Genomic DNA, 57671 nt, shown 5'->3' with positions numbered 1-57671 from the left:
CAGCTATTATTTACTATCCCTGTCGCTAATGCGCAAATTCGCGATATTACTATGACCGCTCTTTATTAAATTAGAGTGTCATATATAAATAAGACTGATTAGAAAATACACCGTAAATTCACTTTCAATTAAACCGTGATAGCCAAGATAACAATGAATCTATCAGCGCTAGGCGATATTAATTTGATATACTATGGTTCTGACCCCTTACAATCAGAATTTTTCTTCATCTCAAGGATATTATTTTATGGCACCTCATGCACAGCATAATGCCAATCATTTTGCTAAAAGCTCTGAGCACCCTGCCGATTATAATAAAGACGAATACCAACCACCTACGCACGGCTTTGATTTTGCTAGTCAAAACTATACAAGTAGTGCGCAGCAACCTCTACGAGTTCATGTAGAGCGTGTGGTACGTCAGTACTTTGCGATGTTAGGAGATGAGATGCCCACTGATTTATATGAATTGATTTTAAAGCAAGTCGAAGAGCCTCTCTTATCTGTCGTCCTAGAAAAAACAAGAGGCAACCAAACCAAATGTGCTCAGATATTAGGCCTAAATCGAGGCACTTTGCGCAAAAAAATGAAGACCTATGATTTAATGTAGCATTGTTATATGAGCTTACCCATCATCATTGACTATCATTATGTATGGCAATCAAACGTTCATCGCTTTATCTATCATGATACGGCATACCGTTGTCATCATCACCTTGCCAGACGTTTACGTCAGGCTTTTTTTATGGAAAATTTCTTATGAGTACAACCCCACTTGCCCTACTATCGGTCTCCGATAAGTCTAATATCGTCGAGTTTGCTCAAGGCCTTCTCAAAGCAGGTTTTGGTTTATTATCTACTGGCGGTACTTATCGTCTGCTCACAGAAAACAACGTCGACGTGACTGAAGTATCAGATTACACAGGCTTTCCTGAAATGATGGATGGCCGTGTTAAAACGCTACATCCTAAGATTCATGGTGGCATCCTAGGACGCCGTGGTACAGATGATGCAGTAATGAATGATCATGCGATCGAACGTATCGACTTAGTCGTCGTGAACTTATATCCGTTTGCTGAAACGATTGCACGTGCTGACGTGACTATGAACGACGCTATCGAAAACATCGATATTGGCGGCCCTACCATGGTGCGTTCAGCAGCGAAAAACCACGCTCATGTAGGTATCGTCACTGATCCAACTGATTATGACCGTGTACTTAACGCGTTAGACGGTGGCACCGAACTGACGACCGCTTTGCGTTATGATTTGGCAGTAAAGGCGTTTGAACATACGGCACAGTACGATGGTATGATTGCAAACTTCTTGGGTAGCCGTGTCAACGAAACTCAAGAACCAGAGAACTTCCCACGTACATTCAATGTACAGCTTGAAAAAGCACAAGACCTACGCTACGGTGAAAACCCGCATCAAAACGCGGCTTTCTATACTGAAAACCAGCCTTTAAAAAGCAAACAAGCCTCAATCGCAACGGCTAAGCAGTTACAAGGCAAAGCATTGTCTTATAACAACATCGCAGATACTGATGCCGCGCTTGAGTGCGTTAAAGCTTTCAGCGCGCCTGCCTGCGTTATCGTTAAGCATGCCAACCCTTGCGGTGTCGCGGTTGATAACGACCAAGTAGCGGCTTATCGTACTGCTTTTAGCACCGATCCTGAATCGTCTTTTGGTGGTATTATCGCATTCAACCGTCCGTTGACGCTTGCTGCTGCAAAAGCCATTATCGACAATCAGTTCGTAGAAGTAATCATTGCACCTAGTATCGAAGACGGTGTACTTGAAGCGACAGCTACTAAGAAAAACGTACGCGTATTGGTATGCGGCGAGCTACCAGCACCAGATCAGCGTGATATCCAACTTGACTATAAGCGCGTTAACGGTGGCTTACTCGTACAAGAGCAAGACCTTGGTTTAATCACGGCTAACGACCTAAAAATTGTCACTGATGTACAACCAACTGAAGCGCAAGTGGCAGATCTACTATTCAGCTGGAACGTGGCAAAATACGTCAAATCTAATGCCATTGTCTATGCAAAAGGCCAACGTACTATCGGTGTTGGCGCGGGCCAAATGAGCCGCGTTAACTCAGCACGTATTGCTGCTATCAAAGCAGAACATGCTGGACTAGCAACTGAAGGTGCTGTGATGGCATCAGATGCGTTCTTCCCTTTCCGTGATGGCATCGACAATGCTGCTGAAGTAGGTATCTCTGCTATCATTCAGCCAGGTGGCTCTATGCGTGATGATGAAACTATTGCTGCTGCTAATGAGCATGGTATCGCGATGGTATTTACTGGCATGCGCCATTTCCGCCATTAAACAATCACCTATTAGTTTAAGACTGGGATTAGTCGCAGCAATTATATTTATTACTGCGACTAATTTTCAATCTATATAATATTTGTGATAGTTGTCGTTAACGCATCATCCAAAAAAAAGCCACCGTATCAATTGATACAGTGGCTTTTTTAATATCTAAGATATAATAAACTAGCAAATACTTAGCGTCCTTGCGCATTTGCCATGTTGCTTTCATTAATCTCAACCGTATATACCATACGTAGATAATCCAAATAGTCTTGCAACTGGTCTTGGCCTAAATTGTCACGGATAATACTGGCTGTTTGCGCTCTTTGCATATCAGACAGTGGCGACTGCTGCTCAGTTTTAATACGGTCTCCAACCAGTAGCGTTGCACCCATCTCAGTCTCACTAGCGATCGCGACAACACCGTTATCAGCGGCTTGCTGGCTAAATGCCAATCCACGCTCTTTGTCCGTTAGCTGCGTCGTTTGACGGTTAATCTCACCCAGTGCTTGGAAACTTACCGATTGCTTACTGATATCAGCTGGTGTCTTGATACCAGCAGCCAATGCTTTAGCATCTTTTAAAGCTAATGCTGTCGCTTTCTGCTGACGGAGTATTTGAGTGATTCTTGGAGTTGCATTTGCCAAAGCAAGCGTCTTAGTAGGACGATAATTGCTTGGCTGTAACCATACGGTACCGTTACCAACTTCTACGCCCGCCGTTACCGCTTGATCTTGAATAGTAAACTCATCAAAGGCCTGTTTAACCACTGCTGGTTGCGGTAGTGCAGACTTATTATTCACTTTACGATAATCTTTAATACGCTTGAGGCTGACATTTTCTTGCTGTGCAATATCTTCGATACTGAAACCATCTGCTGCCAAATCATTGATTGACGTCACTTTGTCAGCATAGACTTCCTGACGTTTATACTCTTTTGCTTTCGCAGTTAGCTCATCACGCATACTGTCTAGACTTGGAATCTTTTTGCCATTGTCTTCAGTAACCGTAAATATCTGATAACCAAAGCTGGTTTTGATAGGCGCAGTCACATCACCAACGCTCAACCCTTCTAGTGCCTCTTGCACAGTATCTGCATCACTGCCAAATACTGAAGGATTAAAGCGTCCGATATCACCACCTGTTTCACCTGATGGATCATCCGACTCTGCTTTAGCAAGCGCAGCAAACGCTTCACCTTTATTCAGACGGGCTTTGACTTTATCGGCTCGTGTCTTAGCATCTTTACCAGTAAACAGAATCTGACTGACTTTGCGCTCATCAGTAGCCGAAATGCTTTGTTTATATGCTTCATACTGTTGCTGCAATTCTTCTGCCGTTACTTCATCAACCTTAATAGTTTGCGGGCTAAGCTGGATATACGCCAAGTCAACCATCGCTGCACTTTTCAATGTGTCTTTGTTAGCATCATAGTAGGACTGAATGTCTGCTTTGCTAAGCTTAACTTTGTCAGCATAGTCTTGCCAATTAAAGCGATGCACCCAAACGTTGCGCGACTCAAGTTGCAAGTCAATCAATTGACTAACCGCTTGCATGGGATAGACGGCCGTACCAACGATACTGGCATTTAGTTGATCCAAGCTTAACTGATTGCGAAATTCTGCAAATAGCTGGTTTTTGGTCATACCGCGCTGACGCAAGAAGTTTGAAAACTGATCGTTTGAAAAGTTACCTTCTGCATCTTGGAATATTTCTTCTTGACGCAGCAGACGATTGATCGTGTCGTCAGACACTGTCATACCAAGCTTACCTGCTTGCTGCTCTAACAACGTACGGTCGATTAGACCTTTTAATACTTGCTCATGAAGCACATCTTCATTCAACAAGCTGGCATCTTCGACTTGCTCTAGCACTTCAGAACGACGGCTATTGACAGCAGTTTGATACTCGGACAGTCCTACGCTTGCCTCACCTACCTGCGCAATCTGGTTGGGATCGACGTTGCCGCCAAAATAGCTTTCGACACCCAAGAGAGCGAGCGGCGATAGGCATAAAATCAATAAAATGCGACCTGGCCAGCTTTTTAAGAAATCGCGCAATTTATCCATAGTTATCTCTGCTTTATTAACCTATATTGATGAAAAACCATTGTAATACTGTTAGGAGCTGTTAAGTGCAACCTGCCAACATCAGTGCTATCTAAGCTCGCAATGGTAAGAGTAAGAGCGTATGCATTTTATAGTAAAAAACAAAATTTACTAAAGAAATCTGACTTAAATGACACACCTATCGCGCGCCCTATGATACGTGATTTTTCATGCAGACTCAAAATATTCACGACGCATGATACAAACTATAGCGATAAAAAAAAGCACCTAAATATTAGGTGCTCTCTTCGATGGCTAGCTCATTACTTCAGCTATGAACCACCGACTATCATTTTACGCTTAAAAAGGCGGCCTAGTTCAAGCGCTCTTTTAAGTTTTTACCAGCTTTGAAGCTTGGTACTTTGCTTGCTGGAATGCTTAGCTCTTCGCCAGTCTTAGGGTTACGACCAGTACGTGCTTTGCGGTCTTTTACACTGAAAGTACCAAAACCAACTAATGAGATGCTATCACCAGCTTCTAGCGCTTCGCCAACACTTTCCATAACAGCGTTTAGTGCATCACCAGCTTGGGTTTTATTTAGACCACTTTTGTCTGCGATGCTATCAATTAATTCTGACTTATTCATAAAATTTCCTTCAAGTTTAAGGGGGTAATAAATGCTCACGCCAAGTATTGTAACGCTCTCATGGTGCTTACGCAATAAAAACTACCTAACTGGCGCATTAACAGGTTCTTCTTTGTTATCGTCTTTATATCAAGGCAGCATAAGGAGCGCAAGCGATTTTACATATTTTTGTGCTCTATACTACGTATTTGACACCTAATGTTACGCAAAGCGTTAGGAATTTATATATAAGTGGCTCTGCATAACTGAGACGATTGGCTTTCCTATTTTCTACGCTTTGTCAGATTTGTCAATTGCCGTCTGTGCATTGCTATACATTAAGTTTGTATATTACTGGTCATAAATAAGAGTGTCTTTATTGACTGCTAAATTGTAATGTAATAGTTTAGCCACTACAGAAACTAGCGTTACTTTTTATTATAAAGACGTTACTATAAGCAAAATATCACTGCAAGTATTGGGCAAATACAGACTTCTGTTTGCTAAATATCTAAAACTTGCTAAATAAAAAACGGATTACTTACATGAAGCGTTCTACGTTGTCTCACTCTTTTCTTAATATCATTTTAGTATTTATCGAGTCGGCGCTGACATTATTGTTACGTTTGGATCCTGAACTGCGTAAGGCCGCTTATCCGCTTGCTAAGCAAGGCACCGTGGTGGCGCTTCGCCTGTATTTACCACATGTAGAAGTATTTGCCACCTTTAGTACCAAGGGCGTGTTACTAGATGCTCAGCTGCCGATTGGTCGTAGTGAGCCTGACGTGGTTATCAATGCCTACAGTATTCAAGTTATCAATGCCATCACGACTCATGATAGCGAAACCACTGAAAAGCTACAGATGCGCGGTGAGTCAATTCAAGTACAACTGGTCAAACAGTTTATTATGCAACTTGGGCTTGGCAGCTTGATTCAGGGGCTGATCAAAAAGATAAAGGGTGGCAAGACTAAAACCAAACCTACAGAAGCTGATTTGGAAGAAAAAAAGAATAACTACAAACTTCGTATTAAAGAACAGCAAACACAGATTAATACCTTGACCATTAAGAACCGTGAACTTGAAACAACCGTGAGAGAGCTTCAGAGCAAGCAAAAAACGTTGATGATTGTCACTGTTGTTGCGCTTATCATTATGATCGGTTCAGTTATCGCACTATTGATGAATTAGTTTTGGTTCGCTGAATTACTTATAAATAAGCGTTCAATGTCTTCTATAGATATTGAACGCTTATTTTTTACTTCGTTAAATGTATCTGTAGCAGACAAATTAAGCTGCTTATGTCTCACTCATATATCTCTTCTAAACATCATTGTTTTTATCAATTACAGCAATAAGCTTGATTAACCATTGAACCACACTTTAATCTTGACTAAATTACTCGGGATTAAGTATAATTACCTTAATCGTTGCACACATCGGGTTAATCATCTGTTGTTCAATAACGATAAGACAAAACTTAGCTGACGTATTATTGGTTGCTCTTTTTATCTTATGAGTACTTATTAAGACTTTTGGCTAAGATCGTTGTTAAACATAAATGACATCAAGTTTGGAGATAACACATGCGTTTGACTACTCGGGGCAGATACGCTGTTACCGCATTATTAGATTTGGCATTACAGACCAGCCAACAAGACAGTGCTGTATCATTATCCGATATCGCCAAACGGCAATCGATTTCAATCTCGTATCTTGAACAGTTATTTTCTAAACTTCGCAAACGCGGCCTTGTCACGAGTATTCGCGGTGCGGCAGGTGGTTACCACCTAGCTAAACCATTGAATGAGATAGATGTGATGAGCATCATATCTGCGGTTGATGAGTCAGTAAACGCGATGCAGTGTGAAGGACGCGGTGACTGTCAAGGTGGTACAATGTGCCTAACTCACGATCTGTGGTGTGCACTATCAAATCATATCGAGCAGTACTTGAAAAATATAACATTAGCGCAATTATTAGATATGGAAAACGTGCAGTCAGTTTCAGAGCGTCAGCACACCTCTACAAAAGATATTTCCATAAAAGACATTAATACTATTACTCTATCGAACAGCGAGGCAAACCCAGCATGAGCCAACATAACAACCTTATATACTTAGATTATGCCGCCACTACCCCAGTTGCTAAATCAGTAGCTGCTAAAATGAGCGAGTATTTGACTGTAGATGGTGTCTTTGGTAACCCAGCTTCACGCTCACATGGTTACGGCTGGCAAGCGGAAGAAGCAGTAGAAACTGCTCGCGGTCAAGTTGCTGAAGTTATCAACGCTGATCCACGCGAAATCGTCTTTACCTCTGGTGCAACTGAGTCTGACAACCTAGCCATTAAAGGTGCAGCACATTTTTATCAGTCTCGTGGCAAACATATTATTACCAGTAAAATTGAGCATAAAGCTGTATTAGATACCTGCCGTGAGCTTGAGCAAGAAGGTTTTGAGATTACGTATCTTGAGCCACAGCCAAGCACAGGTCTTATCCTGCCAGAGCAAGTAAAAGAAGCACTACGTGATGATACGATTTTAGTATCACTTATGATGGTGAACAATGAGCTTGGTACTATTACTGATGTTGCAGCGATTGGTGAAATCACTCGCGAAGCTGGCGTAGTTTTCCATGTTGATGGCGCACAGTCTGTTGGTAAAGTAAAAATCAATCTTGAAGAAATGAAAATTGATTTGATGAGCTTCTCAGGTCATAAAGCATACGGCCCTAAAGGTATCGGCGCATTGTTTGTTCGTCGTAAGCCACGTATTCGCTTGAAAGCTGAGCAACATGGCGGTGGTCATGAGCGCGGTATGCGTTCAGGTACTCTACCGACGCATCAGATCGTTGGTCTAGGCGCAGCATTTGCTTTAGCTAATGAAAGCTATGAAGCCGACCATGCACATGCAGCCAAACTACGTCAAAAGCTTTGGGATGGCCTACAAGACATCGAAGAGATTTACTTAAATGGTGATCTTGAGAATAGCGTACCAAATATTGTAAACATCAGCTTTAACTTCGTTGAAGGCGAGTCATTGATGATGTCACTTAAAGACTTAGCTGTATCGTCAGGTTCAGCCTGTACATCAGCAACGCTTGAGCCATCATATGTACTACGTGCAATTGGTCGTCCAGATGAATTGGCACATAGTTCAATCCGTTTCAGCTTCGGCCGTTATACCACTGACGAAGACATCGATACTGTTATCAAACAGATGCACGAAGCTGTTGACAAATTACGTGCCCTATCACCACTTTGGGATATGTACCAAGAAGGTGTTGATCTAAACTCAGTCGAGTGGGCTGAGCATTAATTTCTAATATAGCTTTTTAGTATAGCTAGCAATATATATTTATTAAACAATTGATCAGACAATTAAATTAAGCGTTTGACCCCAATTATCGATGAGTAGTTAGACATTTAAAGTTGATAAACGACTACTCATCATCTAACTAGGAGAAAACCCCATGGCCTATAGTGACCAAGTTATTGATCATTACGAAAACCCACGCAACGTTGGTAATCTTGATAAAAACGCCAAAAACGTTGGTACCGGTATGGTCGGTGCCCCAGCATGTGGCGATGTAATGCGTCTACAAATCCAAGTCGACGATAATGGTATTATCGAAGATGCACGTTTTAAAACTTATGGCTGCGGTTCAGCAATTGCTTCAAGCTCGCTTGTTACTGAGTGGCTAAAAGGCAAGAGCTTGGATCAAGCTGGCGAAATCAAAAACAACGATATCGCTCAAGAGCTAGCATTACCACCAGTAAAAGTGCATTGCTCTGTACTTGCAGAAGACGCTATTAAAGCCGCTATTAGCGACTATAAAGGTAAGCATGGCGTAGCAGCTCCAGCAGAAGAAGCTGCGATCTAGGTTAAGCTAGGCTAAGCCTGCTAGCGTATGCGCTATGTTGTACTAGCAACGCTAAAGTAGCAATGTATAATCGCTACTGACGCTAAAGAGGTGACAATGACACTTATGTAATTGTCACCTTTTGTTTTCTAATAGTCGCAAGCTTATTGTTTTGGTAATTTCATAATTCTGATTACCAGTTTATCTAGATTTTTTATTGATATTTATGATTAATAGTCAATGGGAGTTGGCATGATTGAAATGACAGAACGCGCCGCTCAGCATGTTCGAGACTTTTTGGACAATCGCGGCAAAGGTGAAGGCATTCGAGTTGGTATCCGTACGGCGGGTTGCTCGGGCTTGGCTTACGTTTTAGAGTTTGTAGATACCCCTGATGAAAACGACACGCGTTATGAAAGTCGCGGTGTTAGCATCTTTATTGATCCTAAAAGCCTCGTATATTTAGACGGCTTGTTGATGGATTACGAAAAAGAAGGCTTAAACGAAGGCTTTAAATTCACCAATCCTAACCAAAAAGGTGAATGTGGTTGCGGTGAGTCGTTTACAGTTTAATTGTTCAATGGCTGAAAACTGATAGATTTATGCTTCACCAAGCTTTCATAAGAATAGTGCAATATCTCTGCTATTGCTACGAAAAATGGCTAATGTAGTTGAGCAGCCAAGCGATTCAGTATTCTTAGCTAGGTCATGACTTCAAAAACAAATAAAAAAGCAAGGCATCAGATTATGACAGATATTACTTCAGAACCACAGTTTGATAACTTCTTTGCCCTATTTGAGCAGCCTGTACAATTTGAAATCAACCAAAGTAATCTAGAGCAACGTTTGCGATTGCTGCAAAAACGCTTTCATCCTGATAATGTCGCCAAAAACCAGACCGATATGGTTCAAGCACAGTTGCAGTCTGAAAAAGCGTCGGCTTTAATTAATCAAGCGTATCAAACGCTAAGCGCTCCTGATAGTCGTGCCGGTTATTTATTAGACATGGCAGATCAAGCACAAAACATAGAGCATTCAATCGCAGATTTGGACTTTTTGGAAGATGCGATGCAGATGCGTATGGATCTAGATGATGCTATCGAGGACAAAGATCTTGCAGCCTTACAGCAATTACATCCTCAAATTACAGAGCGTCTAGCAAATCAATCTGAACGCTTTAATAATGCTTATCAAAATCAAGATTGGCAAACAGCGATTGATGCGACACAGAAGCTAAAATTTTTAGTTAAGCTAAATGCTGATGTGACGACTGGGCTTGATGATGTTGCAAATTCATCGCATTCAGATGATGATGACTTATACGTCTAAACATCTGTGGTTATGACTCTCACTAACAAGCTAAATTCTATATATTTGGTTAAAATAGTGACCGTGATACCGTATAATCTTTGAGTCTAAGCGCATCAAACTGTCAGAATCCTTATTCCATGGAATGAAATTACCGACGTTAAGCTCTCGTACTGCATATGTTATATTTGCTCCATTTCACTTATTTATTTTATCTCTGAGTTATCCTTATGTCTTTAATGCAAATTGCTGAACCCAATCAAAGCGCTCAACCTCACCAACATAAATTTGGCTTGGGCATCGACCTTGGTACTACACGATCGTTGGTTGCTGTGGTGCGTTCAGGTAAGGCACAAGTCTTAGAGGCAGGCGCAGCGACAGATACATTATTACCGTCTGTTGTCTATTATCCAGCTACTGGTACGCCATTGGTTGGCTATGACGCCCTAGCACATTTAGCAGATGATCCAAAAAATACGATCGTCTCGGCTAAGCGTTTTATGGGTCGTAGTCAAACTGATATCAAATTCTCTCATCCTTATGAGTTATCTGGCAATAAAGATGATATGCCTGCATTTGTAACGGCTCAAGGTGAGGTTTCTCCTGTTGCAGTATCGGCGCGTATACTAGCCGCTCTTGAGCAACGTGCAGCAAGCGCTTTACCTGCAGATAGTATTGAAGGTGCCGTGATTACGGTTCCCGCTTATTTTGATGAAGCACAGCGCCAAGCAACCAAAGATGCCGCTCAAGCAGCGGGTATCAACGTATTGCGTTTACTCAATGAACCAACAGCGGCGGCAGTTGCTTATGGGCTTGACCAATTATCAGAAGACAGTAAAAAAGAAAGCTATTACTTAATCTATGATTTGGGCGGTGGTACTTTTGATGTCTCTATCTTAAAGCTTACCGATGGTGTCTTTGAAGTATTGGCAACTGGTGGTAATAGCGCCCTAGGCGGTGATGATATTGATCGCCTTATTACCAATTGGATTATTAAACAATTAAATATCGACCCAAAAGACGTAAGCCTGCACGACAAATCAATACTAGCTCAACAAGCCAAAGCTTATAAACAAGCATTGACTGACGCTGAGCAAGTGGACATCAATGTGGTTGTCAATGGTCAGTCTTATCAAGGCGTATTAAGCCGTACAGATGTGCTAACTATCGTAGAGCCTGTTAGCCGCCGTACGCTCAGTGTGTGCGAACAAGTCCTACGCGATGCCAAGCTGTCTACTACAGATCTAGATGAAGTTATCTTAGTGGGCGGCTCGACTCGTATGCCTGCCGTACAGCAAGTCGTGACTGAATTTTTCGCTAAGCAGCCACTTTGCCGTTTAAATCCAGATGAGGTTGTTGCTTTAGGTGCTGCCCAGACTGCTCATCAATTGGTTAATGGTGATAGTGACAACAATTTATTGTTATTGGACGTAACGCCATTATCACTAGGTCTTGAGACCATGGGTGGTTTGGTTGAAGTACTGATACCACGTAATACGCCTATCCCTGTAAAGAAACGTCAAGTGTTTACTACTTACCAAGATGGTCAAACAGGCATGGTGATTCACGTCGTGCAAGGTGAGCGCGAAACGGTAGAAAACTGTCGTTCACTTGGACGTTTTGAGCTGTATGGCATCCCACCAATGAAAGCTGGGTTTGCTCGTATTGAAGTCACCTTTAGTATTGATGCTAATGGTCAGCTTACTGTCAGTGCGCAAGAAACTACGACCAAAACAGAAAGCAAAATCGAGATTGTGCCTTCTTATGGTCTATCAGATGAGCAAAAAGAACAGTTGCTGATTGCAGGGTTCAAGCACGCAGAAGAAGACAAAAATGCGCGTTCTTTAATTGAGACAAAGGTAGAAGCGGAACGTGAAGTACTTGCCCTAGAGTCGGCACTTAACGAATTTGCGGCGTTGCTTTCTACTGAAGAACAACAGTCATTAGCAGAGCATATACAGGCGCTACGTAACTCTCTTAGCACTGATGACTTAGCGCTTATTGAAGCACAACAAGCACAGCTCAAGCCACATAGTGACGCCTTTGCTGCACGTATTATGAATCAGAGCGTCAAGACCAGTATGGCAGGTACTAGTGCCAAAGACTGGTAATAAATACATCGACATATATCGCTTAACTGACACGTTAAGCTAACTTCTAATATTTTTTAAATTGATTAGCATCGGACAGATAATTTATGCCAAAAGTTACCGTACTACCCCACCACGAAATTTGCCCTGAAGGCGCAGAAGTTGAGCTACAGGCTGGTGAAAACTTATGCAAAGCACTATTAGAAAAAGGCATTAAAATCGAGCATGCCTGTGAGATGTCAAAAGCTTGTACCACATGTCATGTTGTAGTACGTAAAGGTTTCAACAGTTTGGATGAGATGGATGATATCGAAGCTGATCTACTTGATCGTGCTTGGGGCTTAGAGCCTGACTCACGTCTGTCTTGTCAGGTCATGCTTGATGATGAGGATTTGACCATCGAAGTTCCTAAATATACCCTCAACCATGCTAAAGAAAATCATTAAACACTGATGATACTTTCTAGTTAAGATTAAAAAAGGCCAGCTATGTGATATCTGGCCTTTTTCTATATACAATTTTAAGACGATAGACTTAAAACACTTACTTGCGATTGGCATCCTCACGCTTACTTTCTGCTGCTATGCTCTTTACTACTTTTTCTTCCTCTTGCTCGATGCGTTCCAGTGCAAAATTCAAACGAGCTCTAATATCTTGATAATCATTGTCTTTCATATCTTTAAAATTCAAATGCAAATTGAAACCGGGCAATGTGTGGTCGACCCATTTAGATAAATGACCTGTACTGGCACTAGGGTCAAGTACTTGCCATGCATCGACCTTCTCATCAATACCCTTTAAGCAAAATGCGGCAACGTGCTCGCATTCATAGTTATGGCATATATAATCGTAAGTGCTTTCACTGACCAATATCTGATCTTTGCCCGCACAGGACTCAAGCCTAGAAGCTAGGTTGGCTTCTTTGCCAATGATGGTATAGCTTAATCGACTATTACTACCAAAATTACCAACGTGGCAGTAGCCAGTGGTGATACCAACACGTATATATAAACCTTCAAACCCCATCAACCGCCATTTCTGGCGTAAGGTGCGCATTTCTCGGCGCATATCAATTGCCATTGCCACACAATCTAGCGCATCTTGACGCGAGCCACGGCTATTCGGTTCACCAAAGAAACATACCATACCATCGCCGATGAACTTATCAAGCACTGCACCATGCTTATCAGCGATCGACGTCATGCAATGCATATAAGTATTGAGAATATCTGCCAAATTATCAGAACTTAGACTATCAGACAGCTCGGTAAAGCCGACAATATCCGAAAACATGATAGTTATTTTTGCGCGTTTATTAGAGACCCTAACAGGGCTATCCGATTTGACAATAGGCTCCCAAATTTGTGGCGGTACAAAACGGGTAAGCTTATTGATCACTGATACCATAGTGTTCAGGCGTCCCGCTGCCTTATGGGCGGAAGCCTTATAACCAATATATTCTTGATACATACGTCGAAACTGACATAGGATAACAATCATACTAGCTAGCAGTACTGTAGGTGGTAGCCAACTATCACCGCAGTCCAATTCATCATTACTTAAAATGGTACCCACGTAATAAAAAACAATAGCCGTTATAAATGACACTGTAAGCAATTTGAGCTGGTTCTCAGGCCGGCTAAGAATGATACGTATACCAATCAAAACAGCCAAGCTGATTGATATGATCATACAAAATTGTAGGGAGCCAATGACAACTGATAATAGAATAATAACGATGTTAGACGTCCAAAAGCTAGTTTGACGTCGGTAGTTGTATATCAGGATCAGGAGACTTGGCAATGTAATAATAACCAATAGTGCCATTGAGATAGGACGGAAGTCGTAATATATAGCACGCAAAACAACCGTCATTATTAAAACGAAAACTTCTGGATAATCGAAACGACAAACTCCAGCATCTTTCAGCGGCGACCTTGATTTTAGTGTCTCTGAGAAGGTCATATGAGTTTCACTTAAATGTTTCGAGCGATATGAGAGACAAGGATATATCACACTAGCACACGTGCATCATTTGCCCTTATGACGATTTATCATAAGATATATCTAATAATATATTATACTTTCGAAATAAGGTAAAACAAGGTTACTGATGACTAAAAGACGACCTTTTGTCTAGTTTATTTGCTATTTTACAGTTTTATTAAAATTTAAATAAAAAGAGAGGCCAGATACATTTAAGTATCTGGCCTCTCTTTTTACATATTGAATTTAAATTCAATCTACTCTTATTGAATGCAGGATAGAATGATAATTACATTTGCCAATCAAACGGCATTTGGTGATGACCACGTAGCGCCATCATCAACGTTTGCTGCATCTGTGCCAATACTTCTTTAGTATATGGAACAGCTGGTACGCCCCATACTGGGTTTGGCCATTGCATATCATTCTGATAACGGACAATGTGATGAAAGTGAAGTTGTGGCACTTGATTGCCAAGAGCGGCCACATTCATTTTATCAGCTTGAAAGGTTTTGGCTAACTGGCTCGATAACCAGCTCGACTCTCGTAAGAACTGTGTTTGATCTGCCTCAGACAGCTCATATAACTCTTTGATACCGGATACACGTGGCACTAATATCAGCCAAGGAAATTGGCAGTCATTGATTAAACGACAAGTGGATAATGGAAAATCCCCCACTAAAAAACTATCAGCAGCAAGTTTATGATGAAGTTGGAACATAATGACGGTTCTCTTGTTGTTTAATGCAAATAAAAATATAGAAGGTTAAAAAGTTAGTTTGGCTATTTTATCAGTTATCTGGCTGATAAAATAGCACCATGACTTATTGCCTTAGTATCACTACTGAGCCTACTTGATATCCAGCTATATACTAAGCAGGCTCTGTCACCATGTGCTCGCTAAAATAGCGCAGCAGCTCTTGTATGACCGTCACGCGCTGCTGCGGTGTGGCTAATTTATCGCTATTTTGGTAACGGATGCCAGATGCGCCATTCATACGATAATGCTGACCATTTGATTGGATCAACTTGATAATCGCTAACGCATCAACTGGAGTATCAGGCGCAAATTCCAGCGTCATACTACTACTATTGGCATCGATTTTGCTGATCTTGAGCGGCTCTGCTTGTAAACGTAATCCATGAATGGCGAATAATTGCTTGGTTTGATCTGGCAGTGCACCAAAGCGATCTATCATCTCCGTACGAATATCGGTCAATGCTTCTTTATCATCGGTATTACTAATACGCTTATAGAACAATAAGCGCTGATGCACATCGTGTAAATACTCTTCTGGAATAAGAGCAGAGCTGTGTAAGTTGATTTCACTGGTCAATGACAATGGTGTATTTAAATCAGGCTCTTTGCCAGCTTTAATGGCTTTAGTCGCACGCTCAAGCATATCCATATATAAGCTAAAACCAATCGACTGCATATTGCCACTCTGCTGCTTACCCAATATCTCCCCTGCGCCGCGAATCTCTAAATCTTCACTTGCCAGCATAAAACCTGCACCTAAAGTATTGGCGCGTTCAATCGCATGCAAACGACGCTTGGCATCACCTTTGAGGCCTTTCAGAGAAGGCACTAGTAAGTAACAATACGCTTGATGATGGCTACGCCCTACTCGGCCGCGCAGCTGATGCAATTGCGCGAGACCAAACTTATCAGCGCGCTCAATGATAATCGTATTGGCATTGGGCACATCAATACCCGTCTCGATAATGGTAGAGCAAACCAACACGTTGAACTTTTTATGATAAAACTGTTGCATGATCTGCTCAAGCTGACGCTCTTGCATTTGCCCATGTGCCACCCCTACTCGCGCTTCTGGCACTAGGTCACGAATGGTCTCTGCCATACGCTCGATACTGGCAACATCATTATGTAGTAGATAGACCTGCCCACCACGCAGAAGCTCACGCAATATGGCTTCTTTCATCAAGGCTTCTGTCTTTTGCATCACAAAAGTTTTGATGGCAAGACGACGGGCAGGTGGCGTGGCGATAATCGACATATCGCGCATGCCTGAGAGCGCCATATTAAGTGTTCTAGGGATCGGAGTCGCTGTCATAGACATGCTGTCGACATCAGTCTGAATGGCCTTGATACGCTCCTTATGACGCACTCCAAAGCGATGCTCTTCATCAACAATCATCAGTCCAAGATTGGCAAATTTCACATCTGGTTGTAGCAGTTTATGAGTACCAATGACGATATCTACTTTACCAGCGGCCAAATCAGCCAATACCATTTCTTGATGTTTTTTGCCGCCAAAGCGCGATAAGCTCTCGATACGGACTGGCCAATCTGCAAAACGATCGCGGAAATTGTCTTCATGCTGACCGGCAAGCAATGTGGTAGGCACCAGTACGGCAACCTGATAACCAGCACTAACGGCAATAAACGCCGCTCGCATCGCGACTTCTGTTTTACCAAAACCAACGTCGCCACAAATAAGACGATCCATCGGTTGGTTTTGTCTCATGTCTTCCATAACCGCATGAATGGCGTTGGCCTGATCAGCGGTTTCTTCAAAGGCAAACTGGCTGGCAAATAGCTCATACTGTGATGGGTCTATCTTAAAATGAATGCCAACTTTGGCCTCACGTCTTGCCTGCATATTGAGCAATTCAGCAGCAACGTCATGAATTTGCTCTAATGCTTTTTGCTTGGCTCGGTCCCATTTACCACTACCAATTTTATGTAGCGGTGCTAAGGCAGGATCACCGCCACTATAGCGACTAATCATTTGCAAATTGGCCACTGGAACATAGATACTAGCGTCATCAGAATATTTTAAATGGATAAACTCTTGCTCACCATCGCCCACATCTAAGGTAATCAAGCCATTATAACGACCGATACCATGCTCGATGTGAACCACTGGGCTGCCGTCTGTTATCTCAGTGACGCTCTTGACCAAGAATTCTTCTGACACACCGCTTTGACGACGACGGCGCGTCTGTAATACTTGACGACCAAACAGCTGTGTCTCACTAATCAACACCAAGCGCTCAGGCACATAGACACCGCGCTCAATTGGCGCTACGGTCAAACCAACATGCGGCAAATGACTGTTATTAATAGCGTTGGTTTTATCTGCGGCTAAAAACGCCTCAAAGCTATCATACGCCTTGATATCAATCTTGCCCTTAAACAGTTCAATGAGAATCTCGCGACGGCCTGCAGTCTCTGCAACGATTAGTACGGGTGTTGAAGTCTTTGATTGCGTATCCAAGAAGTCGAGCAATTCTGATAATGGTTCAGACTTTTGATGATTGACTGCTAATTGTGGCGGCTCTTGAGCACTTAATGTCACCAGTCCTTGTTGTTTAGTGACACTCGATGGCAATGGTATTTGTGAGGCATCTATACTTTCTGGCACTGCCACATCATTCATTGTAGCCAGTTCATCACGAGCACTTAATATTACTCTTGGATACTGGTTTAACTGCTCATTAAGCGCGTTAGATAATAGATACAGCATTGCTGGCTCTACGATAGGCTTATCAATGTCATGGCGACGCTCTTCGTAGCGGCGCTGAATTTGTGACCAGTAATCAGCTTGTTTTTCATTGATTAATTCATCGGTGATAAACAATGCATCACTTGGTAAATAGGAAAATAAACTACTCTCCGCCTCCCAGTCTTTTAAGTCAAAAAATAGCGGCTGATAATACTCTAATCCGCTACTAGCAATCCCTGCCATTACGTCTTTGTGCAGCTCAGACTTACGACTACTGGTATTAGGGAACATCGCAGCAAAGTTCGTGCGAAACGTCTCACGCCCTTCATCAAGTGGAAACTCTTTTGCTGGCAGTATTTGAAATTGCTGAATAGGCTTTGAGATATCTGGCATCTTATGCAGTAACGACAGCGACTCTTTTGCCATGCTGGTATCGTTGCCCGTTAACATCGCTTTGAGATCATCAGCGGTCAATGTGCGCTGGGTTTGAGGATGAAAAAAGCGAATCGTTTCGATTTCATCATCGAACAAGTCTAAACGCAGCGGAAAAGGCTGACCCATGGCAAAAATATCAATAATACTGCCACGCACTGCAAACTCACCTGGTTCAAAGACATTTTCAACAGCGCGGTAGCCTGCCTTTGCCAACAGCCCACGTTGCGTATTGATATCAAACTGATCACCGACACTCAAATCAAAATGCTGACCAATCAGCCAACTTGGCGGTGCAACGCGATGCATCAGCGCCTGTACGGAGATAAGCAGCACACCTGATCTTGGCATATCCGTCAGCAGGTTGATGCGCTCACTAACGATGTCTTGATGCGGAGACAGCTCATCATAAGTCAATGTTTCCCAGTCAGGGAACACATAAGCATCGACTCCGCAAAATGCCAGCTCGGTCTCTATTTGATTAAGTTGGTTTTGGTCACGTGCCACCACGACCTTTAATCGCTCGGCAACATTCCACATAGGTGTTTGAACCAAGCTTGCCAGCCACAAACTGCTGACCGCACCATGGACAGGCGCTAGCCAACGCCGCTCGGCATTTTGGATAGGGAACAACTGCTGGTTAATAGGGTCAAACGCGTCAGTCAGAGCAGTAATAGGCATAAAGAATAGGATCAAAGTTAAGGAGTCAGAAAGCTATTATACGAATATTTGAGCAATTACCAAAACTTATGCCGTAACGGTTTGTCACTTAAGAGTTTACTCATTAATGATTGAGGGTTAACAACGATTATTGCGCTTTAACTGTCGTTACATAACAAAAAACCCCAACTTATCAGCTGAGGTTTTTGTTTTTACTAATCAAGCCAGGCCTAAAGCTTCAGCTGATAAGTGGTTTATCGCTAGCGATGATGCCATTGTTATCAGCATAAACAAACATACCCGAATTCAACGTCAAATCACCAAAACTAATTTCGATATCCGTTTGACCTTCATCACGACGAGTTGATTTGCGCGGGATACAACCAAGCGCCATCACGCCAAGATCCATCTCTGCCATGTCATCAACATCGCGGACACAGCCATATACAATTACCCCAGCCCAGCCATTATCGATAGCTGATTGTGCAATCATATCGCCTAGTAGTGCACAGCGCATAGAGCCGCCGCCGTCAACGACCAATACTTTGCCATTACCTTCCTTGTCTTTGCCACCGCTATTCAATAGTGACTTAACGCGGCTATTGTCTTCAAAGCACTTAACCGTCACGATTTCACCGCAGAATTTGTCTTTCGCACCAAACTGACGGAATGACTTGCCTTCGATATTTGGTAAGCATACTTGCGACTCAGGATTGGCATCCAATAGATCACAAGTGACAAAATTCCCTCTATCCATTTGTATCGATTCTGACATTGCTCCTGCTCCTTGTTTTTAGTGATTCAACTGACTGGTATTCAAATACTTATTGATACTTTGATAATAGTTATTGTATTTTTTACTCTTGTATTCTCGTTTTAATGCAATCTTGTCCCAATGCAATTAACAATCGATATCTGTAGATTTCCAGTTGTGAGACTGAGTCTGTCACTAGAAAAAATGTACTTTATTTTTTGACACGAGTCATCGCTAGCATCTGCTTATTTTCGATAATATCGATATGCTTGATTTGAGGTTCAGTACGATATTTACTACGATGATAGATATCATGAGCACTCATGGCCATGGCACTAGCAACGCGTTTAGCAGAGATAGGATGTAACGATAGTGACTCTGACACGAGCGGCGAAATGAGTTTAAAGGCTTTTTGACCAAGGCTCTCAAGCGGACGACCTTTATGCTTACCAAGCAATAATGACGGGCGGAAGACGACCAATTGGCCAAAATCTAATGCCATAACAGCCTGCTCTGTCTCAGCCTTGACTCGATTGTATAAAAAACGACTGTCAATATCCGCATTCATTGAGGAGAGTAAAAAGAAATTCTCTACCCTTTTGTCACGACATAACTTGGCAAAATTTACGTTATAGTCTCGATCTACCTTGCGAAAAGCCTCATCACTACCAGCCTGCTTTTTTGTCGTACCCAAACAACTAAAAGCATCCGTAGTTCGATCGGCACCAACACTTGCAAACACTTCAGAGAGATTATCAAAATCATTGATTTGATAAAAACGCATGCTGGCATTAATGTAGCGTGGCGGACGACGAGCAATCACAATCAATGTGTCATAAAGCTCACTTAGTTGCTTTACCAAATGCTGCCCTACTAACCCCGTTGCGCCAATCACAATTGCTTTTCGCTGCATATCCTATCCACTTATATAACATTTGATGAACTATATTGATGAGAAAATACCTATATCAAGGCCTATCGTTAGAATATCATACCTAAATTCCTCAATAACTGACGCTATTATATAGGATATATTGTAAGAGATTTTATCAACCCTCTACGTCTATCAGCGCTTACTATTGATTTAGTTACTAGAATGACCCAAATTCGATGATATTACGTAACTTCTTTGAGCATTAATCATCAAATATATTGTCCTTAGTTCAATAATTTGCTAAGATAATCGGCTTTACACGTCAACGCTGTTTAATTATTCCAAACAGCTCTGACGCTTACGATGCTCTATTCATATTAGATACTTTAATATCAGACATCGACATCATATTTGACGAGACGGCTGCTCGTCACCGATGATTGTTAAACCCATTATTGCAATCAACATTCATATTTTTATCTATCTTTATCAAGGAGATACGCGTGGCTAATACTGCACAAGCTCGTAAACGCGCCCGTCAAAACACCAAACGTCGTCAGAACTCTGCGTCACAACGCTCTATGGTTCGTACTTACTTAAAACGTGTTGATGCGGCTATCGCAGCTAAAGATTATGACGCGGCTACCGAAGCTTACAAAAAAGCGGTACCAGTTCTTGATCGTATGGCTGACAAAGGTATTATTCATAAGAATAAAGCTGCTCGTCGTAAGAGCCGCCTAAACAAAACAATCAAAGGCCTACAAGCTTAAGATTTGTATTGATTAGACCGCATTTCGCTTTTATAGCGTAATGACTAAAACCTTGTCACTGGTTATAATACCGTGGCAAGGTTTTTTTATGCCTATTCAACACGTATTCAATGAACAGCTTCCCTACGGAATCATCTCAATCTTTGAATAAAACATCAATTCCACTGAACTTCTGGCGGCAATAGCAACTTGCTAGGATGGTAGCCAGCTGCACGATAACCGTCTAATAATGAACTAATCGGCCGAGTATATACCTGACCCCGCCAAATAAAATGGGCGCTCGCTTGATCAAATGGCTTATCATCGAACCATAAGAACACGCCTTCCATCATCTTTGGCCAATCATTCCAATCAATCTCTACCACATCGAACATAACTGCTAAGAACGCAGATAGCAACGTATCATGACTCACAGCAAGCATCAGATGGCAATGCTGCGGCTGATTCTGGTAAAAAAGCGAAAGGATATCCAAACCGCCTTGATAGGTGTTTTTAGTCCCTTCGAGATTGCCTTGCAAAAAGCGATTAATAAAGTTCAGGACACCAATTTCTTTGAACACAGGGTTGGCTATTTCCGGCTCGGTGACGAGGCTACCAGGCTCCACCAACAGCGACTGATGTGTAATATCACGCCGCAGTCCTGCCCCCTCTTGCATCAGCTGCGCGGTATCGATACAACGCCCAATCGGGCTAGAGATACTATCAACGTCGAGCGAATATGGTAGATGACCTGATAACCAACGACCCCAAGACTTTGCTAGTATACGGCCTTTAGGAGTCAACGGTAACTGATAGCTGGCAAAACCATTACCATCAGAGCGCTCGCGTAAAGAGTGCCTAGTAAATAGTATCAGCCGCTTATTTTCAGGCAATAAGCTGACGGAGGAGATCATACTATCTGGTAGGTGCGAAGGTGCAGCCGCGCTTGGTGTGTGATTCGCAAGCTTGTCAGCAGATATTTTGGACAGGGTGTTATTTAGATATTTACTCATGATAGCAAGCCTAGCAGATTTCTTATCAGGAATGAACCACAGACAAATCTAGTTGCAATATATCTTATAAATACTATGTACTCTTTCAGAAAAACGCTTTATTCAAAATAGTCTATGTCTAGAATAAATGGAGGTTTGCCAGATATTTACACACAGTCCTAACCAATATCAATGACTTTGTCCCATGCAAACTCTAATGCAGTACTACTGACCTCATTAGGATAGGCTCGTGGATTGACAATCACTCGCGTATTACCAATTTTATAATCAAATGCTTCATGAGTATGTCCATGTACCCATAGCATCGGTGCCCAATCCTCATGCATCCATCCTGACAAGTCACTGACGAAGGCCGCATTACTCGGTAGATTGGCATATTTTTCAGACACGGATAACGCACTGACGCTGTGATGACTCATGACTACTGTTTTTTTACCTAGTTTATGAGATTCCATCAAAGCTTGCTGTAGCCACTGACGATGCTTGGCATGAATCTGCATAGATACTTCAGGCGAAAACAGTTCGTTGCCTGCGTAAATCTGCTTATAGTCACGCATAAAATGACGAGCAGCGGCCATGGTGTCTTCGTTAGCATGATACTGATAGTCTGTCCAAAGCGTACAACCTAAAAGGCGTGTATCACCGATATCGATATGCTGACATTGTAATACGCGAACCCCTTTTTTAGACGCAGTATCATAGTTATCCCAAGTTGCCAGTTTATGGTCAAAGTTCAACACGTCTTCATCAAAGTATTCATGATTACCAGCGATAGTAATCAGGGGAACTTTTAAGCGCGCCGCTTGTTCTTGCAACCACGGCATACCTTTGTCGCTATTAGCAGTATCCCCTGCTACTAATACTAAATCTGCATCGGTTTTAGGAATATGTCCAACGGGGTGCGATTGACGTGCATAACTATCAATATGTAAGTCACTCAATATCTGTAATTTCATATTATCCAACATCATCTAGTGGCGTTATTATTAAGAATCTAATTAGCGATAAATGCTCATAGTAGTACTACTGATATTTAGCTACATGAGCGTTTTTGATATAGTTATTATATTTTAGAAAGGTTGTAAGAATAAATTTAAGTAGTGTAGCAGCTTTTCCTCGACCATCAAAAAGTAAAAAGACAGCCATTTAGGCTGTCTCTTTTTCTTAACATCTATTCAAACTTAAATACTTTGAAGTATTGTCTGTAGTTTAGCAGCAGGGTCTGAAGCTTGAGTGATCGAACGGCCAATGACTAAATAATCAGAACCGTCTATTAGTGCCTGACTTGGTGTACAGATACGTTTTTGATCATCTGCATTGTCTTCAGCTAGGCGTATACCAGGCGTCACCAGTTTAAAATCCTGACCACATAATGCTTTAAGTGCCTTTGCTTCTTGAGCCGAACAAACTACCCCATCAAGACCAGCTTGCTTAGTCAGTTGTGCTAGTCGGCTGACTTGGGCATCTAAGCTATCAGTGATGCCTGTTTGCATCAACGCTTCACTATCCATAGAGGTCAATACGGTAACTGCGATGAGCAAGGTATCGAGATCTCTATCTAGCAAGCGCTGTTTTGCCAACGACATGGCCTCTAGACCTGCGCTAGCATGGACATTCACCATCCATACACCAAGTTCAGCGGCAGCCAATACTGCTTGAGCAGTGGTATTTGGAATATCATGGAATTTTAGGTCTAAGAACACTTCAAAATCACGTTGATGCAGTGCCTTGATGATATCAGGACCACAACGCGTAAACAGCTCTTTACCGACTTTCAATCGACATTGGGATGGATCTAACCGGTCAGCTAGCGCTAGAGACGCCTCTACCGTCATATTATCTAGAGCGACGACAACTGGAGAGTTAATTACATTATTCATGGTTTTACCATATATTTGAAGTTATCAAAGTATTGTATTTGAGGTCAGTACTGCGATCGTTAAGCTATCACCTAGCAGATCACATAAAAGATTACCTAACGACTTAATCTCTTCTACGCTTAGTCAGAGTAGAGCCTTCAGTTAGGCTAGTTGCATCGGTGTTGTGCACGTTAGTAGCAGAAGCACCATAAATAGCTTCATCTACTGTTGGCGCGCTTGCTTGACGATCGATAACTGTATTGGCTTGAGTCAATTGCTCTTGCAGGTTTGCGTTTGCTTTTTGCAGACGTGAGATTTCCCACTTATTCTGTAGCACACGAAAGATAAGTAATGCCAGTAAAATACCAATAACAATACCTAGCATTAAACACAAAATAAGTAGCAACCCTAGATTCATCGTAGGTGCTTGTGAAAACAGTAGGTTGACTCCGACCTCAGTATTATTTGCTAATACCAAACCAAGTGAATAGGCAAAGCTCAAGAATAGCAATACAAATAGTAGAAAGCGCATGAGACAGTTACCTCAGTTTGGAATGATAAATTTTGACGGTTAGATAGTCAGTGCTGGTTTGATTAACCGTTTGCTACCGTATCGTTTACTGCTTCGCGTAAAGCCTTGCCTGGCTTAAAATGTGGAATCGCTTTAGCCGGTACAGGTACGCTTTCACCTGTCTTAGGATTGCGTCCCATACGGGCACGGCGGTGATGTAGACAAAAACTACCGAATCCGCGAACTTCGACTCGGCCATCATTGGCTAAAGTATGGGTCATCAAGTTTAAGATTTCACGCACTGCGTCATCAACCACGGTATCTGCCATGTTGTCACAGTTTGCACTCAAATTACTAATAAATTCGGATTTGTTAATCGCTTGCTGCATTATTACGCTTGCCTTGTTGATTGATGGATAAGCTGATGATAAGTCAACGCTCTATAGTACGTAAATGCGTTTGTATAATTAAACTATATATACTGAATCTTTGAAAACTAACATTCAGAATCATATTATGACTATAAAAAGCTTATAACTATCATCTCGTTACTCAATGGTGCAAATGATAGCGGATATTAGCGTAAATGGGAATAAGAGTTTGCCCATTTGGCTAAAAACCTCTATTACTAACTGTGTTAATAAAATCTAATCATAAAAAAAAGCGACCGAAGTCGCTTTTTTTATATTACTTTTATATCAATAGTTTGCAGCTTATTGCATTTGCTCTTTGATCAAATCGCCAATAGTTTTTGGCTGTGCATCAGAACCTGGAGCAGCAGTAGTGTTCGTGCTACCAAGATCTTTAATCGCTTGACGCTCTTCAGCTTCATCTTTCGCTTTGATAGACAAGTTGATGTTGCGTGTTTTACGATCAACACTGATGATTTTCGCTTCAACGTCATCACCAACAGTCAAATGCTTAGTTGCATCTTCAACGCGGTCACGTTGGATTTCAGAAGCACGTAGATAAGCTTCAACTTCGTCAGCAAGTTCGATAGTAGCGCCTTTAGCGTCTACTTCTTTTACTTTACCATTAACGATAGCACCACGGTCATTGTTGACTAGGTATTCGTTGAATGGATCAGAGCTTAACTGCTTCACGCCTAGGCTGATACGGTTAGCTTCTGCATCTACAGACAATACCATTGCTTCAACGGTGTCGCCTTTGTTGTAGTTACGGATAGCATCTTCGCCAGTTTCGTTCCAAGAGATATCAGATAGATGAACAAGACCATCAATACCACCGTCTAGACCGATAAAGATACCGAAGTCAGTGATTGATTTGATAGTACCAGTGATTTTATCACCGCGCTCATGTTTCTTATCAAACTCATCCCATGGGTTAGCTAGAGTTTGTTTGATACCTAGGCTAATACGACGACGTTCTTCATCGATATCAAGAATCATTACTTCAACTTCATCGCCCACTTGAACAACTTTAGATGGGTGGATGTTTTTGTTGGTATGATCCATTTCTGATACGTGTACTAGACCTTCGATACCTTCAGAAATCTCAGCGAAACAACCATAGTCAGTCAAGTTGGTTACGCGAGCTTTTACAACACTACCTACTGGGTAAGTGCCGCCAACGTTATCCCAAGGATCAGTACCAAGTTGTTTTAGACCTAGGCTAACGCGATTGCGTTCACGGTCAAACTTCAATACTTTAACTTTTAGGTCTTGGCCAACTTCAACAACTTCAGATGGGTGCTTGATACGGCGCCATGCCATGTCAGTGATGTGCAATAGACCATCGATACCACCTAGATCAACGAACGCGCCGTAATCAGTAAGGTTCTTAACGATACCTTCGATCTCGATGCCTTCTTCAAGCTTGTTCAATAGCTCTTCGCGCTCAGCTGAGTTTTCAGCTTCCATAACTGCACGACGACTAACAACAACGTTGTTGCGCTTCTGGTCAAGTTTGATGACTTTGAATTCTAGCTCTTTGCCTTCAAGATGCGTTGTATCACGGATAGGACGTACATCTACCAATGAACCTGGTAAGAACGCGCGTACTGAACCGATATCTACAGTGAAACCGCCTTTAACTTTGCTTGAGATAATACCTTTAACGATTTCATCGTTATCAGCGATTTTTTCAAGGAAGTTCCAAGTTTCAACACGTTTAGCTTTCTCACGTGACAGCAAGGTTTGACCCATGCCGTTATCAACCGCTTCAACTACGACATCAACGCTATCGCCAACTTCAACTTCAAGTTCGCCTTCTTCGCTTAAAAACTCTTCACGAGCGACGATACCTTCAGATTTAAGACCAGTATCTACTGTGATCCAATCGCTATCGATGGCCACAACAGCACCTGTAATAACCGAGCCACGCTCGATATCTAGGCCCTGCTCTTCAATGCTCGCTTCAAATAGTTCAGCAAATGATTCCATTATGTCTACCTTTGTATAGCCGTATCCTGTCCAGCACAGTACGGATCAAATTTATGATTGTATAGAACGAAATACTGGTTTTATATCCCATGCAATCATATAAAAAAACGTTTGTTGATAGTGAGCTCATCGTAATTAAAACTGACTAACAACAACTGTCTTATATCGACTGCAATACCCTAAACAAAATAGGTTTTTCTTACCGCTTTAATAAAATTTAACTTAACCGTATTATTTTATACTAAAACAATGATTAATAGGAAACTTTTTAGTACTTAATATGTTGTTTTTACTAGCTATTAAATGACTAGCTAGTAAAAAACATACCTTTATCTTGGCAATGCTTTTTGACCTGCTCATATACTGCATCAGCATTCAATGCTGAGCTATCAAGTAATAAAGCATCTGCCGCAGGCTTCGATGGCGCTGTACTACGATTTTCATCACGGTCATCACGCTCTTTTATCGTCGCTAAAACTGCCTCAAAATCTGCTGTTTGACCAGCGTTCAACAACTGAGTCACACGGCGCTCTGCACGTGCTTCAGCACTGGCCGTCAAAAACACCTTAACATCAGCATCTGGAAAAACGACCGTACCCATATCACGGCCATCAGCAACCAAACCAGAACGAGTGGCCATATCTTGTTGTAGCTTGAGCAATGCTTGGCGAACCTGTGGAAAAACAGCTATCTGTGATGCATAGCCTCCAACCGTTTCATTGCGTACTTGCTCACCTACTGCTTGTCCATTAACAATGATATCTACACGCCCTGAGTCATTGTTCGGTACAAACGCTATCTCTAAGCTTTCAGTCAATGCTAATACAGCATCTTCGTCAATTGGTTGGCTAGCATCTGCGCTAATCAAACCTGCTTCAAAGGCTTTTAGACCAACAATTCTATAAAGCGCACCAGAGTCTAACAACTGATAGCCTAACACTTGTGCTAGACGCCATGTAACTGTGCCTTTACCAGCGCCACTAGGACCATCGATACAAATAACAGGGTAGCGCACTGATGATGTATGGCTATCCTCTGTATTGAGTAAAACATTATCAGGTGTAGAACTAGTCATAATACTTACTCAATAATATGCGTTACTTATATCGCTTATCGTATGTCATTAATAAAACAATATTTATTCGTATGTTAAGTCTTTAATAGCCCATTAAAATAGGTACTATCAAATAGGGCAATATTATAGCAAAAAATCATCGTGACCACTAGCACCAAGACTGATATCTTATTTATTAGTATTTTTAGTTTACATATTAGCCTTATTCTTTTTTGCCGCTTGCCTACGCTCACGAAAAAATGACTTTAGTATTTGACTGCTATGCTTGCTGCATAATCCACTATACGCCTGTATACTGTGGTTGTAGAAAGGTTTTAATGATAAGTCCATTTGACTACCAACCATCCCAGCACGCGGTTCACTCGCTGCATACACCAGCTTGTTTACACGCGCATGAATTAGAGCACCAATACACATTGTACAAGGCTCTAAAGTGACATATAGAGTAGTCTGTAGCGGCAGTCGATAGTTTTCTAAACGCGTACAAGCGTCTCTTAATGCAACTATCTCTGCATGAGCAGTAGCATCATGGCTACTAATAGGTTGATTAAACCCTTGGCCGATAACTTGCTGGTCATGTACCAATACCGCACCTACCGGCACCTCTCCTCGCTCAGCACCTTGCTTAGCAAGTTCAATTGCCTCTCGCATCCATTTAACGTCTTCGACTGACCAAAAAGTGCTGGATTGAATACTTAAGGGTTGATACGGCATTAAGCTTATATTCTGTATATTTTGCATTTATTGTGGTAATTGCCAGTCAATTGGAGTTTGGCCATATTGCACCAAGTAATCATTTGTTTTAGAAAAAGGTTTAGTGCCAAAGAAGCCGCCACGGTTTGCCGCTAGTGGTGATGGATGTACCGCTGTCAGGATCAAATGCTTATCCGTATCGATATACTTACCTTTCTTCTGGGCTTTACTACCCCACAGAATAAACACGGTATGCTTTGTCTGTTCATTGACGGCATCGATGACGGCATCAGTAAACTGTTCCCAACCTTTATTTTGATGACTGTTTGGCTCGCCTTCTCGCACAGTTAGTGAGCTATTAAGCAGTAGAACGCCTTGCTGCGCCCAATACGTCAAATCACCATGCGCTGAAGGGCGAATACCAATGTCATCTGCCATTTCTTTGAGCAAGTTATTCAACGATGGTGGCTTTGGAATGACTTTAGGAACAGAAAATGATAACCCCATAGCCTGACCTGGACGATGGTAAGGATCTTGGCCCAAGATTACCACTTTGACTTGCGATAACGGCGTAAGGTTCAGCGCATTGAACATCAATGGTGCAGGCGGATAGATACTATCATCCGACTGATAGGCCTCTTTTAAAAAAGCGCGTAGATTGTCCATATTCTCAGACGTTAATTCATCTGCTAATGCTGTTTTCCAGTCTTCTGGTAAACGGACATTGTCTAAAATCGCTTGTTTTTGTTCTGGAGTCTTGGTTGTTGGTTCATCGAACAGTTCCATAGTGTGTCCTTTTTATACTTATTATCTTGTTATAAGTTCCATAGCTTTGTTAAAGCCAGCTTAATGTAAATAATTATACTAACAAAATATGGTGTACGCTTTGTTGATAAATTATAGCAATAAAAAAAACGGCTACCGCTGTAATACGGTAGCCGTTTTTGTCATATTAGCACCAGTAACTTAGCTAGCTAGAGACTCAGAATCAGGATGCGGTTCATGAGTTTCAACGACTGTCAGAATAATACGACTATCAGCTGAGCCTTTGTCTGATACCTTATCAAGCTTCATTGTATCATTCTCTTGAGAATCATCGACTTTAGGCTCTAAGGTCAGATGCACGACACCGCCATTGACCAAATCACCGAATAAAATCATACTTGCCAATGGTTTTTTGATTTCATCTTGAATCAGACGTTGCATCGGACGTGCACCCATTAAACGGTCATAGCCTTTATCTGCCAAGTAGTCACGTACATCATCATCAATCTCTAATGTCACTTGCTTATCATCAAGTTGTACTTGTAATTCAACTAAGAACTTATCGACAACTGATACAACAACTGACGTATCTAGAGGGTTGAACTGAATGATAGCGTCTAAGCGATTGCGGAACTCTGGCGTAAAGACACGTTTCAGCGACTCTGTGTTATCACGACTATGGTCTTGTTGCGTGAAGCCCATTGACGAGCGACTAATACTATCAGCACCAACGTTCGTTGTCATAATAACGATGACTTGCTTAAAGATTGCCACACGACCATTATTATCGGTCAACGTCCCATGATCCATCACTTGTAGTAACAAGTTAAAGACATCCGGATGCGCCTTTTCAATCTCATCAAGCAACAATACACAATGTGGATGCTGATTGATTTTTTCAGTAAGTAAGCCGCCTTGATCATAGCCAACATAACCTGGAGGCGCGCCAATCAAACGTGATGCCGTATGCGCTTCCATATACTCTGACATATCAAAGCGTACTAACTCTACACCTAACAGATTGGCTAGCTGACGCGACACTTCTGTTTTACCCACACCAGTCGGACCTGCAAACATAAACGAACCGATTGGTTTATCAGGTGCTTTTAATCCTGCACGTGATAGCTTGATAGCATCAGCCAACGTAGCAATCGCCTCATCTTGACCAAATACCAAGTGCTTAAGATCTCGATCTAAATGCTCAAGGATACTCTTGTCATCACTCGATACAGATTTGGGTGGAATACGTGCCAGTTTAGCAATGATAGCTTCAATATCCGCCACATCGATCTTCATCGGTGGCTTTTGACCTTTTGATAATTTCACACCATCTGCTGACTTAGCACTATCGCTTGCTTTCGCAGTCGCTGCTTCATCCTGCATTTCATTATCTGTATCACCATCGATACCTTCGATATCAGCATCAATCTGCGCATCAAAATCTTGCTCTAAATCAGCAATGAAACTTTCTTCCGCTTCGATATCATCGATATCAGGCACCACGCCTAAGCGCTTGTACGCACCTGCTTCATCAATCACGTCAATGGCTTTATCAGGTAAAAAACGCTCATGAATATGCTTGGCTGATAACTGTACCGCTGTGACCAACGCTTCATCCGTATACTCAACATTATGGAATTCTTCATAACGAGGTTTTAGGCCACGCAGGATATCGATGGTGTCATCCACACTAGGTTCTTTAACATCGATTTTTTGGAAACGACGCGACAATGCATGGTCTTTTTCAAATACTTGGCGATACTCAGTAAAGGTTGTTGAACCGATACAACGTAGCTCACCGTTGGCAAGTGCAGGCTTAATCAAATTAGACACATCCATATTGCTGCTCATAGATGAACCAGCACCAATAATCATATGAATTTCATCAATAAAGAGAATAGCATTTGGTTTTTTCTTTAGCGCATCAAGCAATGACTTCATGCGTTTTTCAAAGTCACCGCGATACTTGGTTCCCGCAATCAGTGAACCAATATCAAGGCTATAAATCACGCAACCGTTAAGTGGCTTTGGTGCTTTATCGTTAATGATTAACCATGCCAAACCTTCAGCGATAGACGTTTTACCTACACCAGGCTCACCTACTAGCAATGGGTTATTTTTACGACGGCGGCACAGTACTTGGGCAGCACGTTCAATCTCAGAGGCACGACCAATCAAAGGATCTGTTTTACCTTCGGCGGCTCGCTGATTTAGATTGGTTGCAAATTCAACCAATGGATCTTTACTGGTCTTTTCAGAGGCACTACGGCGCTCAGTGCCTGCAGAACCACGTGATTCAGAAGGCTCTTCTTTATCTTGACCATGTGATAAATACTGGGTTAGCTCAAGGCGACTGATACCTTGTTTTTTAAGCAGGTAAACAGCATAAGTATCATGCTCTGAAAACATAGAGACCAAAATATCAGACCCTTCTACCAATCGACCACCACCAATCGACTGCACGTGAAAAATAGCACGTTGCAAGATACGATCAAAGCTTTGAGTCGGCTGCGGTGACTGTTCTGTATCAGCATCGATAGTTGGCGTGTGTTTATTAATATAAATCTCAAGCTCAGTACGCAACGCCGAGACATTAGCATTACAAGCAGTCAACGTATTGGCAGCATGAGTGTTTTCTAATAAGGCCAAAAGCAAATGTTCAACAGTGAGATACTCATGCGATTTTTGGCGCGCAAGCGTCATTGCTAAACGTAGAGAAACTTCAAGATGACGACTTAACATAACAACTTCCTACGGTTATATCTATCTTTATAATTGATAGTTTTATGAATGAGTTAGTAAGTAAATCAGGGCGGTAGATGAATTGTTCAAGGGCTATATTCGTATTATTAGAAGTCATGAATAAATGAGGTGAGCGGTAGACTATTGACTAAATACTATAATCTCGCTATCAGCCAACAGTAATCATAACTATCCATGGCCGCTTTTCTTTATATCAACACGATACTTCGACGGAGTCAATCTATTAACACAGACTAAAATGTATCAAAGCGTGCTACAAGCTAGTAGCCACCACCTTAACAACGAATATTAAATGTTGAAAAACTGATTAGATAGAAAGAGAGATTGATATTTGAAAAGCTAGTAATGACGTGATTTTAGCAGGTTCAACGGAGATACTTAGTCTAAGACTATTGAATAGGACTCTTTAATAGATAGGGTTATTTTCTATATAAATCAAGACCCTATGGATAATAAATCTATTTTTAGAAGATGCTACTTGTATACAAAGGGAGTGACTGAAAAGTCAAAAAAGCTCAACATAAAGGTGAGCTTTGATATGAATTACTTAAAAGTACAAAATAGTAGATATAGCTTTAATAGAGCCCTATATCAGTACAAGAAACTAATAAATTGCTTTACTCGCCTTGATGTGGTTCGATTTGGGTCAATAATGGATAACCTTCACGATGTGCCAGACTATTTACTTTTTTAGCCTTGGTCTCGGCGATATCTTTGGGATAAATGCCAGCAATACCTTTGCTGCTATTATGAATAGTCAGCATAATCTCGACCGCAGAATCCATACTATGACGAAATTCTGACTGCAATATGTATACAACAAACTCCATCGGCGTGTAGTTGTCATTATACATAACGACCGCATACATAGGCGGTTTGGCTACTTCAGGCTCTGCGACCAATACATCTGCTTGCGGTGAGGTTTCACCATCGGAATCACCGTCTTGTGCACGATGAGCAGGCATATTGGGAAAGTGCCAATCAGCAACCGTTGGCGTGGCTTGTGATATCATTTTTTTCATCATAATCAAAATATAATTATAAGGTAAGTTTAAGATAGAGAATGTTAAGGCAGGCGATAAGGCATGGTATAAAGCACAAACACTAATTAAGGTCATTGTGCTTTGATTTCAACCACAGCATCGTCACTGAGTGTTTCAATAAGACATGAGGTAATTAAGGTACGATAGGACTTTCATCAACTTCTGGTAAATCTAGGAGCGATGGTAGCATGTTATCCACACTATCACCGAGCTTCCAGTCATACAATTGCTCTACTTTCTGACCACCAGCTTGCAAAGTCAGTTTGGCTTGCAATGGTCTAAAACCTGATGGCATTACAAAGCGACCACGTATCCGAACGATACCTTCGATCATATGGTATGCAGGGTCAAGTGGCACCTCTACAAGGTCATCATTGTTAAGTAGCGTCAATATAGGCCTCAAGCGTTTGGCTTGACCATCGCTACTGAGCATCCCAATATCAAAACCATACTCAAAAGCATTTTCAGGTAGTGGCGAAATTTTGGCACCTAATACCTGTAAAGGCATACCACCTTTCTTACGGATGACATCTGAATACAGCTCATTGAGCTGTGATACTTGCTTATTTTCTACTGTTAATTCTTGCTGGCTCTCACGCAGTTCTTTTAAATTAGCCAAACTGATGGCCAGTTCTTGTTTGGCAGTTGCCGCTTGGTTAGTAGCTATCTTATTGCTCAGGCGCAAATCTTCTAGTGCTTGTGTCGCTTCAGTGCTATCGATGATTGCTTGCTTGGCTTCTGTTTCCATCGAATGAAGGCCACGTTGGTAACCAAGCTTATGACCGAATACCAGCCCAACCACTGCTGTCACTAATACGGCCACTACAAACAGTGCCAATACTAATGTAGAAGCGCCGCGTTGTGAGCTAGCAATACCACTTATAGGGATATTATTATTTCTAAAGGAATGCTGTTTGCGCTCCAAGCTAGGTATAACCGATTTTTTACACGATAGACGTGCTGGCTGTGAGCAAAAGCGTAGTACGAGCGGAACACGCATTTAGACAGTATCTCTTAAGGGTAAGGGCAAGTCATTATAGCCGAATTTATAATCAATACCTAGCACCGTAAATGTGAATGATTGGAATATGAAGTCGTTGATATTAAGGAACAATCGGTGCAAAATTCAGCCCCATTGACTCATCAAAACCGAACATCACATTCATGTTTTGAACAGCCTGCCCAGCAGCGCCTTTAACTAAATTATCTTGAACGACAATAACCGTTAGCTCAGCGCGCTCATTGTCCTGATGTACCGCAATGCGTAGACGGTTACTAGCGCGAACACTACGCGTATCGGGATAAAGACCTTTTGGCATGACATCAACAAACAACTCTGACGCATAGCTATTTTCAAATGCTTGCTGCCAATCGATAGCCGCACCTGCGTCAGTCAACTCCATATGAATAGAGCTGAGCATGCCACGAATCATCGGTACTAAATGCGGCAAAAAGCGAATGCGATGCGCGAACTGACTGTCTAATAACTGTGCAACACCCTGCTCAATCTCAGGTAAATGACGATGGCCTTCGACGCTATAAGCCTTAAAGCTATCTGTTGTCTCAGCATAGTTAAGTGCAAGTGATGCTTGACGACCTGCACCAGACACGCCAGATTTTGCATCGATAACGATACGAGACTCGATCAAACGCTCTGCTTGCTTATTCTGAGCTTCGATAATTGGTTTTAGACCCAAAATCGCAGTGGTTGGATAACAGCCTGGGTTGCCTACTAGTAACGCATTCGCAAGCTTGTCACGATTGATTTCTGGTAAGCCGTAGACCGCTGTTTTCAATAATTCAGGACAAGCGTGTGACTGCTTGTACCAATGCTCAAAGTCAGTCAGTGACTGCAAACGAAAATCAGCAGCCAAATCGATGACCTTAACGCCAGCTTGAGTAAGCGCTTCAGCTTGCTTCATTGCTACGCCATGCGGAGTTGCAAAAAACACAACATCACATTTTTGCAATGCAGCAAGCGTATTATCACCCAAGTCGCTAAAAACGATGTCAGACACACCGCGTAAGCTTGGGAAGATTTCATCAGCACGAGTGCCAGCTTCGCTACGAGAAGTTAATAAATCAATAGAAACCTCAGGATGAGCAGATAATAAGCGAATGAGCTCAATACCCGTATAGCCTGTACCACCGACGATCGCTGCTGAAATCATAAAACACCCTTTTCTTGGTAAATACTAAATATGCACTGATAGATTCTATATTTGCTTATAACTCATTCAGTTCCATAAATTATATAGTTCTACAAATGCGAACAAAGACAGAATCACTCTCTAAATATTCTGACTCTTAAATTTTATAGTCGTGTACTGCATCCACAAACACTTTGGCATTGTCAGGGTTAACCCACTGGGTGATACCGTGACCTAAGTTTGCTATGTAACCAGTCTTTTCACCGTCAGCGTAAGCACGGTCAAGCATGGCGTTCACTTCAGAACGGATTGTCGCAGGCGAACCATATAACGTCGCTGGATCTAAGTTACCTTGGATAGCTTTGCTGCTTTGCAGTTTTTTATGCTTCTTGGTCAATTGACGCTGACTTTCAGTCAATACTTGGCGCGCACGATCAATCGGCATCGTCCAGTCCAGACCTAACACATCTGCTTCGCTGTCAGCCTGAATATCAAGCCATAACCCACCACCTTTAGTGAATAGCACTACAGGTACTTGTGGATGACGTTCTTTTAGTTCAGCGACAATACGTTTATTATAAATGTGTGAAAATTCGATAAATTGACGATGGCCTAACGCTCCGCCCCAACTATCAAATATCTGAACGATTTGAGCACCAGCGACGATTTGGGCATCTAAATAGTCAATAACTGACGTCGCAAGCTTGTCTAATAACTGATGTAAAAAATCAGGGTTACTATATAAGAAGCCTTTGGTATAACGATAATCCTTCGAGCTACCGCCTTCTATCATATAAGTAGCCAACGTCCACGGACTACCAGAAAAACCAAATAGTGGAACTTGACCATTCAATGCTTTACGAATGCTGGTTACGGCTCGCATGACATAGTCTAGAGAATCGTTTGGCTCAAGCACTGGCAATCTATCAAGATCAGCCTGCTCACGGATAGGGTATTTGAACTTAGGGCCTTCACCTGTTTCGAAATACAAGCCAAGTCCCATTGCATCAGGAATAGTTAGAATATCACTAAACAAAATAGCAGCATCTAAGTCATAACGACGTAAGGGCTGTAGAGTCACTTCAGTAGCGCGGTCTGTATCTTTGCACAGACTCATAAAGTCACCCGCTTCAGCACGAGTGGCCTTATATTCTGGCAAATAACGACCAGCTTGGCGCATCATCCATACCGGTGTGGTATCAATGGGCTCAAAACGTAATGCACGTAGCAATCTATCATTTTTTAAAGGTGCAAACTGTTGCTGAACCGAGTTACTACCGTCTGAAGCACTCATGTACAAATCTCCAAAACAGCACAATATCCATATTTATAAATGGATATTGTGCTGGATAAAATAAGTTGAATAAAAAAGGTTATATAAAAGCGCTATACAGTTAATGCAAGATTGTCGCGGTGTACCATGACGACACGTTCTTCGCTACTGCCAAAGATCTTATCGAACTGTTCGGTACGCTCACGAGCGACACGGCGCGCATCATTCGATGAGAAGTTTACCTGCCCAACAGCAATACGCTCACCTGTATCTTGATGGATAATTTCTACCACATCACCTTCATCAAATCCGCCCTGCACTTCTACAACACCCACTGGCAATAAACTTCTATTGTGCTCAGTCAATGCTCTTGCAGCGCCTGCATCAACGACCAAGCTACCTGACATACGTAGATGCGCAGCTAGCCATTGCTTACGCGCAATGATTTTATCTTCGTCATTAGTCGTCAGCAATGTACCTACCGCTTCGCCTGATACCACACGGGTAATAACGTCATCAATAGCACCGCTGACGATAACGGTAGGACAGCCACCCATAGCAGCAAGGCGTCCAGCACGGATTTTGGTCAACATACCACCGCGTCCAAGCTTACCGCCGTCTCCTGCAATATCAAATAAATAATCAGCCATTGCACGCTCTTGACGAATCATCTTGGCATCAGGATTATCACGTGGGTTATCAGTGAAGACACCTTCTTGATCGGTTAAGATGATGTACAAATCAGCATTAACCATCGCGGCTGCCATCGCACCCAAGGTATCGTTATCGCCGAATTTAATCTCATCAATCGTGATGGTATCGTTTTCGTTGATAACAGGTAGTACGCGCCATTCTAATAACTGTGTTAGCGCGCCTGTCGTATTGAGATAACGACTACGATTAGACAAATCATCATGAGTTAGCAGGAGCTGCGAGCTTTGAATACCATGCTGAATCAAAGCTGACCACCATGTTTCAATCAAGCCCATTTGACCAATAGAAGCACAAGCTTGTAATGCTGCTAGTTTTTTGGGGCGTTCCTCAAGGTTCATACGTACCACACCTTCAGCAACGGCACCTGATGATACTAGCAGTACCTCAACGCCTTTTTTGTGTAGCTTAGCAATCTGCTTTGCCCACTCATATATGGCAGTACGATCCAGCCCTCGACCGTTATTGGTTAATAGTGATGAACCAATTTTGACAATAACGCGCTGAATATCAAAGTTGCGAGTTTGCTTAACAAATCTTGCTTCTTCCATCGTGTTTGCTATGTCATCTGCCATATAAACTCCTTTTTTTCATATCAATTGATTGTAGGGATTAAATTCACAATTCAAATATAACTGCTCAAGCATACTAGCTTAAGGAACGTACATTACCTCAACGCCATCGTCATCATCGTCGTCAAAATCAGACGCATCCAAGCCTTCACGTGCTGCTTTACGAGCCGCACGATACGCTTCACGCTGTGCTTCAGTGTTAAGACGTACTTCAGCTTCTAAACGCTCGAAACGTTCTTTTTGTGCTTCAGCGAAGATAGGATCTTCTATTTCACGCTCACGCTCAAGTTCAATGTCATTCATTAGATGATATTTGACCGCATCAACGCCTTCACCAGTTAGCGTTGCCGTACGGAAGACCATACCAGTCCAACCAAGCTCTGCGACGATATGAGTACAAAGCGCATTCAAATCTTCATCATTGACCTGATCGATTTTGTTTAATACCAAAATCTGCGGCAAGTTGGCCAATTCAGGAGAGAAACGCTCAAGCTCGTTTAAAATAACGCGAGCATTTTCGACTGGGTCGCTGCCATCAACAGGCTTAACATCAACTAAGTGTAGCAGACGACGCGTACGCGCAACATGCTTCAAGAAGCGAATACCAAGTCCTGCGCCTTCTGATGCACCTTCAATAAGACCAGGAATATCTGCCATCACAAATGAGCGATGACGACCAATATCGACCACACCCAAGTTTGGTACTAGCGTGGTAAACGGATAGTCAGCCACTTTTGGTCTAGCAGCAGAGACTTGACGGATAAAGGTCGATTTACCAGCATTCGGCAAACCAATCAAACCAACATCAGCCACTACTTTTAGCTCAAACTTAAGAACTTTTAGCTCACCTTCAAAACCTGACGTCGCTTTACGCGGCGCTTGGTTGGTCGAGCTTTTGAAATGGGTATTACCCAAACCACCGTCACCACCTTTGGCAATCAGTAGTGTCTGGCCAATCTCAATCAAATCGCCCAATACTTCGTCTGTCTCGGTATCAACTACCGTGGTACCAACTGGTACTGGTAAATAAAGATCATCAGACCCTTTACCTGAACAGTTTCTACTATGGCCGTTCTCAGCACGCATGGCGTCATGACGACGCGTATAACGATAGTCAACTAGGGTATTGGTGTTGTCTTCTGCAATGACATATACATCTCCGCCCTTGCCGCCATCACCACCATCAGGTCCACCACGTGGGACATACTTTTCTCGGCGAAAACTGGCGATTCCGTTACCACCGTCACCTGCTTTTACCGTTACGACGGCTTCATCAATAAATCGCATCTTACGTTCCTTAATTCACAATCCAGTCTATAAACTGGTTACAACCAACGGTTGTATTTTGGGGTTTTGCTATGTTGTTGCGTCAAAATGAATACTGTATAAAGTCTACTTTTACTTAGTGCCCATTATGACAATAACACCCGATAATCAATCGGACTATCGGGTGTTTAAGTATGACAGTTAAAATCCTACCAAGCTATTCAAAGTAGAATCTGCCACAGCGCCATTCTTATGACACGATAGCGCTACTATACTTGGTATGACGTTATTGCTCTACTGTATTTAGTAATCTATGCTGGAATCTGAGCGTAGTTGATTCCGGCCATTTGCGTCGCCAAACGCAATACCTGAGTACTATAACCTACTTCGTTGTCATACCAAACATATACGATAGCTTGGTTGTCAGTCAAAATAGTAGCTTGAGCATCGATAATACCAACATGAGTCGTACCAACGAAATCCGTTGATACCGCTTCTGTAGAATCTGTATAAGCAATCTGCGACTGCCAAGTGCTGCTGTTAGCCATTTTACGCAAGAATTCATTTAACGCATCAGCGCTTGCTGGTGCAGTTTTTAGATTCACGTTCAAGATGGCTAGGCTGACGTTTGGTGTTGGTACACGAATAGCGTTACCCGTTAGCTTACCGTTTAGTTCTGGCAATGCTTTACCAACAGCTTTTGCAGCACCAGTACTGGTGATAACCATGTTCATCACAGCACTACGACCACGGCGGTCTGCTTTATGATAATTATCAACCAAGTTCTGATCATTGGTAAATGAGTGAATAGTCTCTACATGACCATTTACAATACCGTACTCATCATTCAATACATTCAGCGTTGGCGTAATCGCATTGGTCGTACAGCTAGCAGCACTAACAATAGTATCATCACCAACGGTGTCATTGTTCACACCATAAACGACGTTTTTGATATCACCGCCAGCAGGTGCTGTTAGTAGCACTTTTTTTACGCCAGTAGACTGTAAGTGCTTACCAAGGCCTGCTTCGTCTTTCCAGATACCTGTGTTATCGATAACAAGAGCATTGTCGATTCCATAAGCAGTATAGTCGATTTCGCTTGGGTCTTTGGCATAGATAACTTGTACAAAACGACCGTTAACGATCATGCCGTTATTATCATCATCAATGCTGATGCCGCCTAAGAATCTACCATGGATTGAGTCACGCTCAAGCAATGAGATACGCTTAGCCAAGTCACCAGCAGCGGCTGGACGTACAACGATCGCTTTTAGTTGTAGACCTTTCGCGCTTGACGCTTGTGACAATAGCAGACGAGTCAAGATACGACCAATACGGCCAAAACCGTAAAGCACAACATCTGTCGCGCCATTTACAGCACCAGCGTTATTGATAGACTGTAGAGCGGTTTGTAAGTCAGTATCATTAGCAATCAGTTGACCAACATCGATACGAGTGGCTTGGATATCAGTGTTTTCTGAGATAACTTTTACCATCGCTAGAGTATCAGCGATATCGATAGCTTTGGCACCATGGTCGCGTAGCGCTACTTTTTGATGTAAAGCAAGTATTTGACCAACTGAGGTAGAGTCTAGCGTTTCGCCAAACAAAGTCACTTGTACGTCTTGCTTGTTATAGAGCTTGTTTAGTAGCCCCATAAGCTCAATCGCTTGTTGCTCTTGATTGTTGTAATTGTTCAAGTGGTCTTGATGTAATTGGCGTAAGGTATCAGCGTTGCTCACGAGAAACATCCTTATGGTCAGTAATGTATGATCAATAAAATATGAAGAAGTGTAAAATAGATAGGTCGTGTATGCTCTAAATGGCGACTCTAATATGATAATCAACCACTATCAATATGGGTTATTGACGCTAGAGTATTTGAATCGCCTAGATTTTAGCCTAAAACGCCTCATTTTGCCAGTAGTAACCGATTAGCTAGCATGCATAATAGGTTTCATTCTCGTATATAGTTCTCATATACAGCTAGTAATAAAAATAAAGGCAGCCATGTATGCTGCCTTATCGAAACGTGATGAAATAATAATCGCTATAGGGCTCAATTAACTGAAGCAGTAATTTCCGTTACATTTATTATGGTGCTAGATTCACCGTTTGGTTGCTCTGCGACGTCAATGTAAACTCTTTTAAGTCGTAGCCTTGCTGCTGAGCAATTTGACGATATTTAGTATACGTTTCCTGACTGATATTTGGCGAGCGTGCTAGTAGCCATAAGTATTTTTTATCAGGCGTTCCTACTAGCGCAGTTTTATACTCTGCATCACGTGCCAGCACCCAATAATCAGCACGGCCGACTGGAATCCAACGAATCCACTTCGGCAAGAACGTCACTTTTAGTTTGCTGCCGCTTTCATCGACTGGCTTAGCCAAACCTTCTGCGACAATACCTGAGCCGTCTTCAGCCATACATTTGTTAGTAACCGTGATTCCTGAGCCGTCATCTTTTTGAGCATAATTGGCGGTCACATCACCAGCACACTTGCGCTGAAAATACATCGGCAAACGGCCAATTTCATACCAAGTACCTGCATAGGTATTTAGATCTACGCTATCTACAGTAGTTGGCGTACTTGCAGATTTATGAATAATATCACTTGGCTTAACCGATAGCATATCGGTCGTGGTCTTCTCACTCATCGCATTATCAGACATGCCATTAGTTGCCGTGTTATTAGTTGCCATGTTCACTGGCGGCGTGGCCGCATAAGCTGAGAACGCTGCTAACGGTATAATAATTGCTAAGGCAATACCTGTATGTTTGATCAGTCCATTCATAAATATGCGCTCCGGTATTTCTTTGTAGGATGAATTATTTGTTGATGCATCACTTATTTGCTCAGCGTCGATGGCTTGTTCAGAACCACTGTTTAGATTGTCTATTTGATCCTCTAACAGTCCTGACATTAATGGCTCATCGTCATTTAGTTCTTGTGGTTGCTTATTTTGCGCTGACTTATAGCCAGATGATTTGTAGCCACTAGCCACGTCATGATTGTCCTCATTGCTATTTTTTAGATCTTTGCTTATCTCGTTGTTACTCATAGCTGACTCTTTTGCCCTAGGGCTTTTGTCGGCGCTTTTGTATCCAAAATAGCTGTCTTGCGAAGACGTGTCTTTTGCCAGATGGTGCGAATATTCGCCATTCGAGCTGTCGTGATTATAGCTAGCATCGTTACTAGCTTGGGTTGTCTGTTGCGTGTCATCGCCATATTCATTGTCATTGAGCGATTGCTTAGGCTGCTGAAGTTGAGAACCAGCTGCCTGTGAATCAGTCCATGCTGACTCAGGTAACTTATTGGTTTTCATAGGAGTACCATTCTTAAATAGTGATTGTTAAAAACGCTTTATGTACGGCATCTATTTGGTCTCGTTTTCTAAAAGCCATTTGCTTTGGTATAAATCATTCATGCAAAACTTGACTCTACAAAAGCTTTTTTATTATTGTATTTTGAGCATTACTTTTGGTCAGTCATTCTTCTATAAAAATAAGATCAACGTATCGTAGATATGCAATATATATTAAGGACAACTGGACTATTAAAACAGTAGTGCAATGTAGGAAAACGCAACGGTTTGTAAGTAACTATGGGGTTTGAGTGTTGTTTGAACACATCATAACCACACAGTTACTTACTGGATAACTAAGTTAAAAATCAGTTATTTGAACTTACTAAGCTTAATACGCACGTCTAATACGAGTCACATTCAGGCAAATGGAACTATAGATTGTAGATAGCTTTCTTGAGTCATGCGGATTATATAAACTGACTAATGCCTGCCACACTGATACCGCCATACTGCAATGCTTGATTGAGCATAGCAGGTTCTAGCCCGCCTAACCCAATGACAGGCATATCAGCTAACTCTGCTAACGCTGACCATGCTTCCCAGCCAAGCGGCGTGTCATCAGGATGTGTTTGGGTAGCGAGCACAGGCGATACGAAAGTACCAATCACTGGTGGTAGCCCCTGTTGTATCCTCATGTTAGCAAGTTTGTTGGCTGCCATTATGCTCGCGATGTCATGGCAACTGACGATAAGCGGATGGTCTTTAGATAGCGACTGTGTGAGAACTGTAGGACTGCCTACCTCATTGAAACACTGCATCAGTGTTGAGTGTGTCAAATGCTTGCCAACTATTCGCTGGCCAATCTCTGTCTCATTAGCGGTTAGTGAGCCTTGCCCATTTAAAGGCTGCTCATTATCATTAGGTAAAATCGCTAAAATATCTGGACGTGCAGTTATCAATTGCTCAGTAAGATGCTTAGAATTTGCGTCCTTCAAGCGGATATATACCCATGACTCTGATGCTAACTTTTCTTGATGATGCTGTAGCCATGCCGCTGCTGCATCAGTGTGTGTGCCAAAATGTGCCAGAGGATAACTAATCGCTATCTTCGATGGGAGTTTCAACCATTCAAGGATCGTCTTATTAGCAGTGGGCAGATGATACTCTCCTGCTAAAAGCTGTAATTTGCTTACCCAAGTCAGTGCCTGCCCTTCTAAACCTTGTTCACAGTGTCTATGCTGCTCGTACTGCTCTGCTGTCAGCTCAATCTTATAAACCTGTAAGCTGACCTGCTTATCGCCATAATCATGATACAAACGCCCAAGCTTAACGATAGTATTATTATCAAGCAGGATACCCGTCTCTTCAGCCACTTCTCTTATCAACGCCTGCGCTGCTGACTCATCTGCTTCTATCTTTCCGCCGACGAACTCGTAACGATTTCCTTGATGCTGAGTAGCATCTCGAAACCCAAGCAAATACTGGTCTTTATAATGAATGACAGCCACTGCAACATTTACGATATTTACGATGCTGGGTTTGTTAGTTTTCGCCTTACTGTCTTTCTTAGTTTGTGATTGTTGATCTGACCCGTTCGACATACTTATATCCTTTATTTTGGTATTTACTCTGATTATTTCTGATTATTTAATAGTTTTTATAGGCTAGATGATTTATTTAAATTTACTACCTAACTCATTAACTTATATAGATAAAATTTTCATTCGAGATGTTTTATGACAGTAAACTTAGATAAGTTTACATAATAACTGCATTTTATTTTATCAATTGCCTTGCAAATTTATCAAATCTAAATGATAATTATTATCGTTAAAAACAATTACGCTATGGTTAGCCAATTTTTTAAGCCACTTCTTCTCAAAAGGAATTTACTATGAGCATGGTCATCTCTCGTTATTTAAACTGTCGTGAAAACCGTTTACCTACTTTGCAATCACAACATCTATTTGCACTGACTAAAGAGGTACGTATCGAGCATGAAGGCGAAGAGTATCGACTACGCCTAACTCGTAACAATCGCTTGATTCTAACCAAATAACGTCTATTTCAGTGACACCTTTTCAATCCTTCTATAAAAAAACGCCTTCATTATGAGGCGTTTTTTTATAGGTCATATAGTTTAGAAATCACTTTAGAAGCTAACTCGATCAACTTTAGTCAAAAAGCAGTCGTCCTCTAAATAAACGATTTAGAACTGCCAACTATAGACCACATCCACTGCATTTTCCGCTGCTGAGCTTGCTTCTACATAGATGCGGCGCGTCAATTGATAACGAACAGAAAGACTGTTTTGCGCATTGAAAACACCCACACCATAGCGAATGTACAAATCAGGCGTTACGTAACCTGTAACGTTGACATTGGTGTCCTCGCTGCTACCTGAGGCATCGACTGTCAGACTCTGCAAGCCAAACGCTTGCCCGATTTGATTGGTCAGGCTACGAGTACCACTCAGACCAAAGCTCAGTCCAGCGGCAGCCAGATTATTGGTCACTTGCGATTTAAACCCTTGCTCACTGATTTGCGTCGCGCTCTTGTTATCGATGCGGCCTGTCACCAATGCATTCATTGCTTGCTGCTGGGTTAGTCCTGCATTGTTAAAGACGATAATATTGGGGCTGTCAGTCGTTCCTTTGACACGCAGACCAACTGTTTTACCATTAATCGTTTTGGCCGCTTCAATACTCAGACTCGGTTTCATCACATCACCATTGAAACGCACTTGACCATAATTTAACTCTAGGCTTTGGCCAAAGGCATTGATATTGGTACGGCGTGAGACCTGCACAACACCTCTAGCACGCATGATACCTGTGCCATTCTGAGTCACATTAATCGCCCCTGCCAATGGAATGACTGCGCCAAAACCACGGAAGTTGATATCATCGCCCAAATCAACACCGATATCAGCATTGATTGACCAAGGTTTTGAGATAGCCAGTACTTCATCGATATTACCAATCAAACGACGATCTAGTACGACTGCGTCCTCAGTCTGAGTGATGATATCTTCGCTGGCTTCAGGCGGACGAATGGTCGCAGACGGCACACTGATTGCCCCTTTTATATCGACATAACGGTCGCCTGGGCGCACAATGATATCGATATCAGGATCAATTTCAGCAACCAGTAATGGCGGTTGAGTGATGACTAGGCCTTCACCGACGATACTCAATTTGGCTTGCAATTTTTGCTGCCAGTTGACTGTCCCTGACAATTCGCCTTCACCTGTACCACTATTGAACGTGCCATCAATGGTCGCTTGTGTACCGCGGATTTTGGCTGCCGCATTTACTTTGGACAAATTCACTGGCAAATCAAGCATCGCTATACGGCCGTCAGAGAGTTTTACGTCGCCATAGAACTGCGGCTTGGTTAAGGTGCCACCTAGACCACCCGCCATCGTGACATTACCTCTTAGGACGCGCATACCAGGGAAGAAAGGCTTAAATATCGCAAGATCAAGCTCGTTCAGCACCAATGCACCAGAGATTGGTTTAGGGTCTTTATAAGGATCGACGATTACTTCAGCATAACCACGTGCCCCGCGTCCAGTATTGATATCAGTACGCAGCTTGATACCCTCAGGCACAGACAGAGCAATGAGAGACACTCGCTTATATGGCAAGGTCATTGATGTGCTTTCGCCATCTTGAACGAGGCCTATCTTGCCATTGTCTGAGTATAGCGTGGTATTGATAGTTGGCGGACGACCACGTTGCCATCCGACGATTGCTTTACCATTAATCTTGCCATTCCAGTCAATATCTTCTGGCAAGAACACTGAGAATAACGACGTATCTAAATTCTGCAACGCTACATTGACTTCACCTTGGTCTGGTGATGCCACTAGTTTTTCACGTAGACAAAGCTTGCCGGTTTGATCCGTGGCCTGCCAGCAGTGAGCGGCAAGCTGTACTTTTAGATCACGGTTCTCACCACCCTGATTATAAGGCAAATTCACAATCAGCTGTGCAGGTTGCAATTGATTCAAAGTCGCATACTTAGATTTGATGCGGCCTTTTCCAATGACACCTGACCAGCTTAGCCTGTCTCGATCAAAACCACCTTTTAGCCTAGCACCGACATCGAGTTGCTTATTGGCCACATTTAGATCGACTACATGAGACTTTTCGGTACCATTAAAGGACGCTTTAACACTATCGAAACTTTGACCAGCAGCATCTAGGCCTTCAGCCGTCACGATTAACTGACTTGGGCTATTGGCTAAGTTGACTAGCTTGCCGCGTACACGGCCTTGACGCAATATAAAGCCAGGTAGCGCGAGTCGCTCACCGACCAAGTCAATATAAATAGTAGGCAGTGCTTGACCAGCTGGTTGAGACAGCGTGGCACCGCCAGTGACTTTACCAGCCAGTTGACTAGACAACTGATCTAGACTGGTGATGTTAATTTTGGTTTGTAGCTGCTTGGCATTGCCGTTAGCGGTGACATAGTTGTCACCCCAACGCAGTACAAGGTTATTAGCGTTTAAGCTATCAATCAAAGCATTTACTTGCTTGTATTGTGCTTGGGCATCTTGGGTCTGAAGCTGTTTGAAGTAACTTGCTAAATCTTTAGGCAAACGCATCTTCGCTGATAGGCTGCCTTTGGCACTCAGTTGCTGCCCTTTTAGCATGCCATTTAGATTAACTTGTTTAATATTGACAATCTGCTGTGTGTCACTCCAGCGGCCATCTGTATCAATCGTACCAGTAATAAGGCTTGGGGTGTCTTTTAGGAAGTAGCCAATGTTAAAACGATCCATCACTGCGTTGATATCCCACGCAACGCCTTGACGCACATCAACGGTACCGCTGGCATCGATACTACCTGCCGCACCCACATGACGGAAACGATTGATACGTATCAGCTGACTGTCACCACTGGCTTCTATATTCAGCTTACCTGCTGGCAATTGCTCGGCATCTAATATGCCGTTAAAATTTACGGCAAAGCGCTGCAATGTGCCTGCGGTGTTTTTGCTATTTTTTGGCGCATTTTGCCACTCGCCACTGGTTTTTAGATCGCCTGTGATTATCGCTGGATTATTGGGTAAAAAATAACCCAAGTTGAACTGATCAAAACGACCATCTATATTCCAGCCGATATTTTTACGTAAGTCGATAACACCTTTCGCATCAACTGCGCCCGCTTCACCTTTATAGTTCAGCTTACGAATACTAATCAGCTTTGGCGTACCCGCAGCATCGATAGACAGACGGCCTTGTGGTACATCTGCTGTATCAATCCGACCATCAAAACGCGCGTCAAATACTGACAGCTCACCACCTACGATATCAACACTGGCATCACCAGCACCTGTGATACCGATAGAACGATCTGCTTGCGTTGCATCGAGCTGCGCTTGCATATCGGTATCGTTTAAAGTAATTACATGACGCTGTCCGCTAACACCATTTTTGGTGATATTTAGCAGTCGGCCACGCGCACTTATACTACCTGTTAGGCGCTCAAGCGGTAAGTCGCTACGATATTTCTTAGGGAGTAGACCTTTGGTACTGGCATCAATCTGCCATGTCAGTGGACGCTGTTTGCTCGCTAACTGAATCTGTCCTGTGCCGGATAAGTCTCCTACTATGCCGTTATAATTAAGACGATTGATATCAATGACATCACCAGCCTTACGTATACGTAGATCATAGTTGCCCTTGGGGGCAGCATTGAGCTCATTGATAACGGCATTGGCATCGACTGATAGGGTTGAACCACGAACGATGACGTCTGCCTGCCCACTAGGACTGTCGATATTGCCAATATTGGGTACGTTACGGCGGGTTAGGTTTTTCCAGTTAGCATCAATATACCAAGGTGCGACTTGCTTGGACTTGGCAGAGGTTTTACCGCGAACCATATTAGCATTGATATGCTCACCATCGCGCTGACGCAAATCTGCATCAATCTGCGTGTTACCAGTACCATTCTGCTGCTGATAACGCAATGACAGCCTACCGTTTAGAGTTTGCGGCGCATAAGCTTTGAAGTCAGTATATTCATCCGGAATAGCTTGGCGAATATTAAAATTACTGCCTGTCGCACGCACCGTGGCCTCAAAGCTGTCTTTCCAATCTAAAATACCTTGTAACGCCAAACGTCCCGCTGGAACGTCAGCATCTAGGCGATCTATACGTAGCTGACTATTGGCAATAACGGCACGGCCTTGATAATGGCCTGATGGAATGTCTTTGGCCGTCAATTCAGTATTGATACGCAATCGTATTTCAGAGATGACACCAGAAGCTGTGGCCGTACCGCTTTGTAGGCGAATGTTTTGGCTATCAGCATAAGGAATAAGAATATCATCCCACTGTAGTTTTGCATCAAACGGTGCACCCGCATCTAACCCTTGTACGACAAAGTCGCCTTTCACATCGCTATCGTTATAACGACTACGTACTTTACCGACAGTACGTTTAAGCGTTCCCGTTGCAGAGATATTCAATGGGTCGATATAGGCTTTTTCAAGGGCGCTGACTTCCGCAATCGCACTCAAATCTAGTGGATAGTCGCCCTGTAGGTCGATCTCTCCTTGTAAGGCACTGACTTTCACGATATCAGCATACTGCAAGTCACCACGGCCAACGGTTACCGTACTACCCACCCACGTCAGGTCACGCGCCGTAATATCTTGAATAACGATAGGGTCTTTGGTTACTTGCTTATAGATAATTTTCTTAATTTTTGCTTGGTCAAAACGCAAGTTTACTGGCAACTTTAAAGTTTTATAATCAAACGGTTCACCAGTAGGTGGTTTTTTATTGATAATCTCTATGGTCTGGATTTCTGCATCGCTTAAATGCACTTCTTTTGCAAATACTGCACGCCAGCCTATTTTTACATAGGCCTTATCTACTAATATCTCAAGATCTTTAGTCGCTTCAATATCGATATCGGTGACCCAAATACCATCGCGCAAGTTACCGCGTCCGTATTTGAAATCAATACCTGTTTCAACACTGATTTTCTCTAATATAAACTTCGTACCAGCGTCCGTCCCTGCCGCATAAAAAAATATGGCAAACATGATGGCTAGTACAATAAGCACCAATACCAGCAGTTTGAGCAGAAATGACAACGGATACCAACGCCTAACGGCACGGGCATCACGCTGTGCTGGATCTTCATCTGGAGCATTATTAGGCGGGGTATTTTCTGTCAGCATGACACTCAACTACGTTAAAAAATGAAGACCAGCAATCGGTACGATAAGTGATAATTAGAACATTTGGAGCTACTAAACATTTGGAACTACTACATTAAGCGATTATAACGGTGAACCAATAAAGAAGTGTAGTCGTACTGGAATGCTTTCCTCGGTCACGCCAGCAGCCACATCGACACGCACCATTCCTACAGGCGATGCCCAGCGTATACCGACACCAACGCCGACTTTTGTCTCAGTATCAAAATCTTTGTCATAGGCATTACCGACATCAGTGAAGAATGCGCCACGGAAACCTGGTTTAAATTCATAGTTATACTCAGCACTACCGACCGCTAGCACCTGCCCGCCCGTTAGATAGCCTTTGTCTAATGGTGACAAGCTCTCATAGTCATAACCGCGGATACTCTGATCGCCACCTGCAAAGAAACGCAACTTATAAGGTACGTCATAAAAATCATCCGCCCAGATATAACCTGCATTAGCACTACCTAATACTTGATGTTTTTTGTCTTCGCCAAAGCTATAGATACCACTAACACCTGCACGAATAATCGCCATATCGGTATCACTGAATGCGCTATCAGTGCCAGCCTCGATTGAATAGTACTGGCGCATACCTTGAGTTGGGTTGGTAGCGTTATCAGTATCTGTTTTATTCATACCATAGCCAAACAATAGCGCACGCTGTTTCGGACTTGAAGAGGTAAAGCGGATAGGCAGATCATCTAGCGCTGCACCATCAACCCCCGTCTCAAGCTCATCCAAGCGGTAACGCACAGAGTAGCTACGGTTCCAGCCAGTATCACTACGGATATTACGTGCCAAAGCTGCCTTCAGCGTTGTGGTCGACAGATCAAAGTTGCCTTCGCCTTGGTCAATCACTTCCTCTTCATAAGTAAGACGCCCATCTAACTTATCATTGAGCGGATGTTTCCATGGTCGACTGGCATACACAGCCACATTTTTGCTGATTCTCGATACTTCCGTTTCTGCACCTGCTTGATAGCCTTGGCGATTGAGCAAGTTGTAGTCTATTTTTGCGGTAGCGCGAACGCCAGTATCTGTTCCATAACCCAGACCGACTTGAGCATCACGTGGTTTATCCGCGTATACAAACACATATAAAGGTACTTTTTTGCTTTCTGCAACGTCTTGTGGCGTTTTACGTCCTGCTAGCGTTGGCGGTACAAAGTTCTCGTCAGCGATCAGACTTTTTTCGTCAGGGAATATCTTTTGTGCGACATTACTGATTGAGTCACTGATTTTACCCAATAGGTTATCAGCTTCCTGATCTTTTTCATCAAGCACGCGATCATTCGGCAAGCGGCTTAGTCGTTCTGCTTTTTGTCTGATAGCTTGCAGCTTATCAAGGGTGGCTTCATCAGCTTCAAAATCAATAGCAGCGATATCCGCTTCATTGACTGTCTCGCCGCTGTTAGCACTCAGAGCATTATCGCTCTCTGCACCTATATCGCTATTATCATTGACCGTATCTTCTTTGCTAGCAGTTACATTTGAGGCAGCTGCGCCATCATTGCTACTCAGACCTGCGACGCCATCATTGTCTACATTGTTAATATCGTCATCTAATGTGTCGTTACCCTCGGTAGCAGCATTGTCAAACGCCAAGGTACCAGCTTCACTACTATCAGTTGGTGGTAGTATCGACTCGACGTTGACCGTATTAAAGTAACGAGTTGCCGATAAGTCATTACTAAACTTCGTAACTGCTGGACGATAAAACGGCTCACCCGGCGTAAAGCCATAGAGCTGTTGTAATAATGAAAGCTCTACTGGTAGCTTGTCAGGATCTTGGGTCAGCGTATTGGTTTCTTTGTCGTAGGTAAAAAACACCACATCGTCAAACTCGTAACGATCACCCGTGTTATAAACCAACGAGACATCTGCTTTATTGTCCGGCAAAATGATATCAACGGATTTGTTCAGCCAATACTGGTCAAAGTAGCCGTAGGTATTGCTCAAGGCCTCTAAAGCCGCTTTACTGCTCTTATAGACACGATGATTAAAAATATCACCTTCTTGCGGTGGCAAGTCTGCCTCAAGCGATGCAAACTCTTCTTGCTCACTGCCCTCACCGCGAATCTCAATAATACGGCTATCTACCAGTACCGGCTCGCCTAGCTCTTCAATCACAACATTAACTGTATCGCGATCAGGTTGGGTCAAACGCATCTCAACCTCATAGTAACCAACGGCTTTAGCAGCATTCTGTGCTGTTTCGCGCAAACGTGGCAATGCCGCAGTAAAGTCAATAACCGACTGAACTGAAGTATCATCCAGTGCCGCTTTGATGTTTTTCATTGGCTGAATGTCATTATCAGCTTCAACTAGCTGAGCCTTACCATTAGGAGAGTCTTCAGCAGATACTTGCTCTAGATAAATAGCGGTTTCTACATTTGGCAAAGCAACCACGCCACCGTCGTTAAAAAAGCGATTGTACAGACGCGTCACGATATTACCTCTATTACGCGCGCGTGGCCGTGGTCTATTGGCTTGTTCGATGCTTTGATCAACGGCCTGAGTATCATTCTGATAATCTGGTAGATAGTCATTAGGATTGATAATATCTGTCGTCGTATCTTCTACATTGGCAGGCACATTCGTACCAGCTATCAGCTCATCACTACTATCATCAGTCGTCAGGCCACTTTCATTCTTAACAAAAGCTTCATTCCTAGCGACATCTTCATTGCTCAAAGCACCACTTACCTCAATCGGACGTGACATCCCTTCAGCTGTGCTCGCCTGCTCTTGCATTGCTTCACTTCTACCCAACGTCTCGAGGTTGCTAGGCGCTGGCAAGTTTGTTGCATCTAGCTCTGTATCTAGACCAATTGGCGATGTTGTGTCATCTAACGTAGCGATTGGCGCATCAAAGTCACTGTCATTATTGCTAATATTGATACTATCGATGTCTTGAGCGTTCTGCGCATCCATTGCAGCTAGCTCACGATCGATCTGCTCAGGGGTCATCATTTGATAACCCTGCTGCTGGATCTCGGTTGCTTGTTGCAACAGGTCATCATTAGAAGCGATTGATTGAGCATTATTGGGATTATATGAATTGCTTGGACTATCAGTGAAAGTTTCTAGATTTTGAGTGTTGTTGTTTTGAGAAGTTGCGTTTTGAGCATTGGCATTTTGCGTCGTCGAGTTTTTAGAGCCTGACTTTGTCGAGTTAGGTTTCTTAATGCCCAAGCTCTGTTCGCTATAGTCGTCCAATACTGACTGATCAATGATGCCTTGTTCTACTGCTTTTTTTAGACGTAGCGCATCTAGAGCCATATCTAGCTGAGTATCGTCATCTGACAATGTAGCTGATTGCTTGATAGATGCTTGATCATTCGCACTTTGACTATTGTTAGTCTGGTTACTAAGCGTTTGATTACCGTCAGTTTGCTCAGCAGCAGATGAGTTGGTGATAGCCGTATTGTTTGCATTATTAATGGTATCTGCCATTGCCGCAGGTGCCATACCGAACAAACTTGTCGCAAGCGCAGTGCACAGTGCAGAGCGTCTGAAATTTTTACGCGGTGCTGCTGGATATGTACTCAAATTATTACTATCGTTTTGGATTATGGCTATGTCACGCTGCATCATTAGACCCTTGCATGCTCGAGTTGAAGGCTGCTTTATCATCTTTACGTCCTATCAGCTCACGCGGCACAATCTTATCAACGATAACGATCGTCAAGTCTGACCGGTGAATAAACTTATAGCAGTTATCTGCAATTAATGGTTTACTACTTTAATTTTATGACTGGTTATCTATAGTGTCGGCTTTAGCACTCTATGTCTACTGCCTTATAGGCCTGCTAGCTTAGAGAAGGCTACTAGCTTATAGATAGCATTGATGGGCAGTAGCCTTTGTTTTCACTACTATTTATACCCTAAAACGCAATCACATAAAATTTATAAATCATAACTTAGTTAAATATCGAATCATAGCATTGACTGCATGTATTTTCACCGAAGCCTTGCTATTATACGGCTTAATATTGATAAAACCTATGCTATATCTTGATATAGTTTTTAATAAAATTTACGATTATTATCATAAAAAAATTGTCGTTCAGCGCCGCTATTTTCTCTATCAGTCGCGATTTATCTGTAGGAATGTCCATGTCCAACCAGTTTCAGTTATTCAAGCGTCGTCGTTTTAGCGCTATGTTTTTCACCCAGTTTTTGGGCGCATTCAATGACAATATTTTTAAGCAGGCGCTCATACTGGTGCTGACTTATACTGCCGCCAGTAAATTGGGCGTAGAGGTCAGCATCCTTAATAACTTGGCCGCCATGTTATTCATCCTGCCCTACTTTTTGTTTTCTGCTTTGGCAGGACAGATTGCCGATAAGTATGAAAAGTCAAAGCTTACGCAGTTTATTAAACTCCTTGAGCTAGTCATTATGGCAGTTGCCGCGGTGGGTTTTGTCTTTGAATGGTATGCACTGCTATTTGTCGCGTTGTTTTTGATGGGTACACATTCGACTTTCTTTGGACCGATTAAATACGCTTATCTGCCACAAGCGATGAAAGAAGATGAACTGGTCGGCGCCAACGGCCTTTTTCAGATGGGTACTTCGCTAGCTATTTTAGTCGGTATGATTGTCGCTGGTATTTTGACTCAGCTATCACAATCCCTGTATTGGATTAGTGCCACGGTATTGGTTGTTGCTGTTTTGGGATATTTAGCCGCACGCTATATCCCTAATATGCCAGCGATGCAGCCTGACCTGAAGATTAACTGGAATATTATTACGACTAGCTTGGCCACTGTCCGTTACTTATACTCTTTGCCTTTTTTATTCTTTATCATTCTTGGCAACAGCTGGTTTTGGTTTTATGGGGCGACGTTTTTGACCCAAGTGCCAGAGTTCAGCAAGGTGATTTTGCTTGGTGATGAGTCAGTCGTTATTTTCTTACTCACATTGTTTTCTGTTGGTGTGTCAATCGGTTCGGTGCTGTGCAAAACCTTGACCAAAAACAAAGTCAGCTTGCGTCTGTTACCTTTCGGTATTGCTGGATTAAGTATCTTTGCTATTGATTTGTATTTTTCACTTTCAGGTTTAGATATAAATGTGAATAATGACACATTACTTGGCATCGGTGATTTGTTTAATATAAGTGGTAGCTGGCGGGTATTCGCGGATTTATTCTTATTAGGGTTCAGCGGTGGTTTGTATATCGTACCGCTATATGCTTCTATGCAAGCCTACGCACCTAAGAGTCATCGAGCACGTATTGTTGGCGCGAATAATATTTTTAATGCGATATTTATGGTCACATCAGCGATTTTTGCGATTGTTATCTTAAATGTTTTAGGGTTTACGCTACCGCAGCTATTTTTGGTGACAGGGCTATTGAATATAGTGTTTGGTGCATTTTTATACATCAAACTCAATAAACATATTAAGCATGCCGTTATCCAAACCAACGATGGTATAACACCGTAAATATGGTTAGCGCCTTAAATAAGTTTGGCTCCATAGATATAGTCTAATGTTGGGCTGATGACTTCGTTGCTTTTATTTCTATAGCAACCTACGAACTATCTATAGGTTATTTATGAGCTATCCAGACAGTAATATTCGGGCCGATAATTTAGATTGTTTGTTATAGTAATACGCATTATCCGTTACGTTTAAACGGTAACACACTTTATTTTATTGACAGTTTTTAACACCATCAGGAGTGAGTTATGACCCTGCGTCCTTTATCTAAAATTGACCAGTTGTTACTTGGGGTCGATAAGGCATTACGAGCTGTCGTGCCACATTCTAATCCAAGCACGCGTCCGTTGCCCGTCAGTAGCGATGAGATTCCTGAGCTGACCATCACAGAAGCGCGGCACGTTTCAGGTCTTATGCGTATCAATCATACAGGTGAAGTATGTGCGCAAGGTCTATACCATGGCCAAGCGTTTGCCGCGAAAGATAGTGGTGTCAAACAAGCCATGCAACAATCGGCCGAAGAAGAAGTCGATCATTTGGTCTGGTGCGAGACTCGTCTAAGCGAACTTGGTAGCCATGCCAGCGTATTTACACCGCTTTGGTACGGTATGTCTTTTGGACTCGGTGCAGTCGCAGGCGCGATCTCAAATGAGTTTAGTCTAGGGTTTGTAGCGGAGACAGAAGCGCAGGTCAGCGAGCATCTACAAGATCATATCAAGCAGTTACCTGAGCATGATCAGCGCTCAAAAGAAATACTGGCACAAATGGATAAAGAAGAACTGCATCATCGTGAGCTTGCACTTGCAAGTGGCGGCGCGGCCCTATCTCCAGCAGTACGTCGGACCATGCGATGGATGGCAAATCGTATGAAAGATACCGCTTATCACTTATAGCTTATGGTTACAGGTACTGTGGTTAGCTGCTGTTGTCGATTTTCTTACTCATCAACGTCTGCACAGATTTACGTAGGTTTGCTTAATTCTAGCGATTAACAATCCTACCACAGATAGCGTGAAGCTTAATTTGCTACGGTATTAAAAATTTGTACGATTTTGCAGCAATGCGCTATTTATATTACCGTCCAATCAATGAATAACAACCAAATAAATTACACAAGGTAACGATTTTTATGAAAGCGATTCTCTCTAGTAGCCACTCTATTAAGTCACCGAAGTTTGCAACGTTGACCGTCATGGCTGCAACCTGTGCCATGCTGTTATCTGCACCTGTGAACGCTGCAGAAACTGATGCCACTGCAACGGCTGTACCTAGTGCGATGGACTCAAGCAAACGTGTGATTCGTCTTGCTCGTCCTAATGCAGCTATCAGTCCTGCTCAAGCCAATGCCGCTCAAACAAGCTTGCCAGCAACACCTGCGAGCAACAGTCAGCCGACTAATGCACAAACAACTAACATGCAACTAAGCGGCACTCTGCAAAACAATGCATCTGTCAGTACTGCTCAGCCTCAAACACCGCAAATGATGTCGCCTGCTGCTGCACCTGTCATGAACGGCACTACTCGTGTCTATGAGCCTGGTCCAATGACAGCTACCGGTATCGACTTGCGTAGCGGACAACTTCCGAATATTCCTACACCGCAGGTACAGCTCTCAGACATGAGCTTTGTGAAAACCGTACTGATTCCACAACAAAAAGGGCTAGGTACTGATAAGCTTGATGTCAGTTTATTAGATGACTTCATCGCTGACGTATCCCCTAACGCGCGTCACTATCCACCAAACTTCCCTAACCGTTCACAGCGCCATTACACGCGTGAAAAAATCAAAGTATTGGCTGATTGGATCGAGCCATATGCCAAGTCGCCAGACGCGTCTTTTGATGTATTGCTTCGTGCCGCTAAGCTAAACGGTATGGGTCGTAACCTAGACTTAGGTTCAGACTACACAGTACGTGGTGGTCAATATGTCGATCGCGCTATCAAGCTGCAACCTGATAGTGGTGAGGCTAACTTCCTATACGGCATGATGCTATCAGAAGGTGGCGGTTTCAAAGAAGGTCAAAAGTATCTAGATCGAGCTGTTGCTTTAGGCTATACCGAAGCAGAACAAAGCTTGGCACAGTCAGATCTACTTAGTGACCGCCGTGCTAATGCGTTAGAACGCCTACGTCGTCTTGAAGGGCAATACCCTAACAATACTGTTATTCCTCAACAAATCAAACTCGTTGAAGAAGGTAAGTTCTACATTTGGGATATCCCTGCCCCTGACATCAGTGTAAAACCAGGTGCGTAGAAATGCTGTACTTGTTGAGATTAGCTGCTACTGAGGGTTTGATTCAAAAGATATTTGTTTAATAAGACTTTCACTAGGTCAAATATCTAATAAATAATCTAAGCTTTAAATACCAAGCGCTTTTGTTTTATATCTATAAGACAA

At 42.6% G+C, this 57671-nt stretch carries 44 protein-coding genes (1 of these 44 cut by a window edge); 16 read left to right on the top strand and 28 right to left on the bottom strand.

All coding sequences use genetic code 11. The features are described from left to right. From V6252_RS00910 to purH, 3 genes are all read left to right on the top strand, one after another. A protein-coding gene (locus V6252_RS00910; RefSeq protein ID WP_341608917.1) for a DUF3426 domain-containing protein crosses the window boundary here: on the top strand, window positions 1-69 show its end. Its footprint begins 1053 nt before the window's first position; 69 of the gene's 1122 nt are visible here — the last part of the coding sequence; the start codon falls outside the window, past its left edge; it ends in the stop codon at window positions 67-69. A gap of 178 nt (window positions 70-247) precedes the next feature. Beyond that, the gene (gene fis / locus V6252_RS00905) at window positions 248-610 is read left to right on the top strand and encodes a DNA-binding transcriptional regulator Fis (RefSeq protein ID WP_191114948.1); all 363 of its coding nucleotides are present in this window, start codon (window positions 248-250) and stop codon (window positions 608-610) included. Window positions 611-759: 149 nt separating this feature from the next. Beyond that, window positions 760-2340: a bifunctional phosphoribosylaminoimidazolecarboxamide formyltransferase/IMP cyclohydrolase gene (gene purH / locus V6252_RS00900; RefSeq protein WP_341608916.1), complete on the top strand. Its 1581-nt coding sequence runs from the start codon at window positions 760-762 to the stop codon at window positions 2338-2340. A 182-nt stretch (window positions 2341-2522) separates the two neighbouring features. Here purH and V6252_RS00895 read toward each other — a convergent pair whose 3' ends face one another. Both V6252_RS00895 and V6252_RS00890 read right to left on the bottom strand, forming a co-directional pair. Beyond that, window positions 2523-4397, bottom strand: a complete 1875-nt coding sequence (locus V6252_RS00895; RefSeq protein ID WP_341608915.1) for a SurA N-terminal domain-containing protein — start codon at window positions 4395-4397, stop codon at window positions 2523-2525. Window positions 4398-4749: 352 nt separating this feature from the next. Further along, the gene (locus tag V6252_RS00890; RefSeq protein WP_045445077.1) at window positions 4750-5022 is read right to left on the bottom strand and encodes an HU family DNA-binding protein; all 273 of its coding nucleotides are present in this window, start codon (window positions 5020-5022) and stop codon (window positions 4750-4752) included. A gap of 524 nt (window positions 5023-5546) precedes the next feature. Here V6252_RS00890 and V6252_RS00885 point away from each other — a divergent pair. The 8 genes from V6252_RS00885 to fdx all read left to right on the top strand — a co-directional run bounded on the left by V6252_RS00885 (window position 5547) and on the right by fdx (window position 12707). Further along, window positions 5547-6191, top strand: coding sequence for a hypothetical protein (locus V6252_RS00885; RefSeq protein ID WP_341608914.1), 645 nt, complete (start codon window positions 5547-5549; stop codon window positions 6189-6191). A gap of 395 nt (window positions 6192-6586) precedes the next feature. Then, a complete protein-coding gene (locus V6252_RS00880) occupies window positions 6587-7096 on the top strand; it encodes an Rrf2 family transcriptional regulator (RefSeq protein WP_057759222.1) in 510 nt (169 codons plus the stop codon). Continuing rightward, window positions 7093-8319: an IscS subfamily cysteine desulfurase gene (locus tag V6252_RS00875; protein WP_057759220.1), complete on the top strand. Its 1227-nt coding sequence runs from the start codon at window positions 7093-7095 to the stop codon at window positions 8317-8319. Before V6252_RS00880 ends, V6252_RS00875 begins: the two co-directional genes overlap by 4 nt. A 154-nt stretch (window positions 8320-8473) precedes the next feature. Further along, on the top strand, window positions 8474-8884 hold the full coding sequence (gene iscU, locus V6252_RS00870; RefSeq protein WP_057759218.1) for a Fe-S cluster assembly scaffold IscU: 411 nt from the start codon (window positions 8474-8476) through the stop codon (window positions 8882-8884). 231 nt (window positions 8885-9115) lie between these two features. Then, on the top strand, window positions 9116-9436 hold the full coding sequence (iscA, locus tag V6252_RS00865) for an iron-sulfur cluster assembly protein IscA (RefSeq protein WP_021814983.1): 321 nt from the start codon (window positions 9116-9118) through the stop codon (window positions 9434-9436). A 174-nt stretch (window positions 9437-9610) separates the two neighbouring features. Beyond that, window positions 9611-10192 (top strand): Fe-S protein assembly co-chaperone HscB, encoded by a 582-nt coding sequence (gene hscB, locus V6252_RS00860; RefSeq protein WP_341608913.1) that lies wholly within the window; start codon window positions 9611-9613, stop codon window positions 10190-10192. A gap of 209 nt (window positions 10193-10401) precedes the next feature. Then, entirely contained in the window at window positions 10402-12282 is a 1881-nt protein-coding gene (gene hscA / locus V6252_RS00855; RefSeq protein ID WP_341608912.1) for a Fe-S protein assembly chaperone HscA, read from the top strand. Between the two features lie 86 nt (window positions 12283-12368). Further along, window positions 12369-12707 (top strand): ISC system 2Fe-2S type ferredoxin, encoded by a 339-nt coding sequence (gene fdx / locus V6252_RS00850; protein ID WP_101206134.1) that lies wholly within the window; start codon window positions 12369-12371, stop codon window positions 12705-12707. A 97-nt stretch (window positions 12708-12804) separates the two neighbouring features. Here fdx and V6252_RS00845 read toward each other — a convergent pair whose 3' ends face one another. The 5 genes from V6252_RS00845 to V6252_RS00825 form a co-directional block, all read right to left on the bottom strand. Then, window positions 12805-13836 carry an adenylate/guanylate cyclase domain-containing protein gene (locus V6252_RS00845; protein WP_341608911.1) on the bottom strand — a complete coding sequence of 344 codons (1032 nt, stop codon included), beginning with the start codon at window positions 13834-13836 and terminating at the stop codon, window positions 12805-12807. Between the two features lie 700 nt (window positions 13837-14536). Beyond that, a complete protein-coding gene (locus tag V6252_RS00840; protein WP_057759208.1) occupies window positions 14537-14968 on the bottom strand; it encodes an HIT domain-containing protein in 432 nt (143 codons plus the stop codon). Between the two features lie 151 nt (window positions 14969-15119). Beyond that, a complete protein-coding gene (mfd, locus tag V6252_RS00835) occupies window positions 15120-18830 on the bottom strand; it encodes a transcription-repair coupling factor (protein WP_341608910.1) in 3711 nt (1236 codons plus the stop codon). A 217-nt stretch (window positions 18831-19047) separates the two neighbouring features. Continuing rightward, a complete protein-coding gene (gene rraA, locus V6252_RS00830; protein WP_341608909.1) occupies window positions 19048-19584 on the bottom strand; it encodes a ribonuclease E activity regulator RraA in 537 nt (178 codons plus the stop codon). A 190-nt stretch (window positions 19585-19774) separates the two neighbouring features. After that, window positions 19775-20476, bottom strand: coding sequence for an NAD-dependent epimerase/dehydratase family protein (locus V6252_RS00825; protein WP_296208019.1), 702 nt, complete (start codon window positions 20474-20476; stop codon window positions 19775-19777). 464 nt (window positions 20477-20940) lie between these two features. Between V6252_RS00825 and rpsT the strand changes: the two genes are divergently transcribed. After that, window positions 20941-21207: a 30S ribosomal protein S20 gene (gene rpsT, locus V6252_RS00820; protein ID WP_010200097.1), complete on the top strand. Its 267-nt coding sequence runs from the start codon at window positions 20941-20943 to the stop codon at window positions 21205-21207. Between the two features lie 155 nt (window positions 21208-21362). Here rpsT and V6252_RS00815 read toward each other — a convergent pair whose 3' ends face one another. From V6252_RS00815 to V6252_RS00725, 19 genes are all read right to left on the bottom strand, one after another. Then, window positions 21363-22199: a histidine phosphatase family protein gene (locus V6252_RS00815; protein WP_341608908.1), complete on the bottom strand. Its 837-nt coding sequence runs from the start codon at window positions 22197-22199 to the stop codon at window positions 21363-21365. Window positions 22200-22357: 158 nt separating this feature from the next. Then, on the bottom strand, window positions 22358-23170 hold the full coding sequence (locus V6252_RS00810) for a metallophosphoesterase (RefSeq protein ID WP_341608907.1): 813 nt from the start codon (window positions 23168-23170) through the stop codon (window positions 22358-22360). A 210-nt stretch (window positions 23171-23380) separates the two neighbouring features. Then, complete coding sequence (pyrF, locus tag V6252_RS00805; protein ID WP_341608906.1) at window positions 23381-24079, bottom strand: orotidine-5'-phosphate decarboxylase; 699 nt, start codon at window positions 24077-24079, stop codon at window positions 23381-23383. 103 nt (window positions 24080-24182) lie between these two features. Continuing rightward, complete coding sequence (locus V6252_RS00800) at window positions 24183-24590, bottom strand: lipopolysaccharide assembly protein LapA domain-containing protein (protein WP_341608905.1); 408 nt, start codon at window positions 24588-24590, stop codon at window positions 24183-24185. Window positions 24591-24652: 62 nt separating this feature from the next. Continuing rightward, a complete protein-coding gene (locus V6252_RS00795; protein WP_057759195.1) occupies window positions 24653-24958 on the bottom strand; it encodes an integration host factor subunit beta in 306 nt (101 codons plus the stop codon). 324 nt (window positions 24959-25282) lie between these two features. After that, window positions 25283-26971: a 30S ribosomal protein S1 gene (gene rpsA / locus V6252_RS00790; RefSeq protein WP_057759193.1), complete on the bottom strand. Its 1689-nt coding sequence runs from the start codon at window positions 26969-26971 to the stop codon at window positions 25283-25285. A 307-nt stretch (window positions 26972-27278) separates the two neighbouring features. Beyond that, window positions 27279-28046, bottom strand: coding sequence for a (d)CMP kinase (cmk, locus tag V6252_RS00785; RefSeq protein WP_341608904.1), 768 nt, complete (start codon window positions 28044-28046; stop codon window positions 27279-27281). Between the two features lie 189 nt (window positions 28047-28235). Further along, window positions 28236-28760, bottom strand: coding sequence for a tRNA adenosine(34) deaminase TadA (gene tadA / locus V6252_RS00780; RefSeq protein WP_341608903.1), 525 nt, complete (start codon window positions 28758-28760; stop codon window positions 28236-28238). 27 nt (window positions 28761-28787) lie between these two features. Then, window positions 28788-29525, bottom strand: a complete 738-nt coding sequence (locus V6252_RS00775; RefSeq protein WP_341608902.1) for a uracil-DNA glycosylase — start codon at window positions 29523-29525, stop codon at window positions 28788-28790. Between the two features lie 180 nt (window positions 29526-29705). Beyond that, window positions 29706-32246, bottom strand: coding sequence for an AAA family ATPase (locus tag V6252_RS00770; RefSeq protein ID WP_425355833.1), 2541 nt, complete (start codon window positions 32244-32246; stop codon window positions 29706-29708). Window positions 32247-32884: 638 nt separating this feature from the next. Then, window positions 32885-33280 carry an ATP-dependent Clp protease adaptor ClpS gene (locus V6252_RS00765; RefSeq protein ID WP_341608901.1) on the bottom strand — a complete coding sequence of 132 codons (396 nt, stop codon included), beginning with the start codon at window positions 33278-33280 and terminating at the stop codon, window positions 32885-32887. A 163-nt stretch (window positions 33281-33443) separates the two neighbouring features. Then, on the bottom strand, window positions 33444-34310 hold the full coding sequence (locus V6252_RS00760) for a hypothetical protein (RefSeq protein WP_341608900.1): 867 nt from the start codon (window positions 34308-34310) through the stop codon (window positions 33444-33446). A 103-nt stretch (window positions 34311-34413) separates the two neighbouring features. Continuing rightward, a complete protein-coding gene (gene argC / locus V6252_RS00755) occupies window positions 34414-35481 on the bottom strand; it encodes an N-acetyl-gamma-glutamyl-phosphate reductase (RefSeq protein ID WP_201567000.1) in 1068 nt (355 codons plus the stop codon). A 136-nt stretch (window positions 35482-35617) separates the two neighbouring features. Next, complete coding sequence (gene hemE / locus V6252_RS00750; protein WP_341608899.1) at window positions 35618-36754, bottom strand: uroporphyrinogen decarboxylase; 1137 nt, start codon at window positions 36752-36754, stop codon at window positions 35618-35620. A gap of 92 nt (window positions 36755-36846) precedes the next feature. Further along, window positions 36847-38019, bottom strand: a complete 1173-nt coding sequence (gene proB, locus V6252_RS00745) for a glutamate 5-kinase (RefSeq protein WP_057759177.1) — start codon at window positions 38017-38019, stop codon at window positions 36847-36849. A gap of 78 nt (window positions 38020-38097) precedes the next feature. Next, entirely contained in the window at window positions 38098-39303 is a 1206-nt protein-coding gene (gene cgtA, locus V6252_RS00740) for an Obg family GTPase CgtA (protein ID WP_057759175.1), read from the bottom strand. Between the two features lie 290 nt (window positions 39304-39593). Beyond that, window positions 39594-41036, bottom strand: coding sequence for a glyceraldehyde-3-phosphate dehydrogenase (locus V6252_RS00735; protein WP_341608898.1), 1443 nt, complete (start codon window positions 41034-41036; stop codon window positions 39594-39596). 343 nt (window positions 41037-41379) lie between these two features. Continuing rightward, window positions 41380-42612 carry a lipocalin family protein gene (locus V6252_RS00730; RefSeq protein WP_341608897.1) on the bottom strand — a complete coding sequence of 411 codons (1233 nt, stop codon included), beginning with the start codon at window positions 42610-42612 and terminating at the stop codon, window positions 41380-41382. Window positions 42613-43061: 449 nt separating this feature from the next. Further along, window positions 43062-44195 (bottom strand): NUDIX domain-containing protein, encoded by a 1134-nt coding sequence (locus V6252_RS00725; RefSeq protein WP_341608896.1) that lies wholly within the window; start codon window positions 44193-44195, stop codon window positions 43062-43064. Between the two features lie 299 nt (window positions 44196-44494). On the opposite strand from V6252_RS00725, the gene hemP reads away from it, so the two are divergent. Then, window positions 44495-44653, top strand: coding sequence for a hemin uptake protein HemP (gene hemP / locus V6252_RS00720; RefSeq protein WP_227672156.1), 159 nt, complete (start codon window positions 44495-44497; stop codon window positions 44651-44653). A gap of 150 nt (window positions 44654-44803) precedes the next feature. Here the strand turns inward: hemP and V6252_RS00715 are convergent, their stop codons facing one another. Both V6252_RS00715 and V6252_RS00710 read right to left on the bottom strand, forming a co-directional pair. After that, window positions 44804-49798: a translocation/assembly module TamB domain-containing protein gene (locus V6252_RS00715; protein ID WP_341608895.1), complete on the bottom strand. Its 4995-nt coding sequence runs from the start codon at window positions 49796-49798 to the stop codon at window positions 44804-44806. A gap of 102 nt (window positions 49799-49900) precedes the next feature. Then, on the bottom strand, window positions 49901-53461 hold the full coding sequence (locus V6252_RS00710) for an autotransporter assembly complex protein TamA (protein WP_425355832.1): 3561 nt from the start codon (window positions 53459-53461) through the stop codon (window positions 49901-49903). Window positions 53462-53944: 483 nt separating this feature from the next. Here V6252_RS00710 and V6252_RS00705 point away from each other — a divergent pair, with 483 nt between their 5' ends. The 3 genes from V6252_RS00705 to V6252_RS00695 all read left to right on the top strand — a co-directional run bounded on the left by V6252_RS00705 (window position 53945) and on the right by V6252_RS00695 (window position 57527). Beyond that, window positions 53945-55276 (top strand): MFS transporter, encoded by a 1332-nt coding sequence (locus tag V6252_RS00705; RefSeq protein ID WP_238053205.1) that lies wholly within the window; start codon window positions 53945-53947, stop codon window positions 55274-55276. A gap of 245 nt (window positions 55277-55521) precedes the next feature. Further along, window positions 55522-56166: a 2-polyprenyl-3-methyl-6-methoxy-1,4-benzoquinone monooxygenase gene (coq7, locus tag V6252_RS00700; RefSeq protein WP_057759163.1), complete on the top strand. Its 645-nt coding sequence runs from the start codon at window positions 55522-55524 to the stop codon at window positions 56164-56166. Window positions 56167-56402: 236 nt separating this feature from the next. After that, window positions 56403-57527 (top strand): tetratricopeptide repeat protein, encoded by a 1125-nt coding sequence (locus V6252_RS00695; RefSeq protein WP_238053206.1) that lies wholly within the window; start codon window positions 56403-56405, stop codon window positions 57525-57527. Window positions 57528-57671 lie beyond the last annotated feature (144 nt).

Source organism: Psychrobacter proteolyticus (assembly GCF_038155145.1).
Classification (GTDB): Bacteria; Pseudomonadota; Gammaproteobacteria; order Pseudomonadales; family Moraxellaceae; genus Psychrobacter; species Psychrobacter proteolyticus_B.
This window is presented reverse-complemented; position numbering and strand designations above follow the sequence as displayed.

What these genes read in the sequence shown, in the direction of transcription:
- rraA (WP_341608909.1), bottom strand. Translation starts at nt 19,584, where the DNA reads ATGTCAGAATCGATACAAATGGATAGAGGGAATTTTGTCACTTGTGAT.
- V6252_RS00895 (WP_341608915.1), bottom strand. Translation starts at nt 4,397, where the DNA reads ATGGATAAATTGCGCGATTTCTTAAAAAGCTGGCCAGGTCGCATTTTA.
- V6252_RS00735 (WP_341608898.1), bottom strand. Translation starts at nt 41,036, where the DNA reads ATGTTTCTCGTGAGCAACGCTGATACCTTACGCCAATTACATCAAGAC.
- coq7 (WP_057759163.1), top strand. Translation starts at nt 55,522, where the DNA reads ATGACCCTGCGTCCTTTATCTAAAATTGACCAGTTGTTACTTGGGGTC.
- V6252_RS00765 (WP_341608901.1), bottom strand. Translation starts at nt 33,280, where the DNA reads ATGATATCACAAGCCACGCCAACGGTTGCTGATTGGCACTTTCCCAAT.
- iscU (WP_057759218.1), top strand. Translation starts at nt 8,474, where the DNA reads ATGGCCTATAGTGACCAAGTTATTGATCATTACGAAAACCCACGCAAC.
- fis (WP_191114948.1), top strand. Translation starts at nt 248, where the DNA reads ATGGCACCTCATGCACAGCATAATGCCAATCATTTTGCTAAAAGCTCT.
- rpsA (WP_057759193.1), bottom strand. Translation starts at nt 26,971, where the DNA reads ATGGAATCATTTGCTGAACTATTTGAAGCGAGCATTGAAGAGCAGGGC.
- V6252_RS00775 (WP_341608902.1), bottom strand. Translation starts at nt 29,525, where the DNA reads ATGGAACTGTTCGATGAACCAACAACCAAGACTCCAGAACAAAAACAA.
- V6252_RS00875 (WP_057759220.1), top strand. Translation starts at nt 7,093, where the DNA reads ATGAGCCAACATAACAACCTTATATACTTAGATTATGCCGCCACTACC.
- V6252_RS00695 (WP_238053206.1), top strand. Translation starts at nt 56,403, where the DNA reads ATGAAAGCGATTCTCTCTAGTAGCCACTCTATTAAGTCACCGAAGTTT.
- V6252_RS00715 (WP_341608895.1), bottom strand. Translation starts at nt 49,798, where the DNA reads ATGCTGACAGAAAATACCCCGCCTAATAATGCTCCAGATGAAGATCCA.
- purH (WP_341608916.1), top strand. Translation starts at nt 760, where the DNA reads ATGAGTACAACCCCACTTGCCCTACTATCGGTCTCCGATAAGTCTAAT.
- V6252_RS00885 (WP_341608914.1), top strand. Translation starts at nt 5,547, where the DNA reads ATGAAGCGTTCTACGTTGTCTCACTCTTTTCTTAATATCATTTTAGTA.
- argC (WP_201567000.1), bottom strand. Translation starts at nt 35,481, where the DNA reads ATGATTTCAGCAGCGATCGTCGGTGGTACAGGCTATACGGGTATTGAG.
- V6252_RS00890 (WP_045445077.1), bottom strand. Translation starts at nt 5,022, where the DNA reads ATGAATAAGTCAGAATTAATTGATAGCATCGCAGACAAAAGTGGTCTA.
- tadA (WP_341608903.1), bottom strand. Translation starts at nt 28,760, where the DNA reads ATGCCGTATCAACCCTTAAGTATTCAATCCAGCACTTTTTGGTCAGTC.
- cmk (WP_341608904.1), bottom strand. Translation starts at nt 28,046, where the DNA reads ATGACTAGTTCTACACCTGATAATGTTTTACTCAATACAGAGGATAGC.
- V6252_RS00725 (WP_341608896.1), bottom strand. Translation starts at nt 44,195, where the DNA reads ATGTCGAACGGGTCAGATCAACAATCACAAACTAAGAAAGACAGTAAG.
- V6252_RS00815 (WP_341608908.1), bottom strand. Translation starts at nt 22,199, where the DNA reads ATGAGTAAATATCTAAATAACACCCTGTCCAAAATATCTGCTGACAAG.
- hemE (WP_341608899.1), bottom strand. Translation starts at nt 36,754, where the DNA reads ATGAGTGCTTCAGACGGTAGTAACTCGGTTCAGCAACAGTTTGCACCT.
- hemP (WP_227672156.1), top strand. Translation starts at nt 44,495, where the DNA reads ATGGTCATCTCTCGTTATTTAAACTGTCGTGAAAACCGTTTACCTACT.
- V6252_RS00800 (WP_341608905.1), bottom strand. Translation starts at nt 24,590, where the DNA reads ATGCGCTTTCTACTATTTGTATTGCTATTCTTGAGCTTTGCCTATTCA.
- V6252_RS00760 (WP_341608900.1), bottom strand. Translation starts at nt 34,310, where the DNA reads ATGCGTGTTCCGCTCGTACTACGCTTTTGCTCACAGCCAGCACGTCTA.
- V6252_RS00730 (WP_341608897.1), bottom strand. Translation starts at nt 42,612, where the DNA reads ATGAAAACCAATAAGTTACCTGAGTCAGCATGGACTGATTCACAGGCA.
- V6252_RS00770 (WP_425355833.1), bottom strand. Translation starts at nt 32,246, where the DNA reads ATGTTAAGTCGTCATCTTGAAGTTTCTCTACGTTTAGCAATGACGCTT.
- pyrF (WP_341608906.1), bottom strand. Translation starts at nt 24,079, where the DNA reads ATGAATAATGTAATTAACTCTCCAGTTGTCGTCGCTCTAGATAATATG.
- V6252_RS00810 (WP_341608907.1), bottom strand. Translation starts at nt 23,170, where the DNA reads ATGATGTTGGATAATATGAAATTACAGATATTGAGTGACTTACATATT.
- V6252_RS00795 (WP_057759195.1), bottom strand. Translation starts at nt 24,958, where the DNA reads ATGCAGCAAGCGATTAACAAATCCGAATTTATTAGTAATTTGAGTGCA.
- V6252_RS00840 (WP_057759208.1), bottom strand. Translation starts at nt 14,968, where the DNA reads ATGTTCCAACTTCATCATAAACTTGCTGCTGATAGTTTTTTAGTGGGG.
- proB (WP_057759177.1), bottom strand. Translation starts at nt 38,019, where the DNA reads ATGGCAGATGACATAGCAAACACGATGGAAGAAGCAAGATTTGTTAAG.
- hscA (WP_341608912.1), top strand. Translation starts at nt 10,402, where the DNA reads ATGTCTTTAATGCAAATTGCTGAACCCAATCAAAGCGCTCAACCTCAC.
- V6252_RS00705 (WP_238053205.1), top strand. Translation starts at nt 53,945, where the DNA reads ATGTCCAACCAGTTTCAGTTATTCAAGCGTCGTCGTTTTAGCGCTATG.
- hscB (WP_341608913.1), top strand. Translation starts at nt 9,611, where the DNA reads ATGACAGATATTACTTCAGAACCACAGTTTGATAACTTCTTTGCCCTA.
- fdx (WP_101206134.1), top strand. Translation starts at nt 12,369, where the DNA reads ATGCCAAAAGTTACCGTACTACCCCACCACGAAATTTGCCCTGAAGGC.
- iscA (WP_021814983.1), top strand. Translation starts at nt 9,116, where the DNA reads ATGATTGAAATGACAGAACGCGCCGCTCAGCATGTTCGAGACTTTTTG.
- V6252_RS00825 (WP_296208019.1), bottom strand. Translation starts at nt 20,476, where the DNA reads ATGCAGCGAAAAGCAATTGTGATTGGCGCAACGGGGTTAGTAGGGCAG.
- cgtA (WP_057759175.1), bottom strand. Translation starts at nt 39,303, where the DNA reads ATGCGATTTATTGATGAAGCCGTCGTAACGGTAAAAGCAGGTGACGGT.
- V6252_RS00880 (WP_057759222.1), top strand. Translation starts at nt 6,587, where the DNA reads ATGCGTTTGACTACTCGGGGCAGATACGCTGTTACCGCATTATTAGAT.
- mfd (WP_341608910.1), bottom strand. Translation starts at nt 18,830, where the DNA reads ATGCCTATTACTGCTCTGACTGACGCGTTTGACCCTATTAACCAGCAG.
- V6252_RS00710 (WP_425355832.1), bottom strand. Translation starts at nt 53,461, where the DNA reads ATGATAAAGCAGCCTTCAACTCGAGCATGCAAGGGTCTAATGATGCAG.